The organism is Ensifer sp. ZNC0028, assembly GCF_000799055.1.
GTDB lineage: Bacteria > Pseudomonadota > Alphaproteobacteria > Rhizobiales > Rhizobiaceae > Ensifer.
On the sequence record NZ_JTLA01000069.1, the window covers coordinates 1 to 52,001 of the forward strand.

Below are 52,001 nucleotides of genomic sequence, written 5' to 3' on the forward strand. Positions count from 1 at the left end.
AGCCGATGCGCCAGCCGGTCATGGCATAGGCCTTGGAGACGCCGTTCATCGTCAGCGTGCGATCATAAAGGCCAGGCTCGACTTCGACCGGGGTCGCGAACTTGAAGTCGCCATAGGTCAGGTGCTCGTACATGTCGTCGGTGAGGATCCAGACATGCGGATGCTTCATCAGCACGTCGGTCAGCGCCTTGAGCTCGGCATGGCTGTAGGCGGCACCCGACGGGTTGGACGGCGAGTTGAAGATGAACCACTTGGTCTTCGGCGTGATCGCCTTGTCGAGGTCCTCGGCCTTGAGCTTGAAGTTGTTCTCCTGCTTGGTCGAGACGGTGACCGGGGTACCGCCGCACAGCGCCACCATTTCCGGGTAGGAAACCCAGTAAGGCGCCGGGATGACGACTTCATCGCCCGCGTTCAGGGTCGCCATGAAGGCGTTGAAAAGAATCTGCTTTCCACCGGTGCCGACGATCGTCTGGGCAGCCGTGTAGTCGAGGTTGTTCTCGCGCTTGAACTTCTTGGCGATCGCTTCGCGCAGTTCCGGGATACCGGAGACCGGCGTGTACTTCGTCTCGCCGCGATTGATCGCGTCGATGGCGGCCTTCTTGATATTGTCGGGCGTGTCGAAGTCCGGCTCTCCGGCGCCGAGGCCGATGACATCGCGGCCTTTCGCTTTCAGCTCACGGGCTTTCTGCGAAACGGCGATGGTGGCGGAAGGCTTTACACGGGAAAGGGCATCGGCAAGGAAGGCCATGGGTGAAGGTCCTGATCGTTTCGAGACGAGGTGATCGCTACGGAACTAAAAAGCCAGGCTCCATAGCGGTTAGGTCTATGTCGAAAGACGCCCGGTCTTGCAAGCGCCGGAACGGCAAAAACGCCGGAAACGCGGGCAAAAAGCGTTACCATGACAAAGTTTCATGAATGCGATCAGCATCGTCGATCGCAGGTCACGACACGGCGCGATGCATGACCGGCCGTCGATCGCTGCGAAAACGGATTGTGGCGCCCGTTTGAACGACCACGAAACGTAACGATCAGAAACGGTTGTTGATCGCGATTTATTCAAAAAAAACAGCGCAGTCCGCCGAATTTGCAAATGCCATAATTTAGCCACGACAACTGTCGCGGAACGCCGCAATTCCGTCGCGCAACAGCCGGCTTCCGGGCTTTTCCTCCGATGATCCGAACACATTCGCATTACGGGGGTTATGCAATGTTTCTCGACGACGAAATCGCTTCCATGAAGACACGGCAGAGCGAAGCACGCTGGGGCATGTATCTGGCGCTTGCGGCCCTTGCTGCCTGCATCCTGATGTTCATCGGGCTGATGACCCAGGCAGCCGCGCAAACGGCTGATGCCAAGCCGCGGCAGATGGCGGGTTACGTTCGCCCCAACGACGTCGGCGCCGGCGCCCTGCTCTTCCCGTCGAAGGAACCGGGCTATTTCGTCGAGGCGCCGCGGCTTGCGACCGACGTCCAGATCGACGTCAACGGCCCGATCATGCGCACTCGCGTCACCCAGCGGTTCGAGAACCCGAGCAAGGGCTGGGTCGAAGGCACCTATGTTTTTCCGCTACCCGAAGATTCGGCCGTCGATACGCTGAAGATGCAGATCGGCGACCGCTTCATCGACGGCCAGATTAAGCCGCGCCAGGCCGCCAAGGAAATCTACGAACAGGCAAAGGCCGAAGGCAAGAAGGCAGCGCTTCTCGAACAGCAGCGCCCGAACATCTTCACCAACCAGGTCGCCAATATCGGCCCGGGTGAAACAGTGGTCGTGCAGATCGAGTACCAGAGCGCGGTGCGCCAGTCGAACGGCCTCTATTCTCTCCGTTTCCCGATGGTCGTGGCACCGCGCTACAATCCGCAGCCGATCGTCCAGACCGTCGATCTCGACAGCCGCACCGGCTATGCCGTCAGCGACCCGGTACCCGATCGCGAGAAGATCGAAGCGCCGGTCCTCGACCCCAAGGAAAACGCCAGGATCAACCCCGTCACGCTGACCGTGAACCTCAAGGCCGGCTTTCCGCTCGGCGAAGTGAAATCCGGCTATCACGCGGTCGATATCGCCAGTATCGACGATCTCAGCCGTCGGGTGACGCTGAAGGGCGACAGCGTGCCTGCCGACCGCGACTTCGAACTCACCTGGAAGGCGATCGAGGGCAAGAGCCCCTATGCCGGCCTGTTCCGCGAGACGGTCGGCGGCAAGACCTATCTGCTTTCCTTCGTCACCCCGCCGGCCGCCGCAAGCGAGGCCGACGCCAAGCCCGTCAAGCGCGAGATCGTCTTCGTCATCGACAATTCCGGCTCCATGGCCGGCCCCTCGATGGAGCAGGCCAAGGAGAGCCTGGCGCTGGCGATCTCCAGGCTGAAGCCCGAGGACCGCTTCAACGTCATCCGCTTCGACGACACCATGTCGGTGCACTTCCCCGAACTGGTCGAAGCGACGCCGGACAAGCGCGAAGATGCGATCGCCTATGTCCGCGGCCTGACGGCCGATGGCGGCACCGAGATGCTGCCGGCGCTGGAAGCGGCCCTTCGCACGCAAGGACCGGTTGAGGCCGGCGCTCTTCGCCAGGTGGTGTTCCTGACAGACGGTGCGATCGGCAACGAGACGCAGCTTTTCGACGAGATCCAGAAGAATCGCGGCGACGCCCGCGTCTTCACCGTCGGCATCGGCTCGGCCCCGAACAGTCACTTCATGACCAAGGCCGCCGAATATGGCCGCGGCACCTTCACGCTGATCGGCTCGGAGAGCGAGGTCGCCGCGCGCATGGGCGAACTCTTCACCAAGCTCGAAAGCCCCGCCATGACGGATATCTCGGCCGCCTTCGAGGGCGCATCGGCCGGCGACATCACACCAAACCCGATGCCCGATCTTTATCGCGGCGAGCCCGTGGTGCTGACGGCCGAACTCGATGGCACCGCCCCCGAAGGCAAGCTGCAGATCCTCGGCAAGGCCGGCGACCAGCCCTGGCGGGTGGAGATGGATATCGCCAAGGCTTCGACCGGCGAAGGCATCGCCAAGCTCTGGGCCCGCCGCAAGATCGACGACCTTGAAGCGAGCGCGTCGACGATCGCCGACCCGGCGACCCTCGACAAGCGGATCGAGACGGTGGCTCTAGCCCACCATCTCGTCTCCCGCGTCACGAGCCTCGTTGCCGTCGACGCGACGCCATCGCGGCCCAGCAGCGAGAACCTCAGCGAAACGAAGCTGCCGCTCAATCTCCCGGCCGGCTGGGACTTCGGCAAGGTCTTCGGCGAAGCCCCTGTCGAGGTCGTCCCCGGCAAGGTCGACGAACGCGCCGCGCTCGAAAGCCGAACCAAACTTGCGATGGTGACGGCCGACCGCATGCTCGCCGCACCGACGGCGCGGGCGGCCGGTCTGATCGCTGAAGCCAACAACCAGGTGTCCCTGCCGCAGACGGCAACGGAAGCGGACAAGCAGATCTTGATTGGCCTGATGCTGCTTGCCTTCGCGCTTCTTGCCGGCACGACCTTCGTCTTCTGGCGCGCGCCGATCGCCGCCGTCGTCACTGCCGGAGTGCGCCGCCGTGGCCGCTGACAAGGATCAGTCCGAGCCACGGCCGGGCTTTCTCGCCCGCCTCTCGGCGGTCGAAACGATCGTGCTTGCGATCATCGCGCTCATTGCCCTTGCCGGCCTGCTTCTGATCGGCAAGGGCTTCTACATGAAGGCCAAGGCCGAGGTCTCGCAGGTGCTGTTGAAGCGCACCTTCGAGGCGCAGCTTCATGGCAGCCCTGATGGTAAGCCCTGGCCCTGGGCCGATTTCCAGACGGCCGCCGAAATCTCGGCGCCACGGATCAACCGCTCGGCGATCGTGCTGGAAGGCGCCAGCGGCGAAGCGCTTGCCTTCGGGCCCGCCTGGCTGACGACGACGCCGCTTCCCGGCGACGAGGGCACCTCGGTCATTGCCGCCCATCGCGACACGCATTTTCGCTGGCTGAAGGACGTCAACCCCGGCGACCTCCTGGTGCTGACGCGCAAGGATGGCCGTCGCTTCCTGTTTCGGGCCGGCGAAAGTCGGGTTGCCCGCTGGGATGAAAGCGGCATCAACGCGTCTTCCAGTGGCCACCACCTGGCGCTCGCCACCTGCTGGCCCTTCGATGCGATCGAGCAGGGACCGATGCGCTACATCGTCGATGCCGAACTCATCGGCGAACAGCGCCCGGTACCGCTGACGACGGGCTCGATCTCGAAATAAACGGCTTTTGATCGGATGTGACTTGAACCGGCGGAGAGACCGCTCCAGCTTCCCCGGAACGAGTCGGTGTCGGAGAAGCGGAATGAGGCGAGCGATTGCAGGAACATCGGGACGGACAGGCAAAGGCGTGCGCAAGGTCGCCATCCTGGCCATGTCCACCGCTCTGGCTGCCCTCGTCTCCCCGTTCGGCGCCAAGGCACAAGACGCCCGCGAGTTCCCGAGCAAGAAGGGTAGCCTCATTGTCGAAACGCTCGCCACCGGTCTCGAGCACCCCTGGGCGGTAGAAGCACTCCCCGATGGTGGATTGATCGTCAGCGAGCGTCCGGGGCGGCTGCGCATCGTGCGCGACGGCAAGCTCTCGAAGCCGCTGACGGGCGTGCCCGAGGTCGCCGAGCGCGGCCAGGGCGGCCTGCTCGACATCGCGCTCGATCCCCGTTTCGCCGAAAACCGGACGCTCTACCTGACGATGGCCGCCAACGGCAAAGGCGGCTACGGCACTGCCGTCGTCCGGGCGAAACTCGCCGCCGACGGAACCGGCCTTACCGATGTCAAGGAACTCTTCCGGATGAGCAAGTTCACCGGCAAGGGCCAGCATTTCGGCTCACGCATCGCCATCGCGCCCGATGGCAGCCTGTTCTTCGGCATCGGCGACCGCGGCGAAGGTGACCGGGCGCAGGACCCGCGCGACCACGCCGGCGCCATCCTGCACATCAATGCCGACGGCAGCATTCCCGGATCGAACCCCTATCGCGGCGGCACCGGCGGCCTGCCGGAGATCTGGTCAAAGGGCCACCGCAATCCGCAAGGCATCGCCTTCGATCCGAAAGACGGCACGTTGCTGACCGTCGAGCACGGCGCGCGCGGCGGCGACGAGATCAACAACCCGAAGGCCGGCCACAATTACGGCTGGCCTGTCATTACCTACGGCAAGGATTATTCCGGCGCCGAAATCGGCGAAGGTACGTCGAAAGAAGGCCTCGACCAGCCGCTCTTCTATTGGGATCCTTCGATCGCGCCGGGCGCGCTTGCCGTCTATCGCGGCAAGATGTTTCCCGAATGGGACGGCGACCTTCTGGTGGCGGCGCTGAAGTACCAGTTGCTCGCCCGGCTCGAACGCGACGACAGCGGCGCGATCGGCTCCGAGGAGCGCTTGTTCGATGGCGAATTCGGCCGCATCCGCGACGTCGTCGTGGCACCCGATGGCGCCTTGCTGATGGTAACGGACGAGGAAGACGGCGCCGTGCTCAGGGTCTCCAAGGCCGCAGAGCAATAGGCGGCGCCCGCCACTGACTGGCTCACGACAGCCGGTCGCGCACCTCGCGCCGGAACATGAATTTCAGCCCGGACCAGACCGCGTCGACGGCGCAAACCTTCACATCGACAAGGCCGAGCGGCAGGAAGATGTCGCGCAAAACGTCCTCGGTCAGCGTCGTCGGCAGCTTCGACGCCTTCTTCGGCCAGGATATCCAGAGCATGCCATCGGGTTTGAGCCTTCCGGCCAGGATCGGCGCGAGCCGCTCCAAGCCCGATCGCTCGGTTTCGAATACGTGGGCATAGTCGGCATCGCGCTCGGCCGCACCACCGATCGACGTTTCCAAGGTGCGAAAGCCGGCAAAGCCGCTGATCGCATCGAGACCGGACGGAACTCCGAGAAGCAGCGCCCGCTGTCCATCCTTCAGCCCGAGCTTGCGCGCCAGCGGCGTGCCGGAATAGCCGGCATCAGTCATGGCGGGAGGCCTGCAAGCGCCCGGTTGGCCGGAACGCCCTCTCCCGCGCGCGCATTCGACACCGCGCCGCCCGCCATCTTCATTCGATCTCTCCAACCGCATGCCGACGATGAGCCTTGCCCGGCGAAAACGCAACTGCTAGACGCGCCTGTCCGAGGAGAGAACGACATGCCGCGCATTCAGGCCAATCTGCTGCTTTTGATTTCAGGCGCCATCTGGGGCGCCGGCTTCGTCGCGCAGTCGACCGCCATGGATGCGATCAGCCCGCTCTGGTTCATCGCGCTGCGTTTCGCAATCGCGACACTGGTCGCCATGCCCTTGGCCATCATCGAAACGAAGCGTGCCGCCGAACCGATCAAGCTTTCGACCGTCCGCAACTTCATCTTCATCGGCCTGGCGCTCTTTGCCGGCGCGGTGACGCAGCAATTCGGCTTGCTCGACACCAGCGTCACCAATTCCGGCTTCCTCACCGGTCTTTATGTCGTCTTCGTGCCCGTGCTGATGGTTGTCTTCCTGCGCCGCAAGCCGCACTGGATCATCTGGCCTGGCGCGATGATGGCGCTGTTTGGCATTTTCCTGCTGAGCGGGGGAACGCTCTCGGCGCTCACCGGAGGCGACTATCTGACCATCCTTTGCGCCCTGTTCTGGGCCGTGCAGATGCTACTGATCGGCCTCTTTGCCCCGAGCAGCGGCCGGCCGATGCTGCTTTCGATGACCCAGTTTGCCGTCTGCGCCGTGCTCGGCTTCGTCCTCGCCGTGACGACCGAACCGCTGAGCTTTGCCGCCATCGAGGGCGCGCTCTTCGAAATCCTCTATGCCGGCATCTTTTCGAGCGGCCTCGCCTTCATTCTCCAGGTCGTCGGGCAGCGCTACACCACGGCGCCGCAGGCTGCGATCTTCCTGTCGAGCGAGGCGCTCTTTGCCGCCCTCTTCGGCGTTCTCCTGCTTGGCGAGGTCATCACCCCGATCGGCTATGCCGGCTGCGCCATCATCTTTGCCGCCATGCTGACGGTCGAGATCGTGCCGGAACTGACCAAGGGCCGCCGCGCCGCAGCCGCTGCCTGAGGGCGCCTCAGGGAACTATAAGCACCCACCGCCAAGACGCTGGACTGAGGCTTTACTTGCTATTGCTCAGGGCAACAGGCCCGTTGCTTCGCGACGAAGGCGTGGCTTCGCCGTGCGTTTTCGCCCCGAAACGGTAGTTGTAGATTTTCTGCAAGAAATCTACGTAAGAAACCGCCGACATCAGAAGCCTCAAACATATCAGGGAGTTGCCGACGGCATACCTGATATGCGATTGGCCCGCTTTGCCAGCGCCGCACGGGAAATCGGCGAAAACCACTCAATTTTGCAGCAATTGTTTTCAAAAAGCTGTGATTTCAACAGCTTGCGATATATTTTGCGCAGCGCCCCGCAAAGCCGCAAATGACCGATTTTTGAGCAATGACAAGACGCAATACCAATCCCGAAAAGTTTTGCTTGCCAATTCAAAATAAACCCATCAATCTTACTTCCGTTCGGGCAATCTGCGAACACGGGAAGATCTTGAAATAAAAGCGGGCCGGAGACGCAAAAACTCCGGGCGGCCAGACCGATGGGAAGCAGCAATGCGACCTTTCCTATGGCTGGCTGCGGTAACCAGGACCCTTTCCTCAAACGTCGAGACCTGCCTGCCAACGCCCATTCGGGCAAAACTGCAATGCTGCCCGTCCGTCAAACGGGTGGAGAGAAAAGGACCTGACGCATGGCCGAAACTGGCACTGTAAAATTCTTCAACACCGACAAGGGCTTTGGTTTCATCAAGCCTGACAACGGTGGTGCAGATATCTTCGTACACATTTCCGCAGTCCAGGCTTCCGGCCTGACCGGTCTGACGGAAAACCAGAAGGTAAGCTTCGACACCGAACCGGATCGCCGCGGCAAAGGCCCGAAGGCGGTCAACCTGCAGATCTCCGGCTAACGCCGTTTTCTGCTGACAGATTCCAAGTTGAAGCCCGGCATTCTTGCCGGGTTTTTTTGTTCAGGCTCGGTTCAGTTTGGCCGCGTTAACCTTCCTGCATCATGAAGACCGGGTTGATCCGGTCCATGCGAAGGATTGAAGCCAAATGAACAAGTTCATCAAAGCCGCCGTTCTCTCGATCGCCGCAGCCGCTATGGTCATCCCGACCTTTGGCGCCGCCGAGGCAGGCGGCAGGCATCACCACAACAATGACGACGCATGGGCAGCCGGTGCAGCAGGTCTCGTTGCCGGCGCTCTGATCGGCGGCGCGATCGCTTCGCAGCCGCGTTACAACGGCGGCTACAACGAGCGCGTCTACATCGATCCGGAACCGGAATACGATTACTACGAGCCGCGTCCGGTCTATCGCCCTCGCCCGGTCTACCAGGCACGCCCTGTCGTCGTCGACAGCTACGGCGGCGGTTACCGGTCGCTCGAGCCCTGGACCCCGTCCTGGTATCGCTACTGCGCGCAGCGCTACCGTTCGTTCAACCCGGATAGCGGCACCTTCCGCGGCTACGACGGTCGCAGCTACTTCTGCACCGCCGGCTGATCAGGCTCGGCGCAAGAATCGAAAAGCCCATGTCTTGATCGAGACATGGGCTTTTTTCATGCGCGTGTGCGGAGGCTCAGAGCCCACGCAGATAGGGATTGGTGCGGCGCTCCTCGCCGATCTGGCCGCCCGGGCCATGGCCACAGATGAAGCCGACATTGTCTCCAAGCGGCAGGATCTTGTCGCGGATCGAATCGAGCAATTGCTGGTGATTGCCGCCGGGCAGGTCGGTGCGGCCGATCGAACCGTGGAAGAGCACGTCTCCGACATGGGCGAAGTTCTGCGCCCGGTTGAAATAGACCACGTGGCCCGGCGCATGGCCCGGGCAATGCAAGACTTCGAAGACATGGTCGCCGAAGGAGACGGTGTCGCCCTCTTCAAGCCAGCGATCGGGAATGACGTTCTGGACCTTCATCGCCAGCCCGAAGCGCTCGGCCTGGCTTTCCAGCCTTTCGAGCAGCGGCAGGTCGTCCTTGTGCGGACCGATGATTTCGAGCCCGAGCGCGTCCTTCAGTTCTTTGGCACCGCCGGCATGGTCGATATGGCCGTGGGTGATCCAGATCGCCTTCAGCGTGATACCGTTTTCGCGGACGGTCTGCAGGATGAGATCGACATCGCCGCCCGGATCGACGATCACGCCTTCCTTGGTCTCGCTGTCGAACAGCACGGTGCAGTTCTGCTCGAAATGGGTAACCGGGATGATGCCCGCCTGTAACATGCGCGTCTGCCTTTCTAGAGCATGTCGCGCAAAAGTGTGGGAGCGGTATTGCGATAACGACATGCGATAACTCAGGAACCTAGAGCGTGGGAAGCGAATCTGGAAGATCGCAACGCGCTTTGGGATCTCGTCATCTTCCTATAGCGGCAATTGGCGGCGGTGACAGCGCCAATCAGCGAAGCGAGGCTATTTGCGGCGCGGACAACTGGGGCGCCGGCCACTGCACGGTGGTCATCAGCAGCGCCGAAATCGCGATCTCGGCAGCGACGACGATCCGTACCACCGGCTTGAGGCTGCGCGCGGCGACGTTGGTCTGATCCGGCTGAGCATTCTGCATTGTGTCCCCTCTCCCGTCGCCTGTTCTCCTGGCGTGTCCTGCCCTCGGCGACGGCTGGAGAATGTCACAGCGTCATATTTCGTGACGTTCCCGGGGGAACATCCGCGCGCTTGCCGGCGTTTGGTCCTCGTCAATATAAGGAGAAACACAATGGTGAAGCTTACCCGCCCCCTGTTGCGAGCCGCTGCGGCCGCGGGTTTGGTGTTGGCGATCGGTACCCCGTCCGCCTTTGCAGCCATGACCGCGACCACAGTGACGGACCTGAATATCCGCACGGGTCCGGGCCCTCAATATCCGACAGTCGGCCTTGCGGCCCGCGGCAGCACCGCGGTCATCGACGGCTGCGTCGAAGGCAGCAAGTGGTGCCGCATCGACGTCGGCGGCGTGCGCGGCTGGGTCTATGCCCAGTATCTGACGACGGATCTTGGCGGCTCGGCCGTCGTGGTCCAGGAGCGTCGCGCCGACCTCGCCATTCCCGCGGTCACCTACGAAGCGCAGCCCAATGATCCCGTGATCGTCAGCAGCGGCGACGAATTGATCGGCCCGGTCGAACAGATCGACCCGATCGTGCCGCCGGACAACGTGCGGACCTACGTCACGTCCAACCCCGGCGAGACCGTCTATCTCGATGGCGAAGTCGTCGTCGGTGCCGAACTGCCACAGACCGTGGCCGTTCACCGCGTGCCTGACTACAGCTACGACTATGTCAGCATCAACGGCCAGCCCGTTCTGGTCGAACCGGCAACGCGACGCATCGTCTACGTCTACCGCTAACAGCCGAGATCTCCGGCAGCCATTCGGTTGCCGGAGGTTCCCTCATGCGCCTGCATCACGCTCCCTCGCCCTCCCGACGGCACGAATCATCCACGGCAAGGCCAATGCCTCCAGCCGCCCCCGCCGCCGGCTTCATTTTCCCGCTTTGCCAGCATGATATTGCCTCTGCCTAAAATCGAGCCATTTCAATTGGCTACGAAGCAGTCGCGGGAACGTCATTTCACTCAAATTGACAATAAACCAGAATAGGCTTCAACCTATTGATGCCGGATCATCGGCTTTTAGTGGCGCGTCCACGACGAGCCACGACACGGAGGGATCAATGGAAGCATTAATGCCTATCATTACCCAATTGATCGCGGGGGCGGCCGGCGGCAACGCGGCCAGCGCAGTGTTGAAGCAGCAGGCATTCGGTATCGTCGCACGCACCATCGTCGGCGCGATCGGAGGCCTCGGCGGCGGGTTCCTCATTCAAATGCTCGGCGGAGAAGCAGCCGCGACCGGTCTTGCCATGCAAGCCATCGGCGGCCTTGTCGGCGGCGGCGTGCTGAGCGGAATCGTCGGGCAGTTCTTGGGGAAGACCGCCTAACTCTGCGATCATATCCGTAGCAAGACAAAAGGCGGCCCCCGGGGGCCGCCTTTTCTGCATTCGAGAGTATTCCGGATGCCGTTGTTACTCGGCTGCCGCGGCAACCGGATAGACTTCTTTCATGTAGTCGTTCATCAGCGTTTCGCAGATCGTTGCCGGCGTGAAGCGATAGGGGCCGATTTCGGAAACCGGCGTTACCTCGGCGGCCGAGCCGGTGAGGAAGCATTCGCTGAAACCGGACAGTTCCTCCGGCATGATCGCCCGCTCGACGACTTCATAGCCGCGGCGCTTGGCAAGCTCGATCACGGTGCGGCGGGTGATGCCGTCGAGGAAGCAATCCGGCACCGGCGTGTGGATGACGCCGTCCTTGACGAAGAAGATGTTGGCACCGGTCGCTTCGGCCACGCGGCCGCGGTAATCCAGCATCATCGCATCCGCATAGCCCTTGGCCTCGGCCGCATGCTTGGAGATGGTGCAGATCATGTAGAGGCCGGCGGCCTTCGACTTCGAAGGTGCTGTCTGCGGATCCGGGCGGCGATATTCTGCGATATCGAGCCGGATGCCCTTCAGCTTCTCGGCCGGATTGAAGTAGCTGCCCCACTGCCAGATGGCGATGGCAACGTTGATACGATTGTTCTGCGCCGAAACGCCCATGCTCTCGCTGCCGCGCCAGGCGATCGGCCGCACATAGGCCTCCGAAAAGCCCTGGCGCTTCAGAAGCTCGACGCTGGCGGCGTCCAGTTCTTCGACCGAATAGGGGATCTTGAAGCCGAGGATCTCGGCCGACTGATGAAGACGCTGGTTGTGCTCGGTCAGCTTGAAGATGCGCCCGCCATAGGCGCGCTCGCCTTCAAAGACCGCGCTGGCATAGTGCAGGCCGTGGGTCAGCACGTGTACCTTGGCGTCCTTCCACGCGACGAACTCGCCGTTGAACCAGATCTGTCCGTCCAACTGATCAAAAGGAACCGCTGCCATGGTGTCATCCTCCGGCGCATGCGCGCCATTCTTAGTTGATTATCGTCCTGCTTTCAGTTTATCGGCAAACTGATTGAGGGAAAATTCAATTTCGTGATTTTGGATTTGCGATCGGAACGGCACGGCATATCCTTTCAGATGTTGCCAACGCCAAATGTCTCGCTTACCGAGCATGGACGCTAACGACACGGTAAAAATATGTCAATAAAGCTGACGTATTTTTCCGAATGTTTCGCAAGTTGCAATCAGGCTGAAAGGAAATGACCGCGTGGCCGGCCAATCCAAAGAGAACACCCGGTATCTGAACGATGCCGCTGCCGATGACGATACGATCGATTTCGAGATCATCGAGCTGCTCTTCTTCGCCTATCGCGACTTCACCTCCGACCCGGACGCGATCCTGGAAAAGAGCGGCTTCGGACGGGCGCACCACCGCGTCGTGCACTTTGTCGACCGCGAGCCGGGCATGACGGTCGCCGACCTCCTGGACACGCTGAAGATCACCAAGCAGAGCCTTGCGCGGGTGCTGAAGCAGCTGATCGATTCCGGCTATATCCGCCAGGAAACCGGCCCTGAAGACCGCCGCCAGCGCATGCTCTATACCACGGAGGAAGGCCAGGCGCTGGCGCGTGCGCTTGCCGAGCCACAGTCCCGCCGCATAGCCGATGCATTGGCAAGAACCGGCCCGGGCGCGCGCGAAACGGTCAAGCGCTTCCTCGCCGGGATGAAGAACAACGCCGCAGACTGACGCCCGCCGCAGCGCGGGTCTGGCCTGCAACTTGGGAAGCGTGGAATGACGACAAAAGCGACTGTCTCGGACGATGCGGCTCACCTTCTGGTCGTCGACGACGACCGGCGCATCCGCGATCTGCTCAACCGCTACCTGGTCGAACAGGGTTTTCGCGTGACGACTGCGTCCGATGCGGACGAGGCCCGCCGCAAACTCGTCGGCCTCGACTTCGACCTCCTGATCGTCGACGTGATGATGCCGGGCGAAAGCGGCATTTCGCTCACCCAGAGCCTCCGGCAGATCAAGACCGTGCCCATCCTGATGCTAACGGCGCTGGCGGAATCCAATTCCCGCATCGAGGGTCTCGAGGCCGGCGCCGACGACTATCTGTCGAAGCCCTTCGACCCGCGCGAACTTGTGCTGCGGATCAACAACATCCTGCGCCGCAACCAGCCGGCCCAGGCGCCCAAGGTCGACCAGGTCATCTTCGGCCCCTACACCTTCTCGGTGGTGCGCAAGGAACTCCGGCGCGGCGCCGACCATATCCGGCTGACCGACCGCGAGCAGGAGATCATGACGCTGTTTTCGCAGCGCGCCGGCGAAACCATCCCGCGCCACGAACTGATCGGTGACGATGCCGAAGTCGGCGAGCGCACGATCGACGTGCAGATCAACCGTCTGCGCCGCAAGATCGAGGACGACCCGTCCAACCCCGTCTGGCTGCAGACGGTGCGCGGCATCGGCTACCGGCTGAGCGTGGACTGAAATGGCAGCCCTTCCGATGAGCGCGGCAGATCATGGCAAGCTTTGACGGCATAGAGCACGGTGCATCCGGGGCGAACGACAACGCCTGGAGGCGTTTCACCCGCTGGCTGCGCCGTCGCCTGCCCATGGGGCTTTACGCCCGTTCGCTGCTGATCGTCATCATCCCGATGGTTCTCCTGCAGTCGGTGGTCGCCTTCATCTTCATGGAGCGCCACTGGCAGTTGGTGACGCAGCGCCTGTCGGCCGCCGTCACCGGGGACATTGCCGCGATCGTCGATCTCATCGACACCTTCCCGGCCGACCGCGACATCTCCGAGATCATCCGCATCGCCCGCGATCAGCTCGATCTCAGCATCTCCGTGGATCCGCCCGGCGAACTGCCGCCGCCGCGCCCCAGCCCCTTCTTCGAAATCCTCGACCAGATCCTCGGCGAAGAGATTTCCAACCAGGTCCGCCGCCCCTTCTGGATCGATACGGTCGGCAACTCCAAGCTCGTCGAGATCCGCATCAAGCTCGACGACGGCCGTATCCTGCGCGTCTACGCCCGGCGCAACCAGGCCTATGCCTCCAACACCCACATCTTCCTCGTCTGGATGGTGGCGGCCTCGCTGGTGCTGCTGACGATCGCGGTCCTCTTCCTGCGCGGCCAGATCCGGCCGATCCTGGCCCTGACCAAGGCGGCCGAAAGCTTCGGCAAGGGCCAGAAGATCGACGACTTCGCGCCGCGCGGCGCCGACGAAATTCGCCGCGCCGGTCTCGCCTTCATCCAGATGCGCGAGCGCATCGAACGCCAGATCGAACAGCGCACCGCAATGCTGACCGGCGTCAGTCACGATCTGCGCACCATTCTCACCCGCTTCAAGCTGCAGCTGGCGCTTGCCGGCAACAACCCGGATCTCGAGGGCCTGAACCAGGACGTCGAGGACATGCAGAACATGCTGGAAGGATACCTCGCCTTCGCCCGCAGCGAAGCGGAGGAGGACGTCGGCCAGCTGAAACTTTCGGACCTGATGACCCGGCTCGCCGCGGAAGCCGAACTGCTCGGCAAGACGCTCACCACCTCCGTCGAGGGGGAAGACGATATCCGCGTCCGGCCAAACGCCTTCACCCGGCTCATCGCCAACATCGCCTCGAACGCCTACCGCTACGCCAACACCGTCAAGATCGATGCGCGCCACAGTGCCAAGTGGCTGACAATCACCATCGACGACGACGGCCCGGGCATTCCCGAACGTTCGCGCGAGGACGTCTTCAAGCCGTTCTTCCGTCTCGACGAAGCGCGCAATCTCGACAGCTCCGGCACCGGCCTTGGTCTGGCGATCGCCCGCGATATCGCCCGCAGCCACGGCGGCAACGTCACGCTGGGCGACAGCCCGCTCGGCGGCCTCAGGGCAACGGTGCGCGTGCCGGCTTGACGTCCCTGCCCGGGCGGGCCACTTCTGGCCGCGAACGGGGGCTGAGGGGAGCGGGCATGGTAGACGTCATCGATTGGGCTGACTGGGAACGACGGGTGGCCGAACTCTGGGCCGCCTTCGACACGATGGATGGCGAAAGCTTTGTCGCCCGCATCGATGCCCTCGCCGCCGAACTGCCGGCAGGACATGCCGTCGGGCTGTTCGAGCGAGCCTCGGCACAGGATTCCACCGGCCATGAGACGAAGGCGGAGCCGCTCTACCGGCAGGCGCTGGAAAACGGCCTTCAGGGAATTCGCCGCCGACGCGCCACCATCCAGCTCGCCAGCACCCTGCGCAATCTCGGCCGCGCCGACGAAGGCGTTGCCCTGCTCACCGCCGAGCGCGACAAGCCATCGGACGAACTCGACGATGCGGTCGTCGCCTTCCTGGCGCTTTGCCTCGTCGATACCGGCCAGGCGCAACAGGCGGCAGCACTCGCTCTCGGCAGCCTGTCGCGGCACCTGCCCCGCTACAATCGCTCACTCAAGCGCTACGCCGAGATGCTGATGCCGGAGAGCTGAACCCGTCAGCGCTGGTAGATCGAGGTCAGGCCGCGTCGTTCGTTGAAGCGGTGCCAGGCGTCGATGCGGCGCGGATGACGGGCGCGCATGACGTCGAGCGGTGCGAGCAGCCGGCCGTCGCGGCCAAGGGCTGCATCGAGGATCTCGATGATGCGGCGGTTCGGCCAGGGCTTGCGCGTGATGGTCAGCAGTGCCTGGAAGGCTTCGTCCTCTCGTCCCGCGCCGAGCTGGTGCGCAATCAGACCATAGGCAAAGGCCGTCGAGCGGCTGACGCCGGCATGGCAATGGACGAGAATGCGGCTCTCAGCATGCTCGGCTGCCGGGCGCATCGCCTCGAAAACCTCAAGCACCAGATCCGGGAAATGCTGGGTGGCTTTCAGGTTTTCCTGGTCGCGCATGCGCACGACCCGGTGGCTGGCGTCCGCAATCACGGGCACGTTGGCATCCGGCAGTTCCGGATCGAGCAGGGACAGCACATGACTTGCGCGCCAGTCGCGCGCGGCATCGGCGGCGCGCCAAAGGCAGGACACCTTGACGCGCTCGGGGATCACTTCGAAAGCAATGTTCATGGGATCACATCAACTTCTTGCCGTTGGGGACCGGCCGTTCGGTGGCAGCCAGCACGATCGCACCGGCCTCGTCTGCAAAGCCCAGCGTCAGCACTTCAGAGCGCACAGGCCCGATCTGGCGCGGCGGAAAATTGACCACACCCAGCACCTGCCGCCCGACGAGTTCCTCCGGACGATAATGCACGGTGATTTGCGCTGATGACTTTTTTATGCCGATTTCCGGGCCGAAATCGATCTTCAGCTTGATCGCCGGCTTGCGCGCTTCCGGAAAGGGCTCGGCCTCGACGATGGTGCCCACGCGGATATCCACGCGCTCGAAATCAGCAAATTCAATAGTTTCAGCCATCGTCATTCCCTATGTGAAATCTTCTCCGACGAGGTGGATTAAAGCATCGGGCGAGATTCCGGAAGCATGGCGTCCCCGGCAGGCTCCCCGCGAAATCTGGCCTCCTCCCACGGGCGGCGCGCAAACTGCTCGGCCAGGAAATCGACGAAAACACGCACGCGCGGCGGCAAGAATCGCCGGTGCGGATAGACGACCGTGATCGGCTCTGCCTCGGCATAGTTGCTGCCGGTCAGAAGCGGCACCAGCAATCCCGCCTTGATATCTCCGCCTACGAGCAGTTCGGAAAGGCGCACGATGCCGATGCCCGCGAGCGCAAGCCGTCGGAGCGCTTCGGTGCTGTTGGCTTCGACGGAGCCACGAACACGGATCGCACGCCGGCCGTTGCCATCCTGAAATTCCCAAACGTTGAGACGGCCGCGGGCGGTGATGGCAAGGCAGACATGCCGCTGCAGGTCGTCGGGCGTCTGCGGCGCACCGTGCCGTTCGAGATAGGCGGGTGCCGCGCAGATGACCCGGCGGTTCGGAGCGAGCCGCCGGGTCACCAGCGTGCTGTCGTTTTGTTCCGCAACCCGCAGCGCGACATCGGCCTCGCCGTTCATGAGGTCGACGACCGCGTCGCTGAAATCGAGTTCCAGGTCGATCTCCGGAAACCGCGCGATGAAATCAGGCAGCATGGGCACGATCAGGCGGTGACCGAAGGCGCTGGGCAGGCTCACCCGCAGCCGCCCGCGCGGTACCGCCCCCGGCTGGATCGCAACCTCCGCATCCTCCATGTCTCCGAGGATGCGGCGGCTCGATTCCGCATAGGCGCTGCCTTCGCTCGTCAGGCTGATGCTGCGGGTCGATCGCTGCAGCAGGCGCACGCCGAGGCGCGCCTCCAGCCGGCCGACGATCTTGCTGACCGCCGATGGCGTCATGCGCAACCGCCGCGCCGCCGCCGAGAAATCACCCTCCTCGACGACGGCGAGAAACACCGCCATGGCGTCCTGTCGATCCATCTTATCTATTCCATTTCGTCACAGATAAACGGAATTTAACATGGATTATCGTGGCAGGCGACAGGCTGTAGCTTAAGCCGGAACTCAGACAGCGAAGCTTGAGGAGTGACGGAAATGGGCAATCAGCGAGACGGTCTGCCGATGAGCCATGCGCTGCATTCCTGGGCGCGGCATCAACGCGCCATTGCGATCGGCGACATGGGCCGCCGCGCGATAAGTGCAATTTGGAGAAGTCTCTTCAACCGCCAGCCAAGCCGCGATCATGGGGCTTGCACGGGCGCTTACCCGACGCGAACGCCATAGGCCAGGCGCTTGCCGGCCCCGACATGGCGCCGGCCGCGTTTGATGTTCAGCCTGCGAGTTCTTCCGCGCGCTTGCGCGCCGCAGCGATCGCCTTGTCGAACAGCGGCTGCATCCCGTCGTCGGCCATCAGCACGGATAGTGCCGCAGCCGTCGTGCCGCCGGGCGAGGTCACGTTCTGGCGCAGCCGCGCGGCCTCGTCGGGCGACTGGTGCAACAGTTCGCCGGCCCCCGCGACAGTTTCCCGCGCGAGCCGCATGGCAAGGTCCGGCTGAAGGCCGGCCTTGCGGCCCGCCTCCGCCATGCACTCGACGAGATAGAAGACATAGGCCGGACCACTGCCGGAAACGGCGGTGACGGCATCGATCTCGGCTTCGGTGCGCACCCATTCGACCGGGCCGCTGACCTTCAGGAGATCATGCACCTGAGCGCGCTGCTGATCGCTGACGCGGGCATTGGCAAAGGCGCCGGTGACACCGCGGCCGATCATGGCCGGCGTGTTCGGCATGGCACGCACCGTGGCGGCGGCACCAAGATGGGTTTCGATGAAGGCCAGCGTTTTGCCGGCGGCAACCGATACGATGACCGTCTCCGGGCCAACGAGCGATTTCAGCGGCGGCAGCACCGCATCCATCACCTGCGGCTTAACCGCAAGGAAGATCACGCCCGCCTGAACACCCGACGGTGCGGAGGTCGCATGCGTCACGCCGTTGTCGGCGATCAGCTGCGCCATGGCCGGCGGCGGACCGGGATCGACGACGAGAACGTCCGCGCCTTTAACACCGCTCTTCAGCCAGCCGGAAAGCATGGCGCCGCCCATATTGCCGGCGCCGACGAGCACGATGGGACCGGAAGCGGCGTTCGTCATGATCAGGCTTCTCCAACCGTCTCGAACAGCACGGCATCGACGGCGCGCTGCGCGTCCATGCCGGACCAGACGACGAATTGAAACGCCTGATAATAGGATTCGCAAGCGTCGAGTGCGCTCGAAAGCAGAACTTCGACCTGCTGGTTGGTGGGCTCGGCGCCGCCGGCGAGCAGCAGCGACTGGCGGAAGATCACCACTTCCTCCTGGCGCCACAGATCGAAGTGGCCCATCAACACCTGCCCATTGATATGGGAGAGCAGACGGATGACTTCGTTGACCCGGCTTTCCGGCACCTTGATGTCGAAGGCACAGGCCAGGTGCAGCGCCTCGAATTCCTCCATCCAGGAGAAGGAAACGTGGTAGTCCGCCCACTTGCCTTCGACCGTCATGGCGATTTCGTCTTCGCCGGATCGCTCGAACGACCAGTCGTTATTGGCAGCCACGAACTCGATCATATCGACCGGGTTGGATTGGCGCTCGACTTCCATTTCCAAAAGGCTCATGCATCACCCTGCATAGGTGTGGCACGGGCATGCATCATCACGCTCACAAGACGCAACGCTGCAAACCCAACACCGATTACAAACACACTATGATTGCTGAACTCACATCCATCCTGGCTGACTTACCCTGCCCGGAGCTTACGTGGTTCGTTTCGAATCATCATTTAAAATCAGTGTATAATGGCGGAGTCAGGCTGCCAGCCCCTCGGTCCAAAAATAGCCGTGAACAATCGCGTCCACGTTGTCATGTGAATGAAGCGGTTGAGCTTAACTGACTCTGCCATAAGGGTTTTTTGGCAGTGTCCACAGGTGGAAAACTTTTCAGGTTTTATTAACCACCCATCATGCCGTTTCAGACCTGTGCGGCTGATCGACAGCAAAACGCCCGCGAAAGAGGTCCGCGGGCGAAGTAAAAACGCTGAAATGCCGTTATTTCAAGGGAATCGCGTTACTTGCCCGTATCGACGAGACGCGCTTCAAGAGCCTCAATACGGGCCAGAAGCGCATCGTTTTCCTCGCGCGCCTTGATGGCCATTTCCTTGACCATCTCGAACTCTTCGCGCTTGACGACGTCGAGCGAATTCAGCGCCCGCTCGGCCTGCGCCCGGAAGGCGGTTTCAACCTCGCGGCGCACGCCTTGAGCGGCGCCCGCAGCATCGGTCATCAGCTTGGCGAAGTCATCCAGCATGCGGTTGGTGCCTGTGCTCATCGTCGCGATCTCCATTTCAGCCATCGCCTCTTAAAGAGCGATGCGGTCCATGAGTTTCAGGTAGGGTCACCGGCCGCCCGATGCAAGAAAAATCACGAACCCCATACCGTCTCCCTTCACGACCCTGTGTCCGGGGCGTGCATCACCGCCCTTGACCAGGGTGAAATCGCTCGCCATGTTCCGCCGAAACAACCGGCCGGCACGAGAAGAATAAATTGGAAACACTAGCGACCCGCCTCGCCATTCTCCCCTTCCCTGAAATCGATCCCGTCATCGTCCAGATCGGTCCGCTGGCCATTCACTGGTACGGGCTCGCCTATGTGGCAGGCATCCTGCTCGGCTGGTTCTACGCGCGACGCCTGGCGATGAACGCGGCACTCTGGCGCGACGACAAGCCGGCAATCACGCTGCAGCAGCTCGACGATTTCCTGCTGTGGGCAGCCGGCGGCATCGTGCTCGGCGGCCGCATCGGCTACATTCTCTTTTACGATCTCGGCTCCGTGCTCGCCAATCCGATCCGCGCGCTGGAAATCTGGAACGGCGGCATGTCGTTCCACGGCGGCTTCCTCGGCACCACGCTCGCGATGATCCTGTTTGCCCGCAAGAACAAGATCGCCATCTGGAGCCTGTTCGACATCGTCGCCGCCGTCGTCCCGATCGGCCTGTTCTTCGGCCGCATCGCCAACTTCATCAACGGCGAACTCTGGGGCCGCCTGTCGTCGATGCCCTGGGCGATCGTCTTCCCGACCGGCGGTCCGTTCGCCCGCCACCCGAGCCAGCTCTACGAGGCCGCCCTCGAGGGCATCGTCCTGCTCGCCGTGCTTGCCTGGTTCATCTATCGTCGCCACGCTTTGAAGTCGCCGGGGCTCGTTACCGGCATCTTCGTGCTCGGCTATGGCCTGAGCCGTATTTTCGTCGAATTCTTCCGCGAACCGGACGCGCAGATCGGCTATCTTGTCGGTGGCTGGCTGACCATGGGCATGCTTTTGTCGCTGCCGATGGCGCTCGCCGGCATCTGGGCCATTGCCCGGGCGCGGCGCGCAGCCGCCTGAGAGCGGATGGGGCAAGGGCGTGCGGCTTTTCCGGCCGCCGCCCGGCGAATTGGACGAAGGCATGACGACACCACTTGCGGACAAGATCAAGGCGCTGATCAAGGCCCACGGGCCGATCAGCGTCACCGATTATTTCTCGCTTTGCCTGGCGGATCCGGAGCACGGCTACTACCGCGTGCACGAGCCCTTCGGCAAGGAAGGCGACTTCACCACGGCGCCGGAAATCAGCCAGCTCTTCGGCGAGATGATCGGCATCTTCCTCGTCCATGCCTGGCAGCAGCACGGCAAGCCCGAGGGTGCCGTGCTTGCCGAAATCGGCCCTGGCCGTGGTACGATGATGGCCGACATGCTGCGTGTCGTGCGCCGTCTCGCCCCCGATCTCTACGCCTCCGCCGGCGTGCATCTCGTCGAGACCAGCGAGCGGCTGCGCAAGGTCCAGTCGGAAACGCTCGCCGCCCATGGCCACAAGGTCGAGTGGCACACGAGCTTCGAGACCCTGCCGGAAGGCTTTCTGCTGCTGGCCGCCAACGAACTGTTCGACGCCATCCCGATCCGGCAGTTCGTGCGCACCGCGCAAGGTTTCCGAGAACGCATGGTCGGGCTCGATGCCGATGACGAACTGACCTTTGCCGTCGGCGTTGCCGGCATCGATCCCGATCTCCTGCCGACGCCGGCCCAAGGTATCGCCGAAGGCACGATCTTCGAGATCGCCCCGGCCCGCGACGCAGTCATGTCGGCCCTGTGCGAACGGCTGAAGGTCAGCGGCGGCACCGCCGTGATCATCGACTACGGCCATATGGCCACCGGCTACGGCGACACACTGCAGGCCGTGCGCGACCACGGATACGATCCGCCGCTGGCCAGCCCCGGCCGCGCCGATCTCACCAGCCACGTCGATTTCGAGCAGCTCGCCCGCCGCGCCAAGACGGACGACGTGCAGATCAACGGCCTTGCCCACCAGGGTGATTTTCTTGTCGGCCTCGGTCTTCTGGAACGCGCCGCATCCCTTGGCCGCGACAAGGATGCGCTGACGCAGGAAACCATCCGCCAGGACGTCGAGAGGCTTGCCGGCGCAGGCGCGGGAAAGATGGGCGAACTGTTCAAGGTCCTGGCCGTCAGCAGCCCGCCGGTTCCGCTCTCGCCGTTCCGCAAACCGAAGCCCTGAACCGCCACCGGACGGCACCCCTGCCGTTCGGGAATTGACAGCCCTGCCGTCGCGGGTCAACATCGCGCCGGCAAATCAAGAGCCAGTCGCCGGGCCGGAGCGCGCCCCCAAACCCATTGATTTTCCTGATAAAGCAAAGGCGAATATACCAATGCAGCATGACGCCGCGCTCTCTCCTGTGCAAAGCTCGCTCTTCAGCGAGAAGGCCGGACCGGCAATCGCCCATGGTTATTTCACCCGAACGGGCGGCGTTTCGGAAGGGATCTATCGCGGCCTCAATGTCGGGCTCGGCTCCAAGGACGAGCGCGCCCATGTCAACGAGAACCGCGCCCGCGTCGCCCGCTGGTTCGGCGCCGCGCCCGAGCGCCTGGCAACCGTGCACCAGGTCCATTCCCCAGACGCCGTGGTGGTCGACGAAAGCTATGACGGCGCCCGCCCCGAGGCCGATGCGCTGGTGACGGCAACGCCCGGTATCGTGCTCGGCGTGCTCTCGGCCGATTGCGGCCCTATTCTCTTTGCCGATGCCGAAGCCAATGTCATCGGTGCGGCCCATGCCGGCTGGAAGGGCGCGCTCGGCGGCGTGCTCGAAAGCACGATCGACAGGATGGTTTCGCTCGGCGCCCGACGCGAGCGCATCGTCGCCTGCCTCGGCCCGTCGATCAGCCGTCGGAACTATGAGGTCGGCTCCGAGTTCGTAGAACGCTTCGTCGCGGCGAACGAAAGCTACGCCTCGTTCTTCCGGCCTTCGGAGCGCGACGGCCATGCCATGTTCGACCTGCCGGGGCTGACGATCAAACGGCTGGTCGAAGCGGGCGTTGCCGCCGAGAATCTCGACATCTGCACCTATGCCGACGAGGAGCGTTTCTTCTCCTATCGGCGCACGACCCACAGGCAGGAACCGGACTACGGCCGACAGATTTCCGCCATTTGCATACGAGGGACCTGACATGGCGCTTCATTTTGCCCAGGAAGAATATGCAAGCCGCCTCGAGCGGCTGACGGAGAAGATGCGCGAGGAGAAGCTGGACGCGGTGCTGCTTTTCGCCCAGGAAAGCATGTACTGGCTGACGGGTTACGACACCTTCGGCTACTGCTTCTTCCAGACGCTTGTCGTCAAGAAGGACGGCTCGATGGTGCTATTGACGCGCTCGGCCGATCTGCGCCAGGCCCGTCATACATCGAACATCGAGCGTATCGAGATCTGGGTCGACCGGGCCAATGCCGACCCGACCATGGATCTGAAGAACCTCTTGAGCGAACTCGACCTGCTCGGCTGCCGCATCGGCATCGAATACGACACCCACGGCATGACCGGCCGCGCCGCGCGCCTGATCGACCGGCAGCTACAGACCTTCGGCGAGCTGATCGATGCCTCGCACCTCGTCGGCCGCCTGCGCCTGATCAAGAGCGACGCCGAAATCGCCCATGTCGAAAAGGCCGCAAGCCTTGCCGACGATGCGCTCGATGCCGCCCTGCCGCTCATTCGTCCCGGCGGCAACGAGGCCGACATTCTGGCCGCGATGCAGGGAACGATCCTTGCCGGTGGCGGCGACTATCCGGCCAACGAATTCATCATCGGTTCCGGCGCAGACGCGCTGCTCTGCCGCTACAAGTCCGGCCGCCGCCTGCTCGACAGCCAGGACCAGCTTACGCTGGAATGGGCGGGCGTCAGCGCCCACTATCATGCGGCGATGATGCGCACCGTCGTCATCGGCGAGCCGACCAATCGCCATCGCGAACTCTACAGCGCCTGCCGCGAAACGATCCAGGCGATCGAGATGGTGCTTCGCCCCGGCAACACCTTCGGTACCGTCTTCGACGTGCATGCCAAGATCATGGACGAGCGCGGCCTTGCCCGCCACCGGCTGAACGCCTGCGGCTACTCGCTCGGCGCCCGCTTCTCCCCCTCCTGGATGGAGCAGCAGATGTTCCACCTCGGCAATCCCCAGGAGATCGAGCCGAACATGTCGCTGTTCGTACACATGATCATCATGGATTCCGACAGCGGCACCGCCATGACCCTCGGCCAGACCTACCTCACCACGACGGACACGCCGCGTGCGTTGTCGCGTTACGGCCTGGACTTCATTTCTGCTTAGGGAAATCCGCCTAGACTTGCGTTCGTACTGGCAGACGACAGGAGACGTTTCAGGAAACTGCCGCGAAGAAACGGACGGACGGTTTGAACATGCGAAAGCTCACCACGCCCATCGTAGCTCTTGGCCTCGCCATTGCGCTCGCCGGCTGCAACAGCACCGAGATGCTGACGCCACAGGTTGACGTCGGCGGAGGGACCTTCCGCTCGCCGCCGGTGACACAATCCGATCTCGACGCCATGTCCACGCAGACGGCTATGGCGCCGGTGCAGCGCGAACCCGTCAGCCAGACCACCGCCTATTCGCCGCAGCCGGCACCCTCGAACACGCCGACGGCCTATGCCAGCGGCGACACGACCTATACGGATCCGGCCGGTACCTTCGAGGGACAGGCGAACCGGCTTGCCGCCGGCTCGGCGCCGGTCCAGAACTCGATCGAGAGCCGCCAGGCACCGGTCGAACAGGCGCCAGTACAGCACACACCCGTCCAGCAAACGGCGGCCGCGGCCGAAGAAATCCAGAGCCAGCCAACCGTCGCCGCGCTGCCGAAGGCAAGTGCTGCCGCAAGCGGCACGATCCGCTTCCTGCCGATCATCGGCGCGCCGGTTCAGGCCGTGACACCGCTTTCCAAACAGCTCGGCGCCGACGCCCGCGCCCGCGGCCTGACGATCAAGGGCTCGGCAGACTCAAGCAGCGAGCATATCCTCAAGGGCTATTTCTCGGCGCTGAAGGATGGCGACAAGACGACCGTCGTGTATGTCTGGGACGTGCTCGACGGCAGCGGCAACCGCCTGCACCGGATCCAGGGACAGGACTCTGTTCCGGGCGGCGGCACGGATTTGTGGAGTGGCGTTCCGGCCACAACCATGCAGGGAATTGCGACAAAAACCATCGACGCCTATCTCGAATGGCGGCAATCTCAAGCCGGTTGACACAAAGTTTTTAGGATATTGGCCTTCGCGGCGCAGCATTCCCCTTGCATTCAAGTTCAGTCTCGCTAAAAAGCGGCCGATCAGCTCTGAACGGCGGCCATCCGCAAAGAATGACCGCGATTGGAATGGCTCTCGGAATCTGCGCGGAAAACACCGCTACCGGAAAAGTACCGGACGGTGACCGCGCCAGCTCAAGGCGGTCCGTCAATGAAGGTTTTCGCAGGTAATTCGAACCGGCTCCTGGCCGAAGCGATCTGCAACTATCTCAACCTGCCTCTCGGCAAAGCGACGGTACGCCGTTTCGCCGATCAGGAAATCTTCGTCGAGATCGGCGAAAACGTACGCGGCGAGGATGTCTTCATCATCCAGTCGACCTCGTTTCCCACCAACGATCACCTGATGGAACTGCTCATCATGATCGATGCGGTGCGCCGCTCGTCCGCTCGCCGCATCACCGCCGTGCTTCCCTATTTCGGCTATGCCCGCCAGGACCGCAAACCCGGTCCGCGCACGCCGATCTCCGCCAAGCTGGTCTCCAACCTGATCACCGAAGCCGGCGCCGACCGCGTGCTGACCCTCGATCTTCATGCCGGCCAGATCCAGGGCTTCTTCGACATTCCGACCGACAACCTCTATGCGATCCCGATCCTGGCGCGCGACGTCAAGGAAAACTACGATCTCAAGAACGTCATGGTCGTTTCGCCCGACGTCGGCGGCGTGGTTCGCGCCCGTGCGCTTGCCAAGCGTCTCGACTGTCTGCTGGCGATCGTCGACAAGCGTCGCGACCGTCCGGGTGAATCCGAAGTCATGAACGTCATCGGTGACGTGAAGGGCAAGGACTGCCTGCTGATCGACGACATCGTCGATTCCGGCGGCACGCTCTGCAACGCGGCCGAAGCGCTCCTGAAGAACGGCGCGACCAGCGTTACCGCCTACATCACCCACGGCGTTCTCTCCGGCGGCGCGGTTGCCCGCGTTACCTCGTCGATGCTCAAGGAACTGGTCATCACCGACTCGATCCAGCCGACGACCGCCGTCCAGTCCGCCCACAACATCCGCGTCATCTCGACCGCGGGCCTGCTCGGCGAAGCCATCAGCCGCACGAGCCAGGAAGAATCGGTATCGAGCCTCTTCGACTGAGCTCGCCCGGAGCACCCGAATTTCTTAGACGCCGGCGCCCCACGCGCCGGCGTTTTTCGTTACAGGACGCGGTTACTTCTCCAGCGCCTGCGCCAGCGGCTGGTCGACGAGGTTGTCGATGAACCAGTTGGGATAGACGGGCACCGGTACCGTCTCGGCATCGAGCGCCGAGATCTCCGCCGCCGTCAGAGCGAGATCGGCGGCGCCAAGATTGTCCTTCAGCTGGTGCGGTTTGGATGCGCCGAGCAGCACGCTGGTCACCGCCCTCTTCGAAAGCAGCCAGGCGATCGCCACCTGGGCGACGCTCGCTCCGTGTGCGCCGGCGATGCCGCGCATGCGCTCCACCAGCTTGAAGCCCTGCTCCTTGTCGAAGGGCAAAATGTCGAAGCCGGAATAGCGGTTGTCCGGATCGCCGAGATTGTCGCGGGTGTACTTGCCCGAAAGGAAGCCCGAAGCGAGCGGGCTCCAGACGGTCAGCCCCAGCCCATAGCGCTGCATCATCGGAATGACATCGCGCTCGACGTCGCGGCCGAGCAGCGAATAGTGCATCTGGCCGTGGCTGAAAGGTGTCAGCCCGTTGGCCTTCTGGATCTCGGCTGCTGCCGCCACCTTCCAGGCCGACCAGTTGGAAAAGCCTATGTAGCGCACCTTGCCGGAGCGCACGACCGCATCGAGCGCGACAAGCGTCTCCTCAAGCGGCGTGTGCGGATCCTCTTTATGGACGATGTAGGTGTCGATCCAGTCGGTTCCGAGCCGCTTCAGGCTTTCGTCGACCGACCAGAGAATGTGACGGCGCGACAGACCAGCCTGGCTAAGCGGCGTGCCGGTGCGGAAACCGACCTTGGTGGCGATCACCACCTCGTCGCGACGGGACTTGAGCGCCGCACCCAGGATCCGTTCCGACTGGCCGGAGGCATAGGCGTCGGCCGTGTCGAAGAAATTGATGCCGGCATCGAGCGCCTGCCCGACAAGGGCATCGGCAGCTTCGGCATCGGTCTTATAGATCGCGCCGAGGCTGCGGTCGCCGGCGGTAAAGGTCATCGCCCCGAAGGCGAGGCGCGAGACCACCAGGCCGGTATTTCCAAGCGTCGTATATTGCATGTCGATCTCCATCCTCTGCGAGACAGGTTGCGGTTGGACAGACCATGCCAAAATGGATTGCCGCGAAAAACCGATGCTCCCTTGATAGGCTTGGAAGAACTGCTTCATAATCGCCAAATGGCGAACGACCCTTTCAACGGACTGAGAGAATTTCTGGCGGTGGCGGAGGCAAAGAGCTTTACCGCGGCGGCGGCGACGCTCGGCGTCACGCCCAACGCCGTCAGCCAGACGATCAGGGCGCTCGAAGCCCGCCTCGGCCTGCAGCTCTTCGTGCGCACCACCCGGCGCGTCGCGCTGACCGAGGCAGGCCTTGCCTTCCTGAAGCGCGTGCGTCCGGCAGCCGCCGAGATCGCCGATGCCTACGAGTTGCTCGGCGACTTTCGCGACCGGCCGATGGGCAATCTCCGGCTGACCGTGCCGCGCATGGCGATCCCGCTGGTGCTGACGCCGCTCCTGCCGCGCTTTCGCCAGGCCTATCCTGATGTTTCCGTCGAAGTCTCCATCGACGATGCGGCCGTAGACATCACCGAACACGGCTTCGATGCCGGTATGCGCATCGGCGAAGCGGTCGAGCGCGACATGATTGCCGTCCGGCTGACCCCGGATATCACCTGGGCCGTGGTCGGCTCGCCCTCCTACTTCGTCAAGCACGGGCGGCCGGCAACGCCCGAGGAGCTGACGCGCCACGAAGCCATTCGCTACCGCTATCCGGGATCCGGCACGATCTATCGCTGGGAATTCGAGCGCGAGGGACGCGATGTCTCCGTCGATGCTCCAGGCGCCCTCACCGTCAATGATTTTCAGATGCTCATGGAGATGGCCGAGGCCGGCACCGGGCTTGCCTATCTCCCGGATCTTTCGGTGCGGGATGCCGTCACGAGCGGCCGCCTCGAACGGGTGCTTGAGGCCTATCTCCCGACGTCGCCGGGTCTCTTCATCTATTTCCCGGCCAAGGCGCAGACGCAGCCGAAGCTGCGGGCCTTCCTCGACCTGGCGGCAAAAGTCATGCGGGAACGGAAATAGGTCCGCGACCTACCGTCCGCGGAAGACAACGGCACAAGCCTCGCCACCGCCAAAGAGCCGCGAGCGCGTGAGGAAGCGCCTCTCCCGTCCGTTGTCCAGCGAGAACATGCCGCCCCTGCCCGGCACCACGTCGATGATCAGTTGCGTGTGCTTCCAAACCTCGAATTGGCTGGCGCTGATGTAGACTGGTACGCCGCCGATCTCGCCGAGCTTCACGTCGTTGTCGCCGACGATGTAGTCATCGGCCGGATAACACATGGGCGACGAGCCGTCGCAGCAGCCACCGGACTGGTGAAACAGGATATCGGGGTGATCCCGCTGGATTTCGGCGATGAAGCCGAGCGCCGCATCGGTTGCACGCACGCGGGGTTCGCCGATTCCGCTGGATCCTATGAGTTCAGTGGACATTCGCGAGCCTCACTGTTCGAGAACAATCTGCAAAAAGCCGGCTGAGGCGCGGGTGGAGAGCACGCCTCAGCCGTTGATCGAGCGAGAGGGAAAGGAGGAGAACACCCTCCCTCCCGCTCCTGTCGCCTTCCCCAGGCGGCGGGGAAGGCAGATCCGATCAGAAGAAGCCGAGCGCCTTGGGGCTGTAGCTCACCAGCATGTTCTTGGTCTGCTGGTAGTGGTCGAGCATCATCTTGTGCGTCTCGCGGCCGATGCCAGACTGCTTGTAGCCGCCGAAGGCCGCATGCGCCGGATAGGCGTGATAGCAATTGGTCCACACACGCCCGGCCTGGATCTCGCGGCCGAAGCGGTAGCAACGGTTGGCATCGCGGCTCCAGACCCCGGCCCCGAGGCCGTAGAGCGTGTCGTTGGCGATCTCCAGTGCTTCTGCCTCCGTCTTGAAGGTGGTGACTGAGACGACGGGTCCGAAGATTTCCTCCTGGAACACGCGCATCTTGTTGTGTCCGCGGAAGACGGTCGGCTTGACGTAGAAGCCTTCTGACAGCTCGCCCTCAAGCACGTTGCGGCCGCCGCCGGTCAGCACTTCGGCGCCCTCCTGCTTGCCGATGTCGATATAGGAGAGGATCTTTTCGAGCTGTTCGCTCGACGCCTGTGCACCGATCATCGTGGCGCTATCGAGCGGATTGCCCTGGCGGATCGCCTCGACGCGCTTCAAGGCGCGTTCCATGAAGCGGTCATAGATGCTCTCCTGCACGAGCGCGCGGCTCGGGCACGTGCAGACCTCACCCTGGTTCAAGGCGAACATCGCAAAACCTTCGAGCGCCTTGTCGAAGTAATCGTCATCTTCCGAAAGCACGTCGGCAAAGAAGATGTTCGGCGACTTGCCGCCGAGTTCCAGTGTCACCGGAATGAGGTTCTGGCTGGCATATTGCATGATCAGCCGCCCGGTCGTCGTCTCGCCGGTAAAGGCGATCTTGGCGATGCGCGGGCTGGTGGCAAGCGGCTTGCCGGCTTCGAGGCCGAAACCGTTGACGATGTTGAGCACGCCCGCCGGCAAGAGATCGCCGATCAGTTCCGCCCAGACGAGGATCGAGGCCGGCGTCTGCTCTGCCGGCTTCAGCACGACGCAGTTGCCGGCAGCAAGCGCCGGCGCCAGCTTCCAGGCGGCCATCAGGATCGGGAAGTTCCAGGGAATGATCTGGCCAACGACACCGAGCGGCTCGTGGAAGTGATAGGCGACGGTGTCGTGGTCGATCTCACCGATCGAACCTTCCTGGGCGCGAATGCAGGACGCGAAGTAGCGGAAATGGTCGATGGCGAGCGGAATGTCGGCGGCCATGGTCTCGCGGATCGGCTTGCCGTTGTCGAAGGTTTCGGCCCGCGCAAGCAGTTCGAGATTGTCCTCCATGCGCCCGGCGATCTTCATCAGGATGTTGGAGCGCTCGGCGGCCGACGTGCGCCCCCATTTCTCGCGCACCGCGTGGGCGGCATCGAGCGCCAGCTCGATATCGGCGGCATCCGAGCGCGCCACCTGGCAAAGCACACCACCGGTCACCGGCGTCGTATTGTCGAAGTAGCGCCCGGCCACCGGCTCGCGCCACTGGCCACCGATGAAGTTGCCGTATTTCTGCTTGAACGGGCTTTCGATGATCTTCTGATGCAACATGGTCATTCCTCCCTGAGACCCAGCAACGGAGCTGTGAGGAGGAAGGTGAAGTTGAACGCGGATCTTCGATAGAGCCGTGCAAGCGGCGGCAAGGAGAACTGTTTCAGAATTGAGACAGCTTGGCGCGGGCGACCGTGCTGCAGTGCGGCAAGGAGGGTGAACCGGGCGTCAGCGTCCGCCCCTCATCCCCCTGCCGGGACCTTCTCCCCGTGATCACGGGGAGAAGGGGGCAAGCCGCACACTCTGAGCCCAACAGCTACCTGGCATTCATCTGCCCGGCATCTCAGGGGGCAAACGCCGTCACTGGCTTTATGAAACCAAACCGGCGGCACGTTGTGTGGCTGCCACCGGCCACGTCCCCTCTCCCCGCGTGCGGGGGAGAGGGCTAGGGTGAGGGGCAACCCTCGCCGGGACGGATCAATTCACCTGGAGCCGCTTCATCTTGCGATAAAGCGTAGCGCGGCTGATGCCGAGCAGGTCGGCGGCCATCGAGACGTTGCCGTTGGCGCGCGACAACACGCGACGGAGCGCCGCACGCTCCGCATCCGGAAGCTCGCCGGCATCACCCGACGTATCTTCCCGCAGCAGATCGGAGGCCGGAACGCCGGCAGCGATGCGTTTGTCGTCGAGGTCTAGCCATTGCCGGGCCGCGCGGGTTGCGCCGAGCACCAGGTCGTCGCGGTCGACGGCGAGCAGCGCGGGGCCGGCGCGGTCGACCGGCACCAGCACGATGCGGGCACTGGCAAAGGCTCGACGGAAAAGTCCGGCCTCGATGCGCGCGGCCGCGTCGCGCACGGCCTGCGACAGGAGCGACATGGTCATTTCGGAGGCGTCCGCACGGCAGGTGGAGATATCGATGGCCGCGGCCAACCGGCCGAGATGGTCGCGGATCGGCGCCGTGGTGCAGCTGAGGCCGATATTACTGCTGAGGAAATGCTGGTCGCGCTGGATGACGACTGCACGCTCGTCGGCGATCGCCGTGCCGATACCGTTGGTACCGACGCTCGCCTCGCTCCAGACCGTTCCCGACCAGAGCCCGAGATCGCGGAAATCGGCATCGTCGCCGACGGCGCCGCGGCGTTCCAGCGCCACACCCTTGTCGTCGGTCAGAAGCAGGCAGCAGCCGGCCCGGCCGACGGTCGCAAACAGCCGGTCGAGTTCACCGCCCGCCTCCAGGATCAATTCGGCCGACCTCTGCCGGGCAAGCTCGAACTCCGCGCCGGACAGTCGGAGCGGCTGGCGCCCCTCTTCGGGTGCCAGCCCATGCAGCGTCATGCACCGGCGCCATGAAGCGGCGATCGGCGAGCTTGCGGCGGCTGACGGCTGGTGCGCAACCTTGTAGACATAGTCCGAATGTTCCCTGACGGCAGCCATCGGCTTCCTCCCTGAAAGCGTCGTCCGGCGGAATATCGACACGGCCGATCTCCCAAGCGGGCCGCATCCACGGGGGCCACTATAGCCGTCGTTTTCCGCGAAGGTCCAGCCAGACGAAGGTTCGAGGCCCGGCACCCGTCAACGAGTTTGATCGGTCGATCACGCCACCGATATCGACAGCGCGCCCGAATGTGCTACGCGAAAGGATCAAATTGCCGCGACTCAACCTCACAACAGCCGGTTGCCGCCATGCTTCGTGACTTTTCGCTCCAGAGCCTGTTCATGGGCCTGCTGATCGCCTTCGTCGGCTTCGCCAGTTCCTTTGCCGTCGTGCTGCACGGGCTGACCGGCGTCGGCGCCAGCGAAGCGCAGGCCGCCTCCGGGCTGATGGCGCTGTCGATTTCCATGGGCCTCTGCGCCATTGTCATCAGTGCCGTGACCCGGCTGCCGGTCAGCATCGCCTGGTCGACACCCGGTGCTGCGCTGCTTGCAAGCGCCGGCGTCGTCGAGGGCGGCTTCAACGCGGCCGTCGGCGCCTTTCTCGTCTGCGGCCTGCTCGTCGTGATCGCCGGCCTCTGGAAACCGCTAGGCCGCCTGGTCTCGTCCATCCCGGCGCCGCTTGCCAACGCGATGCTGGCCGGTGTCCTGCTCAGCCTCTGCTTTGCGCCGGTCAAGGCGATCGCCTTCAATCCGCTTTTCGGCCTGCCGATCCTCATCGCTTGGGCGCTGGTCGGCAGCATCAACAAGCTCTATGCGGTGCCGGCCGCGCTGATCGCCTTCGTGCTCGTCATCACCTTCGGCGTCGAAATCCCCGCCGGCGCCTTCTCCGCCCTCTCATCTGCGCTGGTACCGACCGTCGAATTCGTGGTGCCGCAGTTCAATGTCGCGGCCATGATCAGCATCGCCCTGCCGCTCTTCATCGTCACCATGGCCTCGCAGAACATTCCCGGCATCGCCGTTTTGAAGGTCAACGACTATCATCCGGAACCCGGGCCGCTGTTTGCGACGACCGGCGTCTTTTCGATGTTGAGCGCCCCCTTTGGCGGCCATGCGGTCAATCTGGCGGCAATCACCGCCGCCATGTGCGCCGGCGGCGATAGCCATCCTGATCGCAACCGGCGCTACTGGTCGGCGATCAATGCCGGCGCCTTCTACATTCTCTTCGGCCTCTTGGCCGGCGTCGTCACCACCTTCGTCAGCCTTGCGCCGTCGGTCCTGATCGAGGCAGTGGCGGGCCTTGCCCTCGTCGGTGCCTTCGCCGGCTCCGCCATGGCCGCCTTTACGGACGCAAAGACCCGCGAGGCCGCGGCGATCACCTTCCTGGTGACTGCGTCCGGCGTCAGCTTCGGCGGTGTTTCCGGCGCCTTCTGGGGTCTGATTGCCGGCGGGTTGATGCTGGCACTTGCGCGTTTCACCGCTAAAAAGAGCTGAAACCGCGGCAAAGCTTGCATTTGCAGGGGATCTCGTCTAAGGAGCGCCCGTCCGCGTAGACACCCTTGGAGGCAACGCGGATGAAGTCCTTGCGGCTTCAGTTCTTCCGCATGGCGGTCGAACTCTCCAGCATTAGACATTAGAAAGGTCTATCCATGAGCCACGCATCCTACGAGCTCAAGGCCGAGACGCGCGAACGGGTTGGTAAGGGGTCCTCCCGTGAACTTCGTCGCAACGGTCTTATCCCGGCTGTCATCTACGGTGACAAGCAGGCCCCCCTTTCCATCGCGCTCTCCACCAAGGAAGTGACGATGAAGATCCACGCCGGCGGTTTCATGACCACCGTTGCAACGATCGACGTCAACGGCGAAAAGATCCGCGTCCTGCCGAAGGACTACCAGCTGGATCCGGTCCGTGACTTCACGATGCATGTCGACTTCCTGCGCGTCTCCAAGGACAGCCAGGTTACCGTTGCAGTTCCGGTTCACTTCGAAAACGAAGAGAAGTCCCCGGGCCTCAAGGCTGGCGGCGTTCTCAACATCGTTCGTCACGACGTCGAACTCAACGTTTCGGCCAACGACATTCCGGAATTCCTGACCGTTGACCTCTCCGGTCTCAAGGTCGGCGACGCCATCCACATCTCCAACATCAAGCTGCCGAAGGGCGCGACCCCGGTTATCACCGACCGCGACTTCACCGTTGCAACGATCGTTGCTCCGGCCGGTGGCGTTAAGGAAGAAGCTGAAGGCGAAGCTGAAGCCTGATTGGCCTCTGGGCGACCGGCGAAAGCCGGTCCCGCCGCACTTCATCGAGAGCCCGTCCCATTCGTTTGGGGCGGGCTTTTTGCATTGGCGACAGCCCGCCGCTGCCCGGATGCATCTATGCCGTGCCCCACGAATTATCATGAAGCGATTTCAGCAACATTTAAGGTTTTGATGATGTTCTTCTGACGGGGAAATTGGGCTTGTCTGAAGAGAATTCTGATATGAGATGGGTGGCAGCTGCTTCTGGGGCGTGCATGCGATGATGCACTCCGTGGAGAACCGGTTTATTGCGATTGTCTGCGGCGCGATGCTCGTCTTCATTGCCCCGCTGCTTGCACTCTTTCTCAGCATCTCGAGCGATCGCATCGCACGCGAGCGCCTGCACAACATCGAACTGTTGATGGCCGCCAGCGCCGAGGCGCTCGGCAAGCCGATCTGGGACTTTGACAGCGACGGCATCAAGCACATCGCCCGCTCGCTGATAAACGGCACCGACATCCTCTCCGTCACCATTCGCGACCAGTCCGGCTCCATCCTCGCGCAGTTGCCGATGGGCGGCGTGCAGCCGAGCACCAAGGACCGGGTTCTCATCCTGCCCATTTCCTACCAGTCGGTGGATGGCATGAAGGAGGTCGGGCGCATCGAAGTCAGGGTTCCGACGCCGGGTCTGCTGTCGCAATTCAGCAAGGACGAGCTGGCGATCCTCGCCATCCTGCTCTTTGCGGTCGCGATCGTTTTCGCCGCAGCGCTCGTCGGCAATCGCTTCACGGTGATGCGCCCGCTGATGCGCCTGACCGCCGCGATCGAGGCCACACGCAGGCTCGGATCGCGCCACCGCGTCGACTGGACCTCCGACGACGAAATGGGCGCGCTTGCCGCCAACTTCAACGAGATGCAGGACCGCCTCGAGCGCGAAGAGACCGAGCTGAAGAACGCCCACGAGCGCGTCACCGACATCTACAACCTGACGCCGGCCATGCTGTTTTCACTGGATGTCGACGGGCGCCTGCTCGCCGTCAGCGACTACTGGCTGCTGGCGACCGGGTACAGCCGCGACGACGTCGTCGGACGCGACTTCGTCGATTTCGTCGATCCGCACTGGCACGAGACCTATCGCAGCCATGCCAAGACGATCGCCGTTGCCGATCACGCCATCCGCGAAGTGACCGTTCCCTTCCGCAAGGCGGACGGCGAAGCGATGACCGTGCTGATCCAGGAGACGAAGGCCACCGGCGAAAGCAGCCTGTCGCTGTCGGTCATGACCGACGTGACCGCGCTGAAGCAGGCGGAAAGCCGCAACCACACCCAGGCGATCACCGATCACCTGACCGGCCTGTTGAACCGCCAGGGCTTCGAGGCCGCGCTCGACGAGGCGATCATCCAGGCCGACCAATGCGCCATGCAGCTCGGCTGCCTGTTCATCGACCTCGACCGCTTCAAGTGGATCAACGACAATTTCGGCCATGCCGCCGGCGACGAAGTGCTGCGCCAGACGGTCGAGCTCATTCAGGCCGCCCTGCCGCATGGCGACATCATGGCCCGGCTCGGCGGCGACGAATTCGCCATCCTGCTTTCCGATCCGAACGCCGCTACTCTGGCGGCCGAAATCGCCGAGCGCATCGTAACCGCCTTGCACGAACCGATGGCGATCGCCGGCAACGAGCTTTTCGTCAGCGCCAGCGTCGGCATCGCCGTCTACCCGACCCATGCGGAAAACGCCTCCGACCTGCTGCTGAAGGCGGACATGGCGATGTATGCCCGCAAGCACGACGGCAAGAACGGCCTGCAGGTGTTCGACGCCGGCATGCTCGACGCCTCACGCGAGCGCCATGAGATCGAGCAGTGCATCGAAGCCGGCCTGAAGGACGACCACTTCGAAGCCTGGCTGCAACCGATCGTCAGCCTCGCTGACGGCCAGATCGCCGGCTTCGAGGCGCTGATGCGCCTCAACCATCCGGAAAAGGGCCTGATGCCGCCCGGCAAGATCATCGGCATCGCCGAAGAAACCGGCATGATTGCCCGCATCGGCGATCAGATCCTCGAAAAGGCGATCCGCCATCTGGCGGCGATCTCCGAGCTCGACGGCACCCAGAACACCTATCTCGCCGTCAACTTCTCGCCGCTGCAGTTCGAGCTGACGCTGCCGCACAAGCTCGCCGCCCTGCTCCTGAAGCACCATATCTCGCCGAGCCGGATCGTCGTCGAGATCACCGAAGCGGTGCTGATGCTCGACAATCCCGAGGTCCACTCGGTGCTGAAGCAGCTCAACGAATTCGGCTGCCGCATCGCTCTCGACGATTTCGGCACCGGCTACTCATCGCTGAGCTACCTGAACCGTTTCCCGGTCGATATCGTCAAGGTCGACCAGTCCTTCACCCGGTCGCTGAGCTCCGGCACTGCCGACATCCGTCGCAAGAGCCGCATGCTGATCAAGGGCATTCGCACGATCTCGCACCAGATGGGCTGCACCGTCGTTGCCGAAGGCATCGAGACCAAGGAGCAGTGGCAACTCTTGCGCAAGCTCGGCGTCGATTGCGGCCAGGGCTATCTCTTCAGCCGGCCGATGCCGGTCGACCGGATGCTGACCATGCTCGAAAGCGATTCCGAGGCAAAGGCGGCTTCCGCACCCAGCATGCGGGCATGAGTTCACCCACCTGATTCCCTCGGGCGCGGGAGGCTTCGGGGGCCCAAGGTCGAGCACAAGCCGGGGATAGAAAGAAGGATCCGTCGCAAGGCGGACGCAGAAGAGGAGGAAAAGATGTGAAGGCGCTGATCGCAGCATTTTTCCTCGGCCTTGTAACGACGGCCGAGGCCCAGACGATCAAGTTCGTCACCGAGGAATATCCGCCTTACAACTTTTCGACCGAGGCCGGCCCGAGTGGTGCGGCCGTCGACCAGATCAAGCTCATCATGGAGCGCCTGAAGCAACCCTATACGATCGAGGTTCTGCCCTGGGCGCGGGCCTTCATGCTGGCCGAGACCGATCCCGCCTATTGTGTTTTCACCACCGGCCACGACGCCGAGCGCGACGGAAACTTCCAGTGGGTCGAGCCGCTGCTGATCGACCACATGGTCATGGTCCGGCAGGCCGGATCCGCGATTGCGCCCAAGTCGCTGGAGGACGCGCAGCAATATACCGTCGGCACGCAGCGCGAGGATTTCTCGGCGTCCTATCTCAAGGAGCACCGCTTCCCCAAGATCGACTATGCCGCCAATCTCGATTCCAGCCTGAAAAAGCTGCTCGCCGGCCGGGTCGATCTGTTGATGACGTCCGAGAAGACCTTCGAAAGCATGCGCACCGAAGGCAAACCGGTGGAGGCGGCGCTGGTGCTTGAAGGCAAGCTCTACGGCATCGCCTGCCACCGCGACTTTCCCCGCGATATCGTCGCCGCCATGCAATACGAACTCGACCGGCTGATCGGCAACGGCACCCAGGATGTGATCTTCAAGCAATACGGGCTCAAGCCCAATGCCAGCCTGCAGGCGGAGAAATAGGCGTTGACTTCCGGGGGATGCGGTGTTTTTGGATGGCATCACCCCGAAATCATGAATGCGCAGCACCATGTTGATCATCGTAGGGCTTGGCAATCCAGGTTCGAAATACGCCGCCAACCGGCACAATATCGGCTTCATGGCGGTTGACGTCATTCATCGCCGGCACAGCTTTTCTTCCTGGTCGAAGAAGTTCAAGGCCGAGATCGCCGAGGGCGATATCGGCGGCGAGCGCGTTCTGTTGATGAAACCGCAGACCTACATGAACCTGTCCGGCGAAGCGGTCGGCGAGGCCATGCGCTTCTACAAGCTGCAGCCGAAGGACATCACCGTCATCTATGACGAGCTCGACCTGCCGTCCGCCAAGGCGCGCATCAAGGTCGGCGGCGGCCATGGCGGGCATAACGGCATCAAGTCGATCGATGCCCATTGCGGCAAGGACTACCGGCGCATGCGCCTCGGCATCGGCCATCCCGGCGTCAAGGATCTGGTGCACGCCCATGTGCTCGGCGATTTCGCCAAGGCAGACCAGGCCTGGCTGGTGCCCCTGCTCGACGCCATCGCCGACAATGCCGACATGCTGGTGCGCGGCGAAGACAGCCAGCTCCTGAACAAGATCGCGCTCGCGACCGGCGGCAAGCCGGAAGCGGAAAAGCCTGAAGGCCCGAAGAAGCAGGGCGCGCAATCGCATATCCACCAGGCGCGCAATTCCGCCCAGCCGAAGAAGCTGCCGGCGACCGGCCCGATGGCCGACATGCTGAAGAAGATGTTCGGCTCGAAGAACGACTAGCTTCCCCTATCCGCAAAGCGCCCTAGCTTGTGCAGTCGGAACGGGTCAGATCGACCCGATGGCATAAGTCTGGAGCACGCCCGTGGCCGACGCGGTGATTGACTGGCTTCTCGCATCGGATCCCGCAATCCGCTGGCAGGTGATGCGCGACCTGCTGGATGCCCCAGAGCCTCTATGGAAAGCCGAAAGGGCCAAGGTGGAGACCGAAGGCTGGGGCGCCAGGCTTCTCTCGCATCAGGACGATGACGGCCAATGGGCGGGAGGCGCTTTCATCCCCGCCGGTTTCGACGAGCACGAGTGGACCGCGCAGGGCCAACCCTGGACGGCAACCTGCTTTTCGCTGTCGCAGCTCCGGGAATTCGGTCTCGACCCTTCGTCCGAGCGGGCCCGACGAACCGTCGACCTGATCGGCGCGAATTCCCGCTGGGACGAAGGCGGCCAGCCCTATTGGCAAGGCGAAGTCGAGGAGTGCATCAACGGCCGCACCGTTGCCGACGGCGCCTATTTCGGCGTCGACGTTTCGCCGATCGTCGACAGGCTCGTCGGCGAGGTCCAGGCCGATGGCGGCTGGAACTGCGAACGGGCAAACGGTTCGCTCCGGTCCTCCTTTGCCACCACCATCAACGTGCTCGAAGGCTTGCTTGCGTTCGAACGGGCGACCGGTGGCACGCCACGGTCCAAGGCGGCGCGCCGGGCCGGCGAGGACTACCTGCTCAAGCGCCATCTCTTCCGCCGCCTGAGCACGGGCGAAGCCGCCGACAAACGCTTCCTGTGCCTTTGCCACCCAAGCCGCTGGCGATACGACATCCTGCGGGCGCTCGATTACTTTCGTGCCGCGGCGCTCTTTTGCGATGCGGCACCCGATCCACGACTCAGCGAAGCGATCGACCATCTGCGTTCAAGGCAGCTCGAAAGCGGCGCATGGCCACTCGACTGGCGCCCCGCCGGACGGGTGTGGTTCGACATCGACGACGGGGTCGACGCCCCTTCGCGGTGGGTGACGCTGAAGGCGATGCGCGTGCTCAAGTGGTGGGACGCCCACGCGCGGTGAAGGCCGCGCCTGAGCGCAACCCGCGGCCATCCATCACCCCGGCTTATGGGCCGCCAGAAAGATCCGCACCGCCTCCGCCGCATGGGCCCGCAGCACCTCCGGCGTCGGAATGGCGCCGTCGCCGAGCAGCATGGCGTCATTGACCGGCCCGCCCATGACCAGCCAGTTGAATAAGCCGCCAGCGACCTCTGCATCCTTCACCCGGATGTCGCCCTTCTCGCCATAGCGCCTGAACGCGACCGCCAGCCGCCGGATCGAGCGCATGGGCCCGCGCTCGTGCAGCGCCTCGCCAAGCTGCGGAAAGCGCTCCACTTCGGCGATCACAAGGCGGCGGACCTGCATCAGTCGCGGCGTCATCACTATCGTCAGCAACTGCGTGGCATAGTCGAGCAGGAAGTCCTCGATCGGCTCGTCGCCATCGGGGTCGGCCACCTGCTCCTGGAACTCGTCGCCGGCTCCCCCCGTCATGCTGCGCACGACTTCGAGAAACAGCGCCTCCTTGTTGTGGAAGTGGGAATAGACCGTCTGCTTCGACACCTCCGCCGTCGCTGCGATCTCGTCCATGTTGGTGCCGAGGAAGCCGTGCTTGAGGAAGAGGTCGCTGGCTGCGGCCACGATCAGTTTGCGGGTGCGCTCCATGCGCGTCTTTGCGCCGTTGCTCAAGCCTGCCCTCCCCCTGCCGTATCTCGCCAAATCACTCGGCTTGCAGAATAGGCCAGTCGGATTGACAAATCAAACTGGACGGTCCAGTCTAGTTAGTGAAGCCAGATCAGGAGATGGCCATGGCCAAACCACAGGGAAGACATCGCATTGCCGCCTGCCGCTGCGGGCTGGTTGCCTTTGAAGCCGTCGGCGAGCCGATCGTTGGCGCCGCCTGCTACTGCACCAGTTGCCGCACCGCCGGCGAGCGCTTCGAAGCCTTGCCGGAGGCGTCGCCGGTCATGGAGGCCGACGGCTCGACGCGCTTTGCGCTCTACCGCAAGGACCGCATCCGCTGCGTGAGAGGCAGCGATCTCCTGCGCGAACACCGGCTGACGCCGGAAGCGCCGACGCGCCGGGTCATCGCCAGTTGCTGCAACGCCGCCATGTTCCTGGAGTTCAAGGGTGGCCATTGGCTGAGCGTCTACAATCAGCGTTTTGCCCCGGACGAACAGCCGCCGCTGGAAATGCGCACAATGACGAAGGACCGCAGGGCCGGCGTCGAGTTTGCCGACACGCTGCCGAGCTACAAAACGCATTCGGGCCGCTTCATGTGGCGGCTATTGACCGCCTGGGCGGCGATGGGATTCAAGGCGCCGAAGATCGACTATGTGAAGGGCGAGGCCAATGGCATCCCCGGCTGAGAAGATCGAGATCGAAAACATCGTCTCGCCCGGCCACAAACATCGCGTCGATCGGGTGAAATACGAGGCGATGCGTGAAGCCCTGCTCGCGGTGCTGCCGCCCTCAGCACCCGGCCTGAGCGTGGCGGAAGCGAAGGAGCGGCTGCTGCCGTTGCTGCCGCAGGACCTTTTTCCCGAGGGCGCGAAGGCGGGCTGGTGGCTGAAGGCGGTTCAACTCGATCTCGAGGCCAAGGGCACGATCGAGCGCGAAGCGAGCAAGCCGCTTCGCCTGCACCGGAAGGCGTGAAGCCGGCCGGCCGCGGGGCATCCCTCCGGCCGCCACGCCTATTCATGAGGCTTGTTATTCCTCTGGCTCGGTGGTGAAAAGCAGCGGGAAGCCCGCTTCCTTGGCGAGGTCGGTTGCTTCCTTGGCCTTGGTTTCGGCGATGTCGCGGGCGCAGACGACCACCACGCAGCTTCCCATCTTGTGGGCGGTCATCATCACCCGGTAGCCCGCCTCCTCGCTCATATGGAACACGGCCTTGAGCACGCCGACGACGAACTCGCGCGGCGTGTAATCGTCATTGAGCAGCATGACCTTGTAAAGCTTCGGCCGCTCGAGCTTCGGCTTCACCTTCACTTTGACTTTTCTGGCAACCTCGTTGTCACTCATCGGAACCACCCCGTTGATGACAGATTGGCCGGCGTTGCCGCGGACCGCCTTGCGGACAAGGCCGTCTCGGCGCACCGGCCCCGTCGGCGCACTATCCTACGGCCGCAGGTGCCGATCAAGCAAAAGCAGGCGCACGGACGCAGGCGGAAATCAACGCTTTCCCCAATAGCCGACGAACATCGATGACGCTTCGTCATAGGAGCGGGCTTTTTCCAGCGCCGCCTTTGCCTCTTGCTTGCGCGCCAGAAGCGCATGGAAGAAGCAATGCACGAAAAGCGGCGCGTCCGCTCCTTCGGGCGAGCCTTCAGGCGCAACGTAGAGGGCGGCCCCTCCCTTTTCGACAAAGGCATCGCCGTAGCTCTTGCCGCCGGTCTCACAGCAAGTGCTGAGCACGATCTTGCCGTCAAGCCTGGCGTGTTCGGCGATAACGGCTGGCGGCAAGCTGCCCTCGACCAGCATCGATGTGTCGATCTCCTCGATATAGTCGCCAAAGACGAAGCCGTTCTCGTCGCCGTGTCCGGAAATGACCAGATGCTGGTGCACCAGCTCGCCGCCGGCAAGCAAGGTCAGGAAATCCCCGGGCGTTCCCGGCAGATGCAGGGTGACGACGGCGCCCATGCTTTCGAGCGTCGCGCGGATCAACAGCGCCTCGAGCGTATCGCCGATATCGACGACGGCAACCGGCACGCGCGGGAACATGAACTTCTGGTCGATCAATGCGGAAATCCTCAATAATGTCCTGGCCGCCGCGCAGGTCGACGGAAATCTGAGCGCATATGCGGCCCGAAGAGCACCCGTTCAACGGGCGTGGCCCCTTATTTACCGTGAACAGGGCCTGCGCCCTTGACCGGGGAGCGCCCTTCCCGCATAGCCACGCCAACGGAATTTTAAGATACGGACGAGACCCCATGGGCTTCAAATGCGGTATTGTCGGACTGCCGAACGTCGGCAAGTCCACGCTCTTCAACGCACTCACCAAGACGGCAGCGGCGCAAGCGGCCAACTATCCCTTCTGCACCATCGAGCCGAACACCGGCGAAGTTGCGGTGCCGGATCCGCGCATGCGCAAGCTTGCCGACATCGCCAAGTCGAAGGAAATCATCCCGACGCGCATCTCCTTCGTCGACATCGCCGGCCTGGTGCGCGGCGCGTCGAAGGGTGAAGGCCTCGGCAACCAGTTCCTCGCCAACATCCGCGAAGTCGACGCCGTGGTGCACGTGCTGCGCTGCTTCGAGGATGACGACATCACGCACGTCGAAGGCCGCATCAACCCGGTCGCCGATGCCGAGACGATCGAGACCGAGCTGATGCTCGCCGACCTCGACAGCCTCGAGCGCCGCACCGAACAGACCCGCAAGCGCGCCGGCGGCAAGGACAAGGACTCCGTCGCCCAGCTGCCGATCATGGAAGCTTCGCTGAAGCTTTTGCAGGACGGCAAGCCGGTTCGCACGATGCTCGCCAAGCTCGATGCCGAAGAACTGCGCATCCTGCAGGGCCTGAACCTTTTGACCGCACACCCGGTTCTCTACGTCTGCAACGTCGCGGAAAGCGATGCGGTCGACGGCAACGAACACACCCGCGCGGTTGCCGAAATGGCAAAGGGGCAAGGCGCCGAGAGCGTTGTCATCTCGGCAGCGATCGAATCCGAAGTGGCCCAGCTGCCGGAAGAAGAATCCAAGGAGTTCCTGAGCGCACTCGGTCTCGAAGAAGCCGGTCTCGACCGCCTGATCCGTGCCGGCTACAAGCTGCTCGACCTCATCACCTATTTCACCGTCGGTCCGAAGGAAACGCGCGCCTGGACAATCCAGCGCGGCACCAAGGCGCCGCAGGCGGCCGGCGTCATCCACACTGACTTCGAGCGTGGCTTCATTCGCGCCAACACCATCGCCTATGAAGACTACATCGCGCTCGGCGGCGAAGTGGGCGCCAAGGAAGCCGGCAAGGCACGCGACGAAGGCAAGGAATACGTCGTCCAGGACGGCGACGTCATCCACTTCCGCTTCAACACGTAAGACCTGCCGGTCCGATCCCGCACTCAAGGCGCGGGATCGGAGCGCATCAGAACTTGATACTACGGCGCGGCATGCAACCGCGCCGTTATCGTTTCCGGCAAGAGGTCGATGACCATGCGGCGCAACCGCTGCCAGAAAATGCCGATGAACAAGACGGTCACCCCGACGACCGCAAGGGCGATGAAGACGTAGCTGTCGAGCGACGCATTGGTCTTGCTCAACACAGTCCAGATCGCACCGCCAAGCGACAACAGCCCCGATGTGACGAAAGCGCGCCGGTCGATGACGAGCCCGACCAGCATGAACACGGCGACGATCACGATTGCGGAAGCCGCCTGATTGAAGCTTGCCTGTCCGTCCCACCATGTTGCGCCGCCATTCGCCAGGAACACCAGGCCCATCAGCGAATAGAGCAGAGCCGGCGCGGCTGCCAGGTGCAGCCAGAAGGCGATGTCCGAACGGGTGGTGAGCCGCTGAGGGTCCGAAACGTCGTAGCGCATGGCGATCGCGAACACGGCCATCGCCCCCACGAACAAGGTCAGCGGAAAGAGCAGGACGTGGTCGGGGTTGGCAACGTCGATACCGAAGACCTTCTGGAAGGCGATGAGCACCGCCACCACGCAGAGCATCGCGATCGACAGCACCAGGCCGGCCAGCGCCAGCGGAACGCGGTAGCGCCAGTAGAACAGCGCCAGCGGGATCGGGAAGGCAGCAACATAGGTCAGGCCGAAGGTCAGGGGGTGCCAGGCATCCCCGTGATCGTCCACGAACCACATCGAGGTCATTGCGACCCAATGAACGAGCGCGAGCGTCAGCACCACCGAAGGCAGCGCCAGACGCTGGCGCCGCACAAGAATTTCCGCAAGCACGAGAATGACGGGCAGCGTTGCGAGCGGGCCGGTCAGGCCCCACAAGCCGATGAGGACCACCACGACGCCGATCGTGATCAGGATATCGTGGAAGCCTCTGATGAAGCGGGGCTGTTCGCTGTCTTCCGCCGCCCGCGCATCGAGCGCGGCGTCGGCCCTGTCGGCCGCGGCATCCGATGCCACTGGCCCGAAACGGAAGCCACGATCGGCGAGATACACTTCGAGATCGCGCACCTGATGCGCGGAGATGATGCCTTTTTCGGCTGCGCCCGCGAGCGCTCTGTTCAGTTCGGTCACGCGCTTTCCTCAATCAAGACACGAGCGGATGGGACGGATTGTCAGCTGGTTGCATGGACAAGAGCCAAGCGCAACCGGGAAACGTCGCGGGAGGACCTGCGATGTTGCGTATCTCCGCGCAAATCGATTCCGCTTGCGGAAATTATGCAGTAGGTAATGCGGCAACAAATCAGACGGGACAAGGCAAGCATGCTCTACTTCGAGGATTTTTCCGAAGGCCGGCGGTTCGACTACAAGCCGGTCGAGATGAAGCCGCCGGAGATGATCGCGTTTGCCAGCGAATTCGACCAGCAGCCGATGCATCTTGATGAAGAGGCGGGAAAACGCAGCATCCTGGGCGGTCTCGCCGCCTCCGGCTGGCACACCAGCGCCATCGGCATGCGCATGATGCTCGACGCCTTCATGAGCAATTCCACGTCCCAGGGCTCGCCCGGCATCGATTTCATGGACTGGAGGAAGCCGGTCATTGCCGGCGACGTGCTCTCGGGCTTCAGCCTGGTGATCGAGGCGCGCCGTTCGAAGTCGAAACCGGATCTCGGCATCGTCAAGTTCCGCAACGAAATCAACAACCAGGCCGGCGAGCCCGTGGCGGTTTCCGAATGCTCGGTTCTCTTTCGCTGCCGCGACAAGGGCAACGCCTGATGATGACGATGGAAGAATTCTACGCGGCCAAGAGCCGGACCGTGATCGGCAGTCTGACCTTTACGGCCGAGGACATCATCCGCTTTGCCACCGACTTCGACCCCCAACCCTTCCACCTCGATGCGGAAGCGGCGCGGCATTCGCTGTTTGGCGGCCTTTGCGCCTCAGGTTGGCATACCTGCGCCGGGTGGATGCAGTGCTTCGTCAAGTTCTGGCGAAACGAGCAACGCCGGCTTGCGGCCGAAGGTCTGAAGGCGCCGAACCTTGGCCCCTCGCCCGGATTTCGCGACCTGAAATGGCTGAAGCCGGTCTATGCCGACGACACGGTCACCTACTTCGTCACCTTCCTCGAAAGCCGTTCGCTTGCCTCCAAGCCCGGCTGGCGGATCAACACGATCCTGTGCGAAGGCGAAAACCAGCACGGCGAAGCGGTGATCCGTTTCGAGAGCAAGGTCATCGAGTTCGTCTGACCGGACCAAACCGGCCAGGCGCCATCATTTCTTAAAATCGCCTTCCGCCGGATGTAAACTCCCTAGTTACAGGTTGCGCGCCCTCAGCCGCGCCGAAGCGGCTTCGGGGCAAGCGACCATTGCTAGCGGAGGAGCGGCTATGGAAAGAACCCACGCCCGCGAATTGGCGGACGAATATCTGCGTCTTGGCGGTCACCGACGCGTCGTCATCGATGATAACGAGACATCGGTCCGAAGCTGGGAAGACGAGCCGCCGGAAGCCGAAAAATTCTGGCTCACCGAAGTGGAGACATTGTCGCCGGCAGCCCAGCGCGAAGTGCAATTGATGCTGCGGACGATCAACCGCATGTAGGCCAAAGGAAGGGCGCGGTTCCCGCACCCATCCCGCAACGACCAATCAGTGGCCCTCGAACTCGATCAGCGTGCGGACATTGACGCCGAGCGCTTCGAGTTTCTTGCGCCCGCCGAGTTCAGGCAGGTCGATGACGAAACAGGCGGCGACGATCTCGGCGCCCATCTGCTTCAAGAGCTTGGTGGCCGCTTCCGCCGTGCCGCCGGTCGCGATCAGGTCGTCGACCAGGATCACCTTTTCGCCCGGACGGATCGCATCCTTGTGCATTTCCATCTCGTCGACGCCGTATTCCAGGCTGTAGGCGATGCGCACGGTGTCGTGCGGCAGCTTGCCCTTCTTGCGGATCGGCACGAAGCCAGAAGAAAGCTGATGCGCAATCGCGCCACCGAGGATGAAACCACGCGCCTCGATACCGGCGATCTTGTCGATCTTGGTGCCGGCATAGGGATGCACCAGTTCGTCGATCGCGCGACGGAAGGCGCGCGGATTGCCGAGCAAGGTGGTGATATCGCGAAACATCACGCCCGGCTTCGGATAGTCAGGAATGTTCCGGATGGCGGCAATCAGTTCCGATTGAACGGTGGAGGTCATGGGCAAAAGGGCCTTTGCGTCTCTTGTTACCGCAAACCCATAACACCAACGGCCCGCTTGTCTATAACGGTTTCTTGTCGCGCGTTCGGCGGGAACAATTGGCCGTGCCGGGGGTTGATGCTACTCTGACCGTGCGGTCGCCCGACCGGCGCGCCGCTCTCGCATCAAACTTACACAGGGAAGGAAGCAACCATGCGCCTGTTTGAATGCGGTTCCCTCGTCCCGGGCTGCGAATGGCACACCCGCGCCGATAACGATGCCGAAATCGTGCGCCGCGTGGTCGATCACATGCGCGAAACGCACGGCGAAACCGTCATCCGCGAAAACATGATCGACAACATCAAGGCCCGGATCACCGACGAGTCCAAGGCGGCTTAAGCCGTCCTCAAGGCGGCGTGAGCCGTCCGGCCAAGGCGGCTTAGCCGTCCGGCCAAGGCGGCCTGATCAGGACGGCTGCACCATGGCTTCGAGCCGGGCGACGAGGTTTGCCCGGTCGAGATTGAAGTTACGCTCGATCCAGAGGTTCTCGAGTTCGCCGAGGATCTCGCCCACCCGCGGGCCGGCCGGCACACCGGCCTTCAGCACATCACCGCCGTTCAACGGAAAGCTTGGCCGCTTGAAGGCCTCGGCCCGCGCCAGAAGACGGCGCAGCGAAGCGGTCTCGGACAAGAACGCCGGGTCTCCTTCCGACTTGCGCCGCGCCGTTGAGAGTGCCAGCCGCAGCCGCACGACAATGCCTTCCACCCCATGACGATAGAGCAGCCGATCGAAGGCCGTGTCGACGGTCGTCGCCGGCACCGCGGGCGCCTTGGCCCAGCGGCTGAAATAGGCAGCCTCCACCTTCGACACACGCAGACGCTCGGCCATGGCCTCCAGACGCTCCTCGTCCGGCGGCACGATCGCGGCAAGCCGCAGAAGCGGGTCCGGCTGCCAGCCGAAGGCCCGCTCGGCGGCAACGATATCGGGGATCGCGTCGATGCCCCATTTCTCGGTTTCCGGCAGGATTTCGGTGAGCACGCCGGCCTGGCGCATCCAAAGCAGCGCGCGGCCGGGATCATCGGCCGAAAGCAGCTTCTTCGTTTCCGCCCAGACCCGCTCGGCCGAAAGCGTTGCAAGCTTCGCGCGCGCGCGGGCACAGGCGCGCAAGCCATCGGCATCCGGCCGGCCACGGCCGTAATGGGCGAAGAAGCGGAAGAAGCGCAGGATGCGCAGATAGTCTTCGGCGACCCGTTCGCTGGCATCGCCGATAAAGCGCAGCGTACGCATTTCGATATCGGCGAGACCGCCGACATCGTCGAAGACCTCGCCGCGGTCGTTGGCGTAGAGCGCGTTGATGGTGAAGTCTCGCCGCTCGGCATCCGCCTTCCAGTCGGTGCCGAAGGCGACTTCGGCGCGACGGCCATCGGTCGCAACGTCACGGCGCAGCGTCGTCACCTCATAGGGCATGCCGTCGATGACGAGCGTCACCGTGCCATGGTCGATGCCGGTCGGCACCACCTTGATGCCGGCCGCCTTCGCCCGCTCGGCGACCTCATCGGGGCGCCAGGTGGTTGCCATGTCGATATCGCCGGCCGGCAAGCCCATCAGGCTGTTGCGCACCGCACCGCCGACGACCCGGACTTCGCCGCCGTCGACATTGAGCACATCGAAAACGCGACGCAGGGAGGGCGTCGAGAACCAGCCTTCGCCAGCAACCGAGGTCATGCATAAAGCCTTTCATAGAGCATGCGCAGAATTCCGGCGGTGATACCCCAGATGTTGCGGCCGCCATAGGGCATCCGGTAGAAATGCCGTTCCTCGCCCTGCCAGTGGCCGCTGCCGCGGTCGTGATTGCCGGGGTCCATCAGGAACGACAGCGGCACCTCGAAGACGCTTTCGACCTCTTCCGGGTTGGGCACGAGTTCGAAGCCGGGCTTGACCACGGCCAGCACCGGGGTGATGCGGAAACCGGACATGGCCATGTAGTGCGGCAGCCGGCCGATGGTTTCGACGAAGCGCGGATCGAGGCCGATCTCTTCCTGCGCCTCGCGTAGCGCTGCGACTTCGATAGACCGGTCTTCGGGGTCGACGGCACCGCCCGGAAAGGCCACCTGGCCGGAATGCTTGCGCAGGCTGGTGGTGCGTTGGGTGAGGATAACCGTCGCATCGTCGCCGTCGTCGACAACAGGCACCAGGACTGCGGCGTCCTTGAGCTTAAGCGTCTCCAGATAGGGCACCATGCCCGGATTGAGCAGGAAGTCGCCGTGCTCGCGCCAGGAGGTCTCGATCGGCCCGCCCATCTGGGTCAGCGCCCGACGACGAAACTCGTCGGCTGAGAAGGGATGCGCATTCATCGGGAGAGCGCGTCCAGCTCGGCCGCCGGCATGATCGGGAAGACCGCGCCGCCCGAGCGCACGCAGAACATCTCCGTGCCGTCGATCGCGACAGTTTCACCCAGCTCGACGATGTCGTACATGACCGGCCGCGACACCAGGGCTTCCAGCCGCCCGCGCACATGCAGGTAAGGCTTCAGCTCGCGGTTCTCGCCATGGATGACGAAGCGCAGCGGATGCTCCGCCCCGGCTTCGACCACGTCGCCGACATTGGTGCGGAAGGTCAGGACCTGGCCCTTTTCCCCCTCGGTCACGCTCATCTCGACGGCGACGAAGGGCGCGTCGACAATGCGGATGCCGACCTTTTCCACAGGCGTGACGAGATAGGTGCGCCCGTCCTCGTCCTTGCGCAAAACGGTGGAAAACAGCCTGACCAAGGGCTGCCGGCCGATCGGCGTGCCCAGATAGAACCAGGTGCCGTCGGCGCGGATCTCCATGTCGATGTCGCCGCAAAACGGCGGATTCCAGCGGTCAACCGGTGGCAGGCCGCGCGCTTTTTCGCCGGTCTGCCCGGCAGCACGCGCAATCAGGGCCGCCAGTCCGGCCGCATCGCCGGTTTGCTGAATTTCGGCTTCTGCCATTGTTCCGTCCCGTTTGACCTCGATTTTGCATCGAGACCTTTGATATCTCACGAGATAGTGCGTCGGCGCCGACTTGTCAGCCGTCCGGCAGGGTCTAAATTGGATTTTGGCGACTGAAATCCCGGCTACCGCATGATTCCTTAAATCGGGATCGATCTAAGGACGTCTTGCGGCGGCTCAATATTACAGCGAGCCTGGCGCGCTCTATAAGGACGCGCGGCGCTGTAGGGGCGATTCGGTTTAACAACGGGCGACCGGGGAGTATGACCATGAGTGTGATGAAGGGCGCGGCTGACGCGATCGACGAGAAGGCGATTGTCGCTGCGGCCGAAAGTGCGCTGGGCGAAATCGCCCGGGTGCGTGCGGAAGTCGGCAAAGTCATTTTCGGCCAGGAAAGCGTCGTCGAACAGACCTTGCTCGCAGTCCTTTCCGGCGGCCATGCCCTGCTCGTCGGTGTTCCCGGCCTTGCCAAGACGAAGCTCGTCGCCACGCTCGGCACCGTGCTCGGGCTCGATTCCAGCCGCGTGCAGTTCACGCCCGACCTGATGCCGTCGGATATCCTCGGCTCCGAAGTGATGGACCAGGATGCGGCCGGCCATCGCTCGTTCCGCTTCATTCCCGGCCCGATCTTCACGCAGTTGCTGATGTCCGACGAAATCAACCGCGCCTCGCCGCGCACCCAGTCGGCGCTGCTGCAGGCCATGCAAGAGTATCACATCACGGTTGCCGGCGCCCGCAAGGACCTGCCGGCGCCCTTCCATGTGCTTGCAACCCAGAACCCTCTGGAGCAGGAAGGCACCTATCCCCTGCCCGAGGCGCAACTCGACCGCTTCCTGATGCAGGTCGATGTCGGCTATCCAGACCTTGCTGCCGAGCGCCAGATTCTGCTCGAAACCACAGGTGTCGGCGAAGCGACGGCCCACCCGGTCATCGATGCCGCCCGGCTGCTGCAGATCCAGAGCCTCATCCGCCAGATGCCGGTCGGCGAGAAGGTGGTCGACGCGATCCTGTCGCTGGTGCGCTCCGCCCGACCGGGCAACGGCAATGCCGCGACCGACAAGAACGTCGCCTGGGGCCCAGGCCCGCGCGCCGGACAGGCGCTGATGCTTTGCGCCCGCGCCCGCGCGCTCTATGACGGCCGCCTGGCGCCGTCGATCGACGACATCCTGGCGCTGGCCGAACCGGTGCTTCAGCATCGCATGGCGCTGACCTTCGCCGCCCGCGCCGAAGGCATGACCGTGCGCGACGTCGTCGCCGATCTGGTGAAGCAGGCCAGAGGCTGACGCATGGCCACCGTCGGGCACATAGTCTCGCGTACTCCTGCCAGTGAAGTGCTTTCACGCGCGCAGCAGCGCGCCATGCTCGTTCCCGATTGCCTGGTCGAGGCGCGACGGATCGCCAACACCGTGATCTCCGGCTGGCACGGTCGGCGCAAGCGCGGCATCGGCGAAAACTTCTGGCAGTTCCGGCCCTATTCCGATGGCGAGAGCATGTCGCGCATCGATTGGCGGCGTTCTGCCCGCGACGACCATACCTATGTGCGCGACCGCGAATGGGAAGCCGCCCACACCATCTGGCTGTGGGCCGATCTCTCGCCGTCGATGATGTACAAGTCGAAGCTCGGCACCGTGTCCAAGGAGAGCCGTGCGCTGGTCCTGATGCTGGCACTCGCCGAGATCCTCGCACGCTCGGGCGAGCGCATCGGCTGCCCGGGCATCATGGAGCCGGTCTCGGCGCGCAACGCCGCCGAACGGCTGGCGACTGCCATCATGCTGAGCCCGCTTGCCGAGGGCCTGCCCGAAACCGGAATGATCCGCAGCGCCAGCGACCTCGTGCTGATCGGCGATTTTCTCGATCCTGCCGAAAAGATCATGGACCGCCTCGGCCCGCTGGCCAGGCGCGGCCTGCGCGGCCATGTGGTCGAGATCGCCGACCCGGCCGAAGAAGTGTTTCCCTATTCCGGCCGGACCGAATTCACCGATCCTGAGACCGGCGAGAAGCTGACCGCCGGCCGCGCCGAAGTGCTGCGTGAGGACTATCAGCGCGCCTATATCGGCCGACGCGACACGCTCGGCGTGACGCTCCGCCATCTCGGCTGGACCTTCACCCCGCACAAGACAGACCGGCCCGCCTCCGAGGCACTCGTCGCCGTGCACACCTATCTCTCTGGCATGCCGGGACGCGCGACCCACGGAGGCCAGCTATGAGCGGCCTCGCCTTCCTCTTCACCAATCCGGCCATCCTTGCCGCGCTGGTTGCCCTGCCGGTCATCTGGTGGCTGCTGCGCATGACGCCGCCAAGACCGTCGGCCGAAGTCTTCCCGCCGCTGCGCATCCTCGCCTCGGTGATGAAGCGCGAGGAGACCCCGGCGCAAAGCCCGTGGTGGCTGACGCTGTTGCGCATGCTAATGGCCGCCGCCCTCATCCTTGCGATCGCCGACCCCGTGATCAACCCACGGCAGAACACGCTTTCGGCAGCCGGTCCGCTCGCGCTCGTCGTCGACAACAGCTGGGCGACAGTCTCCGACTGGAACCAGCGGGTCGAAGCCGCCAATGCTCTGATCGACGATGCCGAAGCCAAGGAGCTTCCGGTTTCGATCGTCTTTACCACTGACCGCCAGCATGACGCGACGCCGGCCTCCGCCGCCACGGCGCGCGACCGCCTGGCCGCCGCGCAGCCGCAG

The 52,001-nt window shown here is 63.5% G+C and carries 59 protein-coding genes; 35 read left to right on the forward strand and 24 right to left on the reverse strand.

The window, feature by feature from the left end; all coding sequences use genetic code 11:
- On the reverse strand, positions 1-748 hold a 748-nt coding region (locus L981_RS15930), incomplete at its 3' end, for a pyridoxal phosphate-dependent aminotransferase (protein WP_043618036.1).
- A 459-nt stretch (positions 749-1,207) separates the two neighbouring features.
- Here L981_RS15930 and L981_RS15935 point away from each other — a divergent pair.
- The 3 genes from L981_RS15935 (at position 1,208) to L981_RS15945 (ending at position 5,490) form a co-directional block, all read left to right on the forward strand.
- Positions 1,208-3,559, forward strand: a complete 2,352-nt coding sequence (locus L981_RS15935; protein ID WP_043618039.1) for a marine proteobacterial sortase target protein — start codon at positions 1,208-1,210, stop codon at positions 3,557-3,559.
- Entirely contained in the window at positions 3,465-4,217 is a 753-nt protein-coding gene (locus L981_RS15940; protein ID WP_082006052.1) for a class GN sortase, read from the forward strand. The genes L981_RS15935 and L981_RS15940 overlap by 95 nt, the downstream gene beginning before the upstream one ends.
- Positions 4,218-4,368: 151 nt before the next feature.
- Positions 4,369-5,490, forward strand: coding sequence for a PQQ-dependent sugar dehydrogenase (locus L981_RS15945; RefSeq protein WP_043618154.1), 1,122 nt, complete (start codon positions 4,369-4,371; stop codon positions 5,488-5,490).
- A 22-nt stretch (positions 5,491-5,512) separates the two neighbouring features.
- Here L981_RS15945 and L981_RS15950 read toward each other — a convergent pair whose 3' ends face one another.
- Complete coding sequence (locus tag L981_RS15950; RefSeq protein WP_043618042.1) at positions 5,513-5,944, reverse strand: hypothetical protein; 432 nt, start codon at positions 5,942-5,944, stop codon at positions 5,513-5,515.
- A gap of 168 nt (positions 5,945-6,112) precedes the next feature.
- Between L981_RS15950 and L981_RS15955 the strand changes: the two genes are divergently transcribed.
- Entirely contained in the window at positions 6,113-7,009 is an 897-nt protein-coding gene (locus L981_RS15955) for a DMT family transporter (RefSeq protein ID WP_043618045.1), read from the forward strand.
- Between the two features lie 198 nt (positions 7,010-7,207).
- Here L981_RS15955 and L981_RS34555 read toward each other — a convergent pair whose 3' ends face one another.
- Positions 7,208-7,552, reverse strand: coding sequence for a hypothetical protein (locus L981_RS34555; RefSeq protein WP_156134119.1), 345 nt, complete (start codon positions 7,550-7,552; stop codon positions 7,208-7,210).
- A 136-nt stretch (positions 7,553-7,688) separates the two neighbouring features.
- On the opposite strand from L981_RS34555, the gene L981_RS15965 reads away from it, so the two are divergent.
- Both L981_RS15965 and L981_RS15970 read left to right on the forward strand, forming a co-directional pair.
- Positions 7,689-7,904: a cold-shock protein gene (locus L981_RS15965; protein WP_043618050.1), complete on the forward strand. Its 216-nt coding sequence runs from the start codon at positions 7,689-7,691 to the stop codon at positions 7,902-7,904.
- Positions 7,905-8,049: 145 nt separating this feature from the next.
- Entirely contained in the window at positions 8,050-8,496 is a 447-nt protein-coding gene (locus tag L981_RS15970; RefSeq protein ID WP_043618053.1) for a BA14K family protein, read from the forward strand.
- A 76-nt stretch (positions 8,497-8,572) separates the two neighbouring features.
- On the opposite strand, the gene L981_RS15975 is transcribed toward L981_RS15970, so the two are convergent.
- Both L981_RS15975 and L981_RS35105 read right to left on the reverse strand, forming a co-directional pair.
- The gene (locus L981_RS15975) at positions 8,573-9,214 is read right to left on the reverse strand and encodes an MBL fold metallo-hydrolase (RefSeq protein ID WP_043618056.1); all 642 of its coding nucleotides are present in this window, start codon (positions 9,212-9,214) and stop codon (positions 8,573-8,575) included.
- Between the two features lie 172 nt (positions 9,215-9,386).
- Positions 9,387-9,551, reverse strand: a complete 165-nt coding sequence (locus L981_RS35105) for a hypothetical protein (protein ID WP_197067150.1) — start codon at positions 9,549-9,551, stop codon at positions 9,387-9,389.
- A 150-nt stretch (positions 9,552-9,701) separates the two neighbouring features.
- On the opposite strand from L981_RS35105, the gene L981_RS15980 reads away from it, so the two are divergent.
- Entirely contained in the window at positions 9,702-10,325 is a 624-nt protein-coding gene (locus tag L981_RS15980; RefSeq protein WP_043618060.1) for a DUF1236 domain-containing protein, read from the forward strand.
- 322 nt (positions 10,326-10,647) lie between these two features.
- Complete coding sequence (locus L981_RS15985) at positions 10,648-10,914, forward strand: hypothetical protein (RefSeq protein WP_043618063.1); 267 nt, start codon at positions 10,648-10,650, stop codon at positions 10,912-10,914.
- Between the two features lie 84 nt (positions 10,915-10,998).
- Here L981_RS15985 and L981_RS15990 read toward each other — a convergent pair whose 3' ends face one another.
- Positions 10,999-11,889, reverse strand: coding sequence for a branched-chain amino acid aminotransferase (locus tag L981_RS15990; protein ID WP_043618066.1), 891 nt, complete (start codon positions 11,887-11,889; stop codon positions 10,999-11,001).
- 268 nt (positions 11,890-12,157) lie between these two features.
- Here L981_RS15990 and L981_RS15995 point away from each other — a divergent pair, with 268 nt between their 5' ends.
- From L981_RS15995 to L981_RS16010, 4 genes are read left to right on the forward strand one after another with little or no spacing between them, the layout of a single operon-like run.
- Positions 12,158-12,637: a MarR family winged helix-turn-helix transcriptional regulator gene (locus L981_RS15995; RefSeq protein ID WP_034788710.1), complete on the forward strand. Its 480-nt coding sequence runs from the start codon at positions 12,158-12,160 to the stop codon at positions 12,635-12,637.
- Between the two features lie 45 nt (positions 12,638-12,682).
- A complete protein-coding gene (locus L981_RS16000) occupies positions 12,683-13,384 on the forward strand; it encodes a response regulator (protein WP_043618070.1) in 702 nt (233 codons plus the stop codon).
- A 32-nt stretch (positions 13,385-13,416) separates the two neighbouring features.
- Positions 13,417-14,799 (forward strand): ATP-binding protein, encoded by a 1,383-nt coding sequence (locus L981_RS16005; protein ID WP_043618073.1) that lies wholly within the window; start codon positions 13,417-13,419, stop codon positions 14,797-14,799.
- 56 nt (positions 14,800-14,855) lie between these two features.
- On the forward strand, positions 14,856-15,359 hold the full coding sequence (locus tag L981_RS16010; protein ID WP_043618076.1) for a tetratricopeptide repeat protein: 504 nt from the start codon (positions 14,856-14,858) through the stop codon (positions 15,357-15,359).
- Positions 15,360-15,364: 5 nt separating this feature from the next.
- Here the strand turns inward: L981_RS16010 and L981_RS16015 are convergent, their stop codons facing one another.
- The 6 genes from L981_RS16015 to L981_RS16040 form a co-directional block, all read right to left on the reverse strand.
- The gene (locus L981_RS16015) at positions 15,365-15,928 is read right to left on the reverse strand and encodes a protein-tyrosine phosphatase family protein (protein WP_043618079.1); all 564 of its coding nucleotides are present in this window, start codon (positions 15,926-15,928) and stop codon (positions 15,365-15,367) included.
- 4 nt (positions 15,929-15,932) lie between these two features.
- Entirely contained in the window at positions 15,933-16,274 is a 342-nt protein-coding gene (locus tag L981_RS16020) for a tRNA-binding protein (RefSeq protein ID WP_043618157.1), read from the reverse strand.
- 38 nt (positions 16,275-16,312) lie between these two features.
- Positions 16,313-17,272, reverse strand: coding sequence for a LysR family transcriptional regulator (locus tag L981_RS16025; RefSeq protein WP_043618081.1), 960 nt, complete (start codon positions 17,270-17,272; stop codon positions 16,313-16,315).
- Between the two features lie 349 nt (positions 17,273-17,621).
- A complete protein-coding gene (gene proC, locus L981_RS16030) occupies positions 17,622-18,440 on the reverse strand; it encodes a pyrroline-5-carboxylate reductase (RefSeq protein ID WP_043618084.1) in 819 nt (272 codons plus the stop codon).
- A gap of 2 nt (positions 18,441-18,442) precedes the next feature.
- Positions 18,443-18,943 (reverse strand): YbjN domain-containing protein, encoded by a 501-nt coding sequence (locus L981_RS16035; protein WP_043618087.1) that lies wholly within the window; start codon positions 18,941-18,943, stop codon positions 18,443-18,445.
- A gap of 448 nt (positions 18,944-19,391) precedes the next feature.
- Positions 19,392-19,652 carry an accessory factor UbiK family protein gene (locus tag L981_RS16040; protein WP_043618160.1) on the reverse strand — a complete coding sequence of 87 codons (261 nt, stop codon included), beginning with the start codon at positions 19,650-19,652 and terminating at the stop codon, positions 19,392-19,394.
- A 215-nt stretch (positions 19,653-19,867) separates the two neighbouring features.
- Here L981_RS16040 and lgt point away from each other — a divergent pair, with 215 nt between their 5' ends.
- The 6 genes from lgt to L981_RS16070 all read left to right on the forward strand — a co-directional run bounded on the left by lgt (position 19,868) and on the right by L981_RS16070 (position 26,037).
- Positions 19,868-20,704 (forward strand): prolipoprotein diacylglyceryl transferase, encoded by an 837-nt coding sequence (gene lgt / locus L981_RS16045; RefSeq protein WP_043618090.1) that lies wholly within the window; start codon positions 19,868-19,870, stop codon positions 20,702-20,704.
- Between the two features lie 61 nt (positions 20,705-20,765).
- On the forward strand, positions 20,766-21,869 hold the full coding sequence (locus tag L981_RS16050; protein ID WP_043618163.1) for a class I SAM-dependent methyltransferase: 1,104 nt from the start codon (positions 20,766-20,768) through the stop codon (positions 21,867-21,869).
- 151 nt (positions 21,870-22,020) lie between these two features.
- Positions 22,021-22,815, forward strand: a complete 795-nt coding sequence (gene pgeF / locus L981_RS16055) for a peptidoglycan editing factor PgeF (RefSeq protein WP_043618092.1) — start codon at positions 22,021-22,023, stop codon at positions 22,813-22,815.
- A gap of 1 nt (position 22,816) precedes the next feature.
- Complete coding sequence (locus L981_RS16060) at positions 22,817-23,968, forward strand: Xaa-Pro peptidase family protein (RefSeq protein ID WP_043618095.1); 1,152 nt, start codon at positions 22,817-22,819, stop codon at positions 23,966-23,968.
- A gap of 89 nt (positions 23,969-24,057) precedes the next feature.
- Positions 24,058-24,897, forward strand: coding sequence for a hypothetical protein (locus tag L981_RS16065; protein ID WP_043618098.1), 840 nt, complete (start codon positions 24,058-24,060; stop codon positions 24,895-24,897).
- Positions 24,898-25,104: 207 nt separating this feature from the next.
- The gene (locus tag L981_RS16070) at positions 25,105-26,037 is read left to right on the forward strand and encodes a ribose-phosphate pyrophosphokinase (RefSeq protein ID WP_034788749.1); all 933 of its coding nucleotides are present in this window, start codon (positions 25,105-25,107) and stop codon (positions 26,035-26,037) included.
- Between the two features lie 72 nt (positions 26,038-26,109).
- On the opposite strand, the gene L981_RS16075 is transcribed toward L981_RS16070, so the two are convergent.
- Positions 26,110-27,138 carry an aldo/keto reductase gene (locus L981_RS16075; protein ID WP_043618166.1) on the reverse strand — a complete coding sequence of 343 codons (1,029 nt, stop codon included), beginning with the start codon at positions 27,136-27,138 and terminating at the stop codon, positions 26,110-26,112.
- Between the two features lie 117 nt (positions 27,139-27,255).
- Here L981_RS16075 and L981_RS16080 point away from each other — a divergent pair, with 117 nt between their 5' ends.
- Positions 27,256-28,161: a LysR family transcriptional regulator gene (locus L981_RS16080; protein ID WP_043618101.1), complete on the forward strand. Its 906-nt coding sequence runs from the start codon at positions 27,256-27,258 to the stop codon at positions 28,159-28,161.
- Between the two features lie 9 nt (positions 28,162-28,170).
- Here L981_RS16080 and L981_RS16085 read toward each other — a convergent pair whose 3' ends face one another.
- The 3 genes from L981_RS16085 to L981_RS16095 all read right to left on the reverse strand — a co-directional run bounded on the left by L981_RS16085 (position 28,171) and on the right by L981_RS16095 (position 31,609).
- Positions 28,171-28,569 (reverse strand): DUF779 domain-containing protein, encoded by a 399-nt coding sequence (locus tag L981_RS16085; protein ID WP_043618104.1) that lies wholly within the window; start codon positions 28,567-28,569, stop codon positions 28,171-28,173.
- Between the two features lie 157 nt (positions 28,570-28,726).
- The gene (gene adh / locus L981_RS16090) at positions 28,727-30,235 is read right to left on the reverse strand and encodes an aldehyde dehydrogenase (RefSeq protein WP_043618107.1); all 1,509 of its coding nucleotides are present in this window, start codon (positions 30,233-30,235) and stop codon (positions 28,727-28,729) included.
- Between the two features lie 417 nt (positions 30,236-30,652).
- Positions 30,653-31,609 (reverse strand): helix-turn-helix domain-containing protein, encoded by a 957-nt coding sequence (locus tag L981_RS16095; protein ID WP_043618110.1) that lies wholly within the window; start codon positions 31,607-31,609, stop codon positions 30,653-30,655.
- Between the two features lie 249 nt (positions 31,610-31,858).
- On the opposite strand from L981_RS16095, the gene L981_RS16100 reads away from it, so the two are divergent.
- The 6 genes from L981_RS16100 to L981_RS16125 all read left to right on the forward strand — a co-directional run bounded on the left by L981_RS16100 (position 31,859) and on the right by L981_RS16125 (position 39,137).
- Positions 31,859-33,040: a benzoate/H(+) symporter BenE family transporter gene (locus L981_RS16100; RefSeq protein WP_043618113.1), complete on the forward strand. Its 1,182-nt coding sequence runs from the start codon at positions 31,859-31,861 to the stop codon at positions 33,038-33,040.
- Between the two features lie 155 nt (positions 33,041-33,195).
- Entirely contained in the window at positions 33,196-33,804 is a 609-nt protein-coding gene (locus tag L981_RS16105) for a 50S ribosomal protein L25/general stress protein Ctc (RefSeq protein ID WP_043618116.1), read from the forward strand.
- A gap of 259 nt (positions 33,805-34,063) precedes the next feature.
- Positions 34,064-36,448: an EAL domain-containing protein gene (locus L981_RS16110; protein ID WP_043618169.1), complete on the forward strand. Its 2,385-nt coding sequence runs from the start codon at positions 34,064-34,066 to the stop codon at positions 36,446-36,448.
- A 116-nt stretch (positions 36,449-36,564) separates the two neighbouring features.
- Complete coding sequence (locus L981_RS16115; RefSeq protein WP_043618119.1) at positions 36,565-37,299, forward strand: ABC transporter substrate-binding protein; 735 nt, start codon at positions 36,565-36,567, stop codon at positions 37,297-37,299.
- Positions 37,300-37,366: 67 nt separating this feature from the next.
- Positions 37,367-38,086 (forward strand): aminoacyl-tRNA hydrolase, encoded by a 720-nt coding sequence (gene pth / locus L981_RS16120; RefSeq protein WP_043618172.1) that lies wholly within the window; start codon positions 37,367-37,369, stop codon positions 38,084-38,086.
- A gap of 142 nt (positions 38,087-38,228) precedes the next feature.
- Entirely contained in the window at positions 38,229-39,137 is a 909-nt protein-coding gene (locus L981_RS16125) for a squalene cyclase (RefSeq protein WP_245281649.1), read from the forward strand.
- Positions 39,138-39,170: 33 nt separating this feature from the next.
- Here L981_RS16125 and L981_RS16130 read toward each other — a convergent pair whose 3' ends face one another.
- Positions 39,171-39,800 (reverse strand): TetR/AcrR family transcriptional regulator, encoded by a 630-nt coding sequence (locus tag L981_RS16130; protein WP_043618123.1) that lies wholly within the window; start codon positions 39,798-39,800, stop codon positions 39,171-39,173.
- Between the two features lie 119 nt (positions 39,801-39,919).
- Between L981_RS16130 and L981_RS16135 the strand changes: the two genes are divergently transcribed.
- A complete protein-coding gene (locus L981_RS16135; RefSeq protein ID WP_043618125.1) occupies positions 39,920-40,480 on the forward strand; it encodes a GFA family protein in 561 nt (186 codons plus the stop codon).
- Positions 40,464-40,766, forward strand: coding sequence for a hypothetical protein (locus L981_RS16140; RefSeq protein ID WP_043618126.1), 303 nt, complete (start codon positions 40,464-40,466; stop codon positions 40,764-40,766). Before L981_RS16135 ends, L981_RS16140 begins: the two co-directional genes overlap by 17 nt.
- A gap of 54 nt (positions 40,767-40,820) precedes the next feature.
- Here L981_RS16140 and clpS read toward each other — a convergent pair whose 3' ends face one another.
- Both clpS and L981_RS16150 read right to left on the reverse strand, forming a co-directional pair.
- Positions 40,821-41,132, reverse strand: a complete 312-nt coding sequence (clpS, locus tag L981_RS16145; protein ID WP_043618175.1) for an ATP-dependent Clp protease adapter ClpS — start codon at positions 41,130-41,132, stop codon at positions 40,821-40,823.
- A 150-nt stretch (positions 41,133-41,282) separates the two neighbouring features.
- Complete coding sequence (locus L981_RS16150; RefSeq protein WP_043618128.1) at positions 41,283-41,849, reverse strand: hypothetical protein; 567 nt, start codon at positions 41,847-41,849, stop codon at positions 41,283-41,285.
- Between the two features lie 191 nt (positions 41,850-42,040).
- Between L981_RS16150 and ychF the strand changes: the two genes are divergently transcribed.
- Positions 42,041-43,144, forward strand: coding sequence for a redox-regulated ATPase YchF (gene ychF / locus L981_RS16155; RefSeq protein ID WP_043618131.1), 1,104 nt, complete (start codon positions 42,041-42,043; stop codon positions 43,142-43,144).
- Positions 43,145-43,203: 59 nt separating this feature from the next.
- Here the strand turns inward: ychF and L981_RS16160 are convergent, their stop codons facing one another.
- Entirely contained in the window at positions 43,204-44,310 is a 1,107-nt protein-coding gene (locus tag L981_RS16160; RefSeq protein WP_043618133.1) for a hypothetical protein, read from the reverse strand.
- A gap of 189 nt (positions 44,311-44,499) precedes the next feature.
- On the opposite strand from L981_RS16160, the gene L981_RS16165 reads away from it, so the two are divergent.
- The 3 genes from L981_RS16165 (at position 44,500) to L981_RS16175 (ending at position 45,774) form a co-directional block, all read left to right on the forward strand.
- Entirely contained in the window at positions 44,500-44,952 is a 453-nt protein-coding gene (locus L981_RS16165) for a MaoC family dehydratase (protein WP_043618178.1), read from the forward strand.
- Positions 44,952-45,422: a MaoC family dehydratase gene (locus L981_RS16170; protein WP_082006054.1), complete on the forward strand. Its 471-nt coding sequence runs from the start codon at positions 44,952-44,954 to the stop codon at positions 45,420-45,422. The genes L981_RS16165 and L981_RS16170 overlap by 1 nt, the downstream gene beginning before the upstream one ends.
- 139 nt (positions 45,423-45,561) lie before the next feature.
- Positions 45,562-45,774: a hypothetical protein gene (locus tag L981_RS16175; RefSeq protein ID WP_043618136.1), complete on the forward strand. Its 213-nt coding sequence runs from the start codon at positions 45,562-45,564 to the stop codon at positions 45,772-45,774.
- Positions 45,775-45,819: 45 nt separating this feature from the next.
- Here the strand turns inward: L981_RS16175 and L981_RS16180 are convergent, their stop codons facing one another.
- A complete protein-coding gene (locus L981_RS16180) occupies positions 45,820-46,365 on the reverse strand; it encodes an adenine phosphoribosyltransferase (RefSeq protein WP_043618138.1) in 546 nt (181 codons plus the stop codon).
- Positions 46,366-46,557: 192 nt separating this feature from the next.
- Between L981_RS16180 and L981_RS16185 the strand changes: the two genes are divergently transcribed.
- Positions 46,558-46,743 (forward strand): DUF1059 domain-containing protein, encoded by a 186-nt coding sequence (locus tag L981_RS16185; protein ID WP_034788815.1) that lies wholly within the window; start codon positions 46,558-46,560, stop codon positions 46,741-46,743.
- A 66-nt stretch (positions 46,744-46,809) separates the two neighbouring features.
- On the opposite strand, the gene L981_RS16190 is transcribed toward L981_RS16185, so the two are convergent.
- Genes L981_RS16190 through L981_RS16200 form a run of 3 tightly spaced genes read right to left on the reverse strand, consistent with a single transcriptional unit; the run spans position 46,810 to position 49,318 of the window.
- Positions 46,810-48,069: a CCA tRNA nucleotidyltransferase gene (locus tag L981_RS16190; RefSeq protein ID WP_043618141.1), complete on the reverse strand. Its 1,260-nt coding sequence runs from the start codon at positions 48,067-48,069 to the stop codon at positions 46,810-46,812.
- Positions 48,066-48,698 carry a CoA pyrophosphatase gene (locus L981_RS16195; RefSeq protein ID WP_043618142.1) on the reverse strand — a complete coding sequence of 211 codons (633 nt, stop codon included), beginning with the start codon at positions 48,696-48,698 and terminating at the stop codon, positions 48,066-48,068. Before L981_RS16195 ends, L981_RS16190 begins: the two co-directional genes overlap by 4 nt.
- Positions 48,695-49,318, reverse strand: coding sequence for a DUF1285 domain-containing protein (locus L981_RS16200; RefSeq protein WP_043618144.1), 624 nt, complete (start codon positions 49,316-49,318; stop codon positions 48,695-48,697). The genes L981_RS16195 and L981_RS16200 overlap by 4 nt, the downstream gene beginning before the upstream one ends.
- 269 nt (positions 49,319-49,587) lie before the next feature.
- Between L981_RS16200 and L981_RS16205 the strand changes: the two genes are divergently transcribed.
- From L981_RS16205 to L981_RS16215, 3 genes are all read left to right on the forward strand, one after another.
- Positions 49,588-50,601 carry a MoxR family ATPase gene (locus tag L981_RS16205; protein ID WP_043618146.1) on the forward strand — a complete coding sequence of 338 codons (1,014 nt, stop codon included), beginning with the start codon at positions 49,588-49,590 and terminating at the stop codon, positions 50,599-50,601.
- Between the two features lie 3 nt (positions 50,602-50,604).
- Positions 50,605-51,525 carry a DUF58 domain-containing protein gene (locus tag L981_RS16210; RefSeq protein ID WP_034788827.1) on the forward strand — a complete coding sequence of 307 codons (921 nt, stop codon included), beginning with the start codon at positions 50,605-50,607 and terminating at the stop codon, positions 51,523-51,525.
- The coding region (locus tag L981_RS16215) for a BatA domain-containing protein (RefSeq protein ID WP_043618149.1) at positions 51,522-52,001 on the forward strand (480 nt) is incomplete at its 3' end. The genes L981_RS16210 and L981_RS16215, both read left to right, overlap by 4 nt.

Coding starts and splice junctions, on each gene's coding strand:
- L981_RS15970 (WP_043618053.1), top strand. CDS start 8,050: ATGAACAAGTTCATCAAAGCCGCCGTTCTCTCGATCGCCGCAGCCGCT.
- L981_RS16095 (WP_043618110.1), bottom strand. CDS start 31,609: ATGGCTGCCGTCAGGGAACATTCGGACTATGTCTACAAGGTTGCGCAC.
- L981_RS16110 (WP_043618169.1), top strand. CDS start 34,064: ATGATGCACTCCGTGGAGAACCGGTTTATTGCGATTGTCTGCGGCGCG.
- L981_RS16175 (WP_043618136.1), top strand. CDS start 45,562: ATGGAAAGAACCCACGCCCGCGAATTGGCGGACGAATATCTGCGTCTT.
- L981_RS16065 (WP_043618098.1), top strand. CDS start 24,058: ATGCGAAAGCTCACCACGCCCATCGTAGCTCTTGGCCTCGCCATTGCG.
- proC (WP_043618084.1), bottom strand. CDS start 18,440: ATGACGAACGCCGCTTCCGGTCCCATCGTGCTCGTCGGCGCCGGCAAT.
- L981_RS16015 (WP_043618079.1), bottom strand. CDS start 15,928: ATGAACATTGCTTTCGAAGTGATCCCCGAGCGCGTCAAGGTGTCCTGC.
- L981_RS35105 (WP_197067150.1), bottom strand. CDS start 9,551: ATGCAGAATGCTCAGCCGGATCAGACCAACGTCGCCGCGCGCAGCCTC.
- L981_RS15950 (WP_043618042.1), bottom strand. CDS start 5,944: ATGACTGATGCCGGCTATTCCGGCACGCCGCTGGCGCGCAAGCTCGGG.
- L981_RS15990 (WP_043618066.1), bottom strand. CDS start 11,889: ATGGCAGCGGTTCCTTTTGATCAGTTGGACGGACAGATCTGGTTCAAC.
- L981_RS15980 (WP_043618060.1), top strand. CDS start 9,702: ATGGTGAAGCTTACCCGCCCCCTGTTGCGAGCCGCTGCGGCCGCGGGT.
- L981_RS16060 (WP_043618095.1), top strand. CDS start 22,817: ATGGCGCTTCATTTTGCCCAGGAAGAATATGCAAGCCGCCTCGAGCGG.
- L981_RS15945 (WP_043618154.1), top strand. CDS start 4,369: ATGTCCACCGCTCTGGCTGCCCTCGTCTCCCCGTTCGGCGCCAAGGCA.
- L981_RS16020 (WP_043618157.1), bottom strand. CDS start 16,274: ATGGCTGAAACTATTGAATTTGCTGATTTCGAGCGCGTGGATATCCGC.
- L981_RS16085 (WP_043618104.1), bottom strand. CDS start 28,569: ATGTCCACTGAACTCATAGGATCCAGCGGAATCGGCGAACCCCGCGTG.
- L981_RS16185 (WP_034788815.1), top strand. CDS start 46,558: ATGCGCCTGTTTGAATGCGGTTCCCTCGTCCCGGGCTGCGAATGGCAC.
- L981_RS16040 (WP_043618160.1), bottom strand. CDS start 19,652: ATGAGCACAGGCACCAACCGCATGCTGGATGACTTCGCCAAGCTGATG.
- L981_RS16035 (WP_043618087.1), bottom strand. CDS start 18,943: ATGAGCCTTTTGGAAATGGAAGTCGAGCGCCAATCCAACCCGGTCGAT.
- L981_RS16170 (WP_082006054.1), top strand. CDS start 44,952: ATGATGACGATGGAAGAATTCTACGCGGCCAAGAGCCGGACCGTGATC.
- L981_RS16140 (WP_043618126.1), top strand. CDS start 40,464: ATGGCATCCCCGGCTGAGAAGATCGAGATCGAAAACATCGTCTCGCCC.
- L981_RS16105 (WP_043618116.1), top strand. CDS start 33,196: ATGAGCCACGCATCCTACGAGCTCAAGGCCGAGACGCGCGAACGGGTT.
- L981_RS16010 (WP_043618076.1), top strand. CDS start 14,856: ATGGTAGACGTCATCGATTGGGCTGACTGGGAACGACGGGTGGCCGAA.
- pgeF (WP_043618092.1), top strand. CDS start 22,021: ATGCAGCATGACGCCGCGCTCTCTCCTGTGCAAAGCTCGCTCTTCAGC.
- L981_RS15935 (WP_043618039.1), top strand. CDS start 1,208: ATGTTTCTCGACGACGAAATCGCTTCCATGAAGACACGGCAGAGCGAA.
- L981_RS16025 (WP_043618081.1), bottom strand. CDS start 17,272: ATGGATCGACAGGACGCCATGGCGGTGTTTCTCGCCGTCGTCGAGGAG.
- L981_RS15965 (WP_043618050.1), top strand. CDS start 7,689: ATGGCCGAAACTGGCACTGTAAAATTCTTCAACACCGACAAGGGCTTT.
- L981_RS16200 (WP_043618144.1), bottom strand. CDS start 49,318: ATGGCAGAAGCCGAAATTCAGCAAACCGGCGATGCGGCCGGACTGGCG.
- L981_RS15975 (WP_043618056.1), bottom strand. CDS start 9,214: ATGTTACAGGCGGGCATCATCCCGGTTACCCATTTCGAGCAGAACTGC.
- L981_RS16190 (WP_043618141.1), bottom strand. CDS start 48,069: ATGACCTCGGTTGCTGGCGAAGGCTGGTTCTCGACGCCCTCCCTGCGT.
- L981_RS16050 (WP_043618163.1), top strand. CDS start 20,766: ATGACGACACCACTTGCGGACAAGATCAAGGCGCTGATCAAGGCCCAC.
- L981_RS16100 (WP_043618113.1), top strand. CDS start 31,859: ATGCTTCGTGACTTTTCGCTCCAGAGCCTGTTCATGGGCCTGCTGATC.
- L981_RS16135 (WP_043618125.1), top strand. CDS start 39,920: ATGGCCAAACCACAGGGAAGACATCGCATTGCCGCCTGCCGCTGCGGG.
- pth (WP_043618172.1), top strand. CDS start 37,367: ATGTTGATCATCGTAGGGCTTGGCAATCCAGGTTCGAAATACGCCGCC.
- L981_RS16005 (WP_043618073.1), top strand. CDS start 13,417: ATGGCAAGCTTTGACGGCATAGAGCACGGTGCATCCGGGGCGAACGAC.
- L981_RS16205 (WP_043618146.1), top strand. CDS start 49,588: ATGAGTGTGATGAAGGGCGCGGCTGACGCGATCGACGAGAAGGCGATT.
- L981_RS16080 (WP_043618101.1), top strand. CDS start 27,256: ATGGCGAACGACCCTTTCAACGGACTGAGAGAATTTCTGGCGGTGGCG.
- L981_RS16000 (WP_043618070.1), top strand. CDS start 12,683: ATGACGACAAAAGCGACTGTCTCGGACGATGCGGCTCACCTTCTGGTC.
- L981_RS16070 (WP_034788749.1), top strand. CDS start 25,105: ATGAAGGTTTTCGCAGGTAATTCGAACCGGCTCCTGGCCGAAGCGATC.
- L981_RS15955 (WP_043618045.1), top strand. CDS start 6,113: ATGCCGCGCATTCAGGCCAATCTGCTGCTTTTGATTTCAGGCGCCATC.
- L981_RS16075 (WP_043618166.1), bottom strand. CDS start 27,138: ATGCAATATACGACGCTTGGAAATACCGGCCTGGTGGTCTCGCGCCTC.
- ychF (WP_043618131.1), top strand. CDS start 42,041: ATGGGCTTCAAATGCGGTATTGTCGGACTGCCGAACGTCGGCAAGTCC.
- L981_RS16125 (WP_245281649.1), top strand. CDS start 38,229: ATGCGCGACCTGCTGGATGCCCCAGAGCCTCTATGGAAAGCCGAAAGG.
- L981_RS16195 (WP_043618142.1), bottom strand. CDS start 48,698: ATGAATGCGCATCCCTTCTCAGCCGACGAGTTTCGTCGTCGGGCGCTG.
- adh (WP_043618107.1), bottom strand. CDS start 30,235: ATGTTGCATCAGAAGATCATCGAAAGCCCGTTCAAGCAGAAATACGGC.
- L981_RS16210 (WP_034788827.1), top strand. CDS start 50,605: ATGGCCACCGTCGGGCACATAGTCTCGCGTACTCCTGCCAGTGAAGTG.
- clpS (WP_043618175.1), bottom strand. CDS start 41,132: ATGAGTGACAACGAGGTTGCCAGAAAAGTCAAAGTGAAGGTGAAGCCG.
- L981_RS15985 (WP_043618063.1), top strand. CDS start 10,648: ATGGAAGCATTAATGCCTATCATTACCCAATTGATCGCGGGGGCGGCC.
- L981_RS16180 (WP_043618138.1), bottom strand. CDS start 46,365: ATGACCTCCACCGTTCAATCGGAACTGATTGCCGCCATCCGGAACATT.
- L981_RS16165 (WP_043618178.1), top strand. CDS start 44,500: ATGCTCTACTTCGAGGATTTTTCCGAAGGCCGGCGGTTCGACTACAAG.